General features: G+C 69.6%; 51 protein-coding genes. 21 read left to right on the top strand and 30 right to left on the bottom strand.

Annotated elements, in window-relative coordinates; translation table 11 throughout:
• Window positions 1–25: 25 nt before the first annotated feature.
• From GT755_RS29820 to GT755_RS29805, 4 genes are all read right to left on the bottom strand, one after another.
• A complete protein-coding gene (locus GT755_RS29820) occupies window positions 26–379 on the bottom strand; it encodes a LacI family DNA-binding transcriptional regulator (protein WP_328794535.1) in 354 nt (117 codons plus the stop codon).
• 360 nt (window positions 380–739) lie between these two features.
• A complete protein-coding gene (locus GT755_RS29815) occupies window positions 740–1996 on the bottom strand; it encodes a hypothetical protein (RefSeq protein WP_161482906.1) in 1257 nt (418 codons plus the stop codon).
• Window positions 1990–3579, bottom strand: coding sequence for a hypothetical protein (locus GT755_RS29810; protein WP_161482905.1), 1590 nt, complete (start codon window positions 3577–3579; stop codon window positions 1990–1992). The genes GT755_RS29815 and GT755_RS29810 overlap by 7 nt, the downstream gene beginning before the upstream one ends.
• 74 nt (window positions 3580–3653) lie before the next feature.
• A complete protein-coding gene (locus GT755_RS29805; protein ID WP_161482904.1) occupies window positions 3654–4022 on the bottom strand; it encodes a nuclear transport factor 2 family protein in 369 nt (122 codons plus the stop codon).
• A gap of 455 nt (window positions 4023–4477) precedes the next feature.
• On the opposite strand from GT755_RS29805, the gene GT755_RS29800 reads away from it, so the two are divergent.
• The gene (locus tag GT755_RS29800; protein ID WP_161482903.1) at window positions 4478–6163 is read left to right on the top strand and encodes a lamin tail domain-containing protein; all 1686 of its coding nucleotides are present in this window, start codon (window positions 4478–4480) and stop codon (window positions 6161–6163) included.
• A 157-nt stretch (window positions 6164–6320) separates the two neighbouring features.
• Here the strand turns inward: GT755_RS29800 and GT755_RS29795 are convergent, their stop codons facing one another.
• The 5 genes from GT755_RS29795 to GT755_RS29775 form a co-directional block, all read right to left on the bottom strand.
• Entirely contained in the window at window positions 6321–7112 is a 792-nt protein-coding gene (locus tag GT755_RS29795) for an SAM-dependent methyltransferase (RefSeq protein WP_161482902.1), read from the bottom strand.
• Between the two features lie 301 nt (window positions 7113–7413).
• The gene (locus GT755_RS29790; RefSeq protein ID WP_161482901.1) at window positions 7414–8661 is read right to left on the bottom strand and encodes an RNA polymerase sigma factor; all 1248 of its coding nucleotides are present in this window, start codon (window positions 8659–8661) and stop codon (window positions 7414–7416) included.
• Entirely contained in the window at window positions 8658–8981 is a 324-nt protein-coding gene (locus GT755_RS29785) for a YciI family protein (RefSeq protein WP_161482900.1), read from the bottom strand. Before GT755_RS29785 ends, GT755_RS29790 begins: the two co-directional genes overlap by 4 nt.
• 17 nt (window positions 8982–8998) lie before the next feature.
• On the bottom strand, window positions 8999–9589 hold the full coding sequence (locus tag GT755_RS29780) for a dihydrofolate reductase family protein (RefSeq protein WP_161482899.1): 591 nt from the start codon (window positions 9587–9589) through the stop codon (window positions 8999–9001).
• A 144-nt stretch (window positions 9590–9733) separates the two neighbouring features.
• Complete coding sequence (locus GT755_RS29775) at window positions 9734–10726, bottom strand: glycoside hydrolase family protein (RefSeq protein WP_161482898.1); 993 nt, start codon at window positions 10724–10726, stop codon at window positions 9734–9736.
• Between the two features lie 220 nt (window positions 10727–10946).
• Here GT755_RS29775 and GT755_RS29770 point away from each other — a divergent pair, with 220 nt between their 5' ends.
• From GT755_RS29770 to GT755_RS29745, 6 genes are read left to right on the top strand one after another with little or no spacing between them, the layout of a single operon-like run.
• Complete coding sequence (locus GT755_RS29770; RefSeq protein WP_202610669.1) at window positions 10947–11966, top strand: LacI family DNA-binding transcriptional regulator; 1020 nt, start codon at window positions 10947–10949, stop codon at window positions 11964–11966.
• A 31-nt stretch (window positions 11967–11997) separates the two neighbouring features.
• Window positions 11998–13602, top strand: coding sequence for an FAD-dependent oxidoreductase (locus GT755_RS29765; RefSeq protein WP_328794534.1), 1605 nt, complete (start codon window positions 11998–12000; stop codon window positions 13600–13602).
• 49 nt (window positions 13603–13651) lie between these two features.
• Window positions 13652–14935, top strand: coding sequence for an ABC transporter substrate-binding protein (locus GT755_RS29760; RefSeq protein ID WP_202610668.1), 1284 nt, complete (start codon window positions 13652–13654; stop codon window positions 14933–14935).
• A 1-nt stretch (window position 14936) separates the two neighbouring features.
• Window positions 14937–15890 carry a carbohydrate ABC transporter permease gene (locus GT755_RS41375; RefSeq protein ID WP_202610667.1) on the top strand — a complete coding sequence of 318 codons (954 nt, stop codon included), beginning with the start codon at window positions 14937–14939 and terminating at the stop codon, window positions 15888–15890.
• Complete coding sequence (locus GT755_RS29750; protein WP_161482897.1) at window positions 15880–16722, top strand: carbohydrate ABC transporter permease; 843 nt, start codon at window positions 15880–15882, stop codon at window positions 16720–16722. The genes GT755_RS41375 and GT755_RS29750 overlap by 11 nt, the downstream gene beginning before the upstream one ends.
• Window positions 16723–16751: 29 nt before the next feature.
• The gene (locus GT755_RS29745; protein ID WP_235967610.1) at window positions 16752–17111 is read left to right on the top strand and encodes a DUF4345 family protein; all 360 of its coding nucleotides are present in this window, start codon (window positions 16752–16754) and stop codon (window positions 17109–17111) included.
• A gap of 41 nt (window positions 17112–17152) precedes the next feature.
• Here the strand turns inward: GT755_RS29745 and GT755_RS29740 are convergent, their stop codons facing one another.
• Together GT755_RS29740 and GT755_RS29735 are read right to left on the bottom strand one after the other, a co-directional pair.
• Window positions 17153–18484, bottom strand: a complete 1332-nt coding sequence (locus GT755_RS29740) for a sensor histidine kinase (RefSeq protein ID WP_161482896.1) — start codon at window positions 18482–18484, stop codon at window positions 17153–17155.
• Between the two features lie 318 nt (window positions 18485–18802).
• Complete coding sequence (locus GT755_RS29735; protein ID WP_161482895.1) at window positions 18803–19108, bottom strand: STAS domain-containing protein; 306 nt, start codon at window positions 19106–19108, stop codon at window positions 18803–18805.
• A 702-nt stretch (window positions 19109–19810) separates the two neighbouring features.
• On the opposite strand from GT755_RS29735, the gene GT755_RS29730 reads away from it, so the two are divergent.
• Entirely contained in the window at window positions 19811–20440 is a 630-nt protein-coding gene (locus tag GT755_RS29730) for an RICIN domain-containing protein (RefSeq protein WP_161482894.1), read from the top strand.
• A gap of 126 nt (window positions 20441–20566) precedes the next feature.
• On the opposite strand, the gene GT755_RS29725 is transcribed toward GT755_RS29730, so the two are convergent.
• Window positions 20567–21526, bottom strand: coding sequence for an alpha/beta fold hydrolase (locus GT755_RS29725; protein ID WP_161482893.1), 960 nt, complete (start codon window positions 21524–21526; stop codon window positions 20567–20569).
• Window positions 21527–21685: 159 nt separating this feature from the next.
• On the opposite strand from GT755_RS29725, the gene GT755_RS29720 reads away from it, so the two are divergent.
• Complete coding sequence (locus tag GT755_RS29720) at window positions 21686–22645, top strand: helix-turn-helix transcriptional regulator (protein WP_161482892.1); 960 nt, start codon at window positions 21686–21688, stop codon at window positions 22643–22645.
• Window positions 22646–22668: 23 nt separating this feature from the next.
• Here GT755_RS29720 and GT755_RS29715 read toward each other — a convergent pair whose 3' ends face one another.
• The 5 genes from GT755_RS29715 to GT755_RS29695 form a co-directional block, all read right to left on the bottom strand.
• The gene (locus tag GT755_RS29715; RefSeq protein WP_161482891.1) at window positions 22669–22836 is read right to left on the bottom strand and encodes a hypothetical protein; all 168 of its coding nucleotides are present in this window, start codon (window positions 22834–22836) and stop codon (window positions 22669–22671) included.
• Window positions 22837–22955: 119 nt separating this feature from the next.
• Window positions 22956–23792 (bottom strand): GAF domain-containing protein, encoded by an 837-nt coding sequence (locus tag GT755_RS29710; RefSeq protein WP_161482890.1) that lies wholly within the window; start codon window positions 23790–23792, stop codon window positions 22956–22958.
• Window positions 23793–24008: 216 nt separating this feature from the next.
• Entirely contained in the window at window positions 24009–24314 is a 306-nt protein-coding gene (locus GT755_RS29705) for an STAS domain-containing protein (RefSeq protein ID WP_161482889.1), read from the bottom strand.
• A 271-nt stretch (window positions 24315–24585) separates the two neighbouring features.
• Window positions 24586–24741, bottom strand: coding sequence for a hypothetical protein (locus GT755_RS29700; protein ID WP_161482888.1), 156 nt, complete (start codon window positions 24739–24741; stop codon window positions 24586–24588).
• 465 nt (window positions 24742–25206) lie between these two features.
• Window positions 25207–25629 carry a DUF6069 family protein gene (locus tag GT755_RS29695; protein WP_161482887.1) on the bottom strand — a complete coding sequence of 141 codons (423 nt, stop codon included), beginning with the start codon at window positions 25627–25629 and terminating at the stop codon, window positions 25207–25209.
• A 72-nt stretch (window positions 25630–25701) separates the two neighbouring features.
• Here GT755_RS29695 and GT755_RS29690 point away from each other — a divergent pair, with 72 nt between their 5' ends.
• On the top strand, window positions 25702–25956 hold the full coding sequence (locus GT755_RS29690; RefSeq protein WP_161483047.1) for an AbiJ-related protein: 255 nt from the start codon (window positions 25702–25704) through the stop codon (window positions 25954–25956).
• 31 nt (window positions 25957–25987) lie between these two features.
• On the opposite strand, the gene GT755_RS29685 is transcribed toward GT755_RS29690, so the two are convergent.
• The 6 genes from GT755_RS29685 to GT755_RS29660 form a co-directional block, all read right to left on the bottom strand.
• Entirely contained in the window at window positions 25988–26938 is a 951-nt protein-coding gene (locus tag GT755_RS29685) for a ferritin-like domain-containing protein (protein ID WP_161482886.1), read from the bottom strand.
• A 690-nt stretch (window positions 26939–27628) separates the two neighbouring features.
• Complete coding sequence (locus GT755_RS29680) at window positions 27629–28264, bottom strand: M15 family metallopeptidase (protein ID WP_161482885.1); 636 nt, start codon at window positions 28262–28264, stop codon at window positions 27629–27631.
• Between the two features lie 75 nt (window positions 28265–28339).
• Entirely contained in the window at window positions 28340–30109 is a 1770-nt protein-coding gene (locus GT755_RS29675) for a GH25 family lysozyme (RefSeq protein ID WP_161482884.1), read from the bottom strand.
• A gap of 52 nt (window positions 30110–30161) precedes the next feature.
• Window positions 30162–31778 (bottom strand): FG-GAP repeat domain-containing protein, encoded by a 1617-nt coding sequence (locus GT755_RS29670; RefSeq protein ID WP_161482883.1) that lies wholly within the window; start codon window positions 31776–31778, stop codon window positions 30162–30164.
• A gap of 102 nt (window positions 31779–31880) precedes the next feature.
• Window positions 31881–34850 carry an AfsR/SARP family transcriptional regulator gene (locus GT755_RS29665; protein ID WP_161482882.1) on the bottom strand — a complete coding sequence of 990 codons (2970 nt, stop codon included), beginning with the start codon at window positions 34848–34850 and terminating at the stop codon, window positions 31881–31883.
• A gap of 156 nt (window positions 34851–35006) precedes the next feature.
• Window positions 35007–35486: a MarR family winged helix-turn-helix transcriptional regulator gene (locus tag GT755_RS29660; protein ID WP_202610666.1), complete on the bottom strand. Its 480-nt coding sequence runs from the start codon at window positions 35484–35486 to the stop codon at window positions 35007–35009.
• A gap of 334 nt (window positions 35487–35820) precedes the next feature.
• Between GT755_RS29660 and GT755_RS29655 the strand changes: the two genes are divergently transcribed.
• The 4 genes from GT755_RS29655 (at window position 35821) to GT755_RS29640 (ending at window position 40196) form a co-directional block, all read left to right on the top strand.
• Entirely contained in the window at window positions 35821–36945 is a 1125-nt protein-coding gene (locus GT755_RS29655) for an NAD(P)-dependent alcohol dehydrogenase (RefSeq protein WP_161482880.1), read from the top strand.
• Window positions 36946–36950: 5 nt separating this feature from the next.
• On the top strand, window positions 36951–38012 hold the full coding sequence (locus GT755_RS29650) for an MBL fold metallo-hydrolase (RefSeq protein WP_202610665.1): 1062 nt from the start codon (window positions 36951–36953) through the stop codon (window positions 38010–38012).
• A 100-nt stretch (window positions 38013–38112) separates the two neighbouring features.
• The gene (locus tag GT755_RS29645; protein ID WP_161482879.1) at window positions 38113–39528 is read left to right on the top strand and encodes an aldehyde dehydrogenase family protein; all 1416 of its coding nucleotides are present in this window, start codon (window positions 38113–38115) and stop codon (window positions 39526–39528) included.
• A gap of 104 nt (window positions 39529–39632) precedes the next feature.
• Window positions 39633–40196 carry a dihydrofolate reductase family protein gene (locus GT755_RS29640; RefSeq protein ID WP_161482878.1) on the top strand — a complete coding sequence of 188 codons (564 nt, stop codon included), beginning with the start codon at window positions 39633–39635 and terminating at the stop codon, window positions 40194–40196.
• 88 nt (window positions 40197–40284) lie between these two features.
• Here GT755_RS29640 and GT755_RS29635 read toward each other — a convergent pair whose 3' ends face one another.
• Window positions 40285–41292 (bottom strand): RNA polymerase subunit sigma-70, encoded by a 1008-nt coding sequence (locus GT755_RS29635; protein WP_161482877.1) that lies wholly within the window; start codon window positions 41290–41292, stop codon window positions 40285–40287.
• Window positions 41293–41369: 77 nt separating this feature from the next.
• The gene (locus tag GT755_RS29630) at window positions 41370–41963 is read right to left on the bottom strand and encodes a TetR/AcrR family transcriptional regulator (RefSeq protein ID WP_161482876.1); all 594 of its coding nucleotides are present in this window, start codon (window positions 41961–41963) and stop codon (window positions 41370–41372) included.
• 91 nt (window positions 41964–42054) lie between these two features.
• Here GT755_RS29630 and GT755_RS29625 point away from each other — a divergent pair, with 91 nt between their 5' ends.
• On the top strand, window positions 42055–43230 hold the full coding sequence (locus GT755_RS29625) for a cytochrome P450 (RefSeq protein WP_161482875.1): 1176 nt from the start codon (window positions 42055–42057) through the stop codon (window positions 43228–43230).
• Between the two features lie 315 nt (window positions 43231–43545).
• On the opposite strand, the gene GT755_RS29620 is transcribed toward GT755_RS29625, so the two are convergent.
• Window positions 43546–44532: an NAD-dependent epimerase/dehydratase family protein gene (locus GT755_RS29620; RefSeq protein ID WP_161482874.1), complete on the bottom strand. Its 987-nt coding sequence runs from the start codon at window positions 44530–44532 to the stop codon at window positions 43546–43548.
• A gap of 142 nt (window positions 44533–44674) precedes the next feature.
• On the opposite strand from GT755_RS29620, the gene GT755_RS29615 reads away from it, so the two are divergent.
• Window positions 44675–45127, top strand: a complete 453-nt coding sequence (locus GT755_RS29615) for a MarR family winged helix-turn-helix transcriptional regulator (RefSeq protein WP_161482873.1) — start codon at window positions 44675–44677, stop codon at window positions 45125–45127.
• A 233-nt stretch (window positions 45128–45360) separates the two neighbouring features.
• On the opposite strand, the gene GT755_RS29610 is transcribed toward GT755_RS29615, so the two are convergent.
• Together GT755_RS29610 and GT755_RS29605 are read right to left on the bottom strand one after the other, a co-directional pair.
• A complete protein-coding gene (locus GT755_RS29610; protein WP_161482872.1) occupies window positions 45361–45627 on the bottom strand; it encodes a hypothetical protein in 267 nt (88 codons plus the stop codon).
• 856 nt (window positions 45628–46483) lie between these two features.
• Window positions 46484–47323 (bottom strand): helix-turn-helix transcriptional regulator, encoded by an 840-nt coding sequence (locus GT755_RS29605; RefSeq protein ID WP_161482871.1) that lies wholly within the window; start codon window positions 47321–47323, stop codon window positions 46484–46486.
• A gap of 324 nt (window positions 47324–47647) precedes the next feature.
• Between GT755_RS29605 and GT755_RS29600 the strand changes: the two genes are divergently transcribed.
• Complete coding sequence (locus GT755_RS29600) at window positions 47648–48592, top strand: SDR family oxidoreductase (RefSeq protein ID WP_161482870.1); 945 nt, start codon at window positions 47648–47650, stop codon at window positions 48590–48592.
• Between the two features lie 374 nt (window positions 48593–48966).
• Here the strand turns inward: GT755_RS29600 and GT755_RS29595 are convergent, their stop codons facing one another.
• Window positions 48967–49278: a hypothetical protein gene (locus GT755_RS29595; protein ID WP_161482869.1), complete on the bottom strand. Its 312-nt coding sequence runs from the start codon at window positions 49276–49278 to the stop codon at window positions 48967–48969.
• 173 nt (window positions 49279–49451) lie between these two features.
• On the opposite strand from GT755_RS29595, the gene GT755_RS29590 reads away from it, so the two are divergent.
• Window positions 49452–49889 (top strand): hypothetical protein, encoded by a 438-nt coding sequence (locus tag GT755_RS29590; protein WP_161482868.1) that lies wholly within the window; start codon window positions 49452–49454, stop codon window positions 49887–49889.
• Window positions 49890–49984: 95 nt separating this feature from the next.
• On the opposite strand, the gene GT755_RS38780 is transcribed toward GT755_RS29590, so the two are convergent.
• The gene (locus GT755_RS38780) at window positions 49985–50413 is read right to left on the bottom strand and encodes a hypothetical protein (RefSeq protein WP_202610663.1); all 429 of its coding nucleotides are present in this window, start codon (window positions 50411–50413) and stop codon (window positions 49985–49987) included.
• Window positions 50414–50935: 522 nt separating this feature from the next.
• On the opposite strand from GT755_RS38780, the gene GT755_RS29585 reads away from it, so the two are divergent.
• The 3 genes from GT755_RS29585 (at window position 50936) to GT755_RS29575 (ending at window position 56629) form a co-directional block, all read left to right on the top strand.
• Complete coding sequence (locus GT755_RS29585) at window positions 50936–51073, top strand: hypothetical protein (protein WP_161482867.1); 138 nt, start codon at window positions 50936–50938, stop codon at window positions 51071–51073.
• A gap of 354 nt (window positions 51074–51427) precedes the next feature.
• The gene (locus GT755_RS41370) at window positions 51428–55657 is read left to right on the top strand and encodes a cation-translocating P-type ATPase (RefSeq protein WP_161482866.1); all 4230 of its coding nucleotides are present in this window, start codon (window positions 51428–51430) and stop codon (window positions 55655–55657) included.
• 267 nt (window positions 55658–55924) lie between these two features.
• Window positions 55925–56629: a DUF6348 family protein gene (locus GT755_RS29575; RefSeq protein WP_161482865.1), complete on the top strand. Its 705-nt coding sequence runs from the start codon at window positions 55925–55927 to the stop codon at window positions 56627–56629.
• Window positions 56630–56856: the final 227 nt, after the last annotated feature.

Here is a 56856-nt window from a genome sequence, read left to right as displayed (position 1 = left end):
CGGTAGCCGGAGCCGGGAGCGGGCCTCATCCTGGTGCGACGGCTCCGGAGTCCCGGCTCGGCGGTGCGGTGCTGGCGCGGACCGTCAACGTGGTGGCGAGTTCGATGCCGACCCGGGCGGGCGCCTCGCCCCGGCCCAGGGCGAGTGCCAGTTCGGTGGCCGCGACGGCCATCTCGGCGAGCGGCTGGTGGACCGTCGTCAGAGGGGGATCCACTAGGGCGGCGACGGGTAGATCGTCGAACCCGACCACGCTCAGGTCCTGCGGGATGCGCGCTCCCACCTCGCGTGCGGCCTGGTAGACGCCAAGTGCCTGCAGGTCGTTGCACGCGAAGATCGACGTCGGGGGGTTCTCCCCCGTCAGCAAGGTGAGGGCCGCCACCGGCCTGGAGCGCGACCCGGGGCTGTGGCCTCGCCTACCGCGCCCCGGCAACCGGCATCACCGTCCACCTGGCCTTGTCGACGCCCGCGACCCCGACATGTTCACGGTCCTGCTCCGCACTCCGGCGCCCGAACCCGGGTCAACGCGGCACGAGCATGAGGAGCAGGACCATGGTGATGCCGACCTGCCGATCGAGTTCGGCCCGCCGCCGCATGTCCGTGGACGGGTGGGAGCCACTGGTAAAGCATCGTGAGGAAGTCGGTCGTGCCCGCCGCCTCGTCCGGCGGGATCTCGTCTGGAGAGTCGGAATGGGTGAACGGGATCCGTCACCGTTGGAGAGAGCCAGGGTGAACGGCGGTCTCAATGCCGGACCTCGACGTGGTCGCATCCGTGGAAGGTGAGCCCGGCGGCCCGGCCGACCACGCACGCCGTCGTGTCGTCGACCGACAGCACGTCGTAGCGGTAGTGGGTGACGGCGTCCCGGTCGGCGTCCACGGTGCGTTCGTCGGGTTCGACCGACTTCTCGACGTGGATCCTGCCGTGCGCCTCCGGCGCCCCGGCGGCGGCCAGGAGGGTGGCGGGCGGGCCGAAACGCAGGGTGGCCGCCTCGATGCGGGTGGCGTCGAAGGCGACCGGGTTGCCGTACTCGCCGGCCAGGGTCGTCAGGACGGCGACCGGCACGACCCCGTTGCCGTTCAGGTTGACCTTGTTGTCGGCGCTGCCGGGCTTGATGTTGATCGTCACCGGGATCGCGCAGTCGACGGTCAGCCGCGTGGTCCTGGTGTCGGCGCTCGGGTCGCGGTCGACGACGGTCGCGCGCTTGGGCGTGATCGACGTGGTGAAGTCGATCGTCTTGGCGCCCCCCTGGTCGCAGGTGACGGTGTAGTCACGGATCAGGGTCCGGGTGGCTCCGGCCGCGAGATCGGTCTCGACAGTGGCCCCGCCGGTGGCGGTGAGGCCCGCGCCGACGGCCAGGTCCTGCCGGACCACGGCGGTGACCGGCCCGTCCGGGCCCGCATTGGCGACCACGGAGGCGACCGTCACCGTCACCGGCTTGCCCAGGACGGCGAACAGCGGCGCGGCCGGGGTCACCGCGGTGACCGACAGGTCGGCCTCCAGGCAGTCGGGGTCATCGGGGGTGGCCAGGCAGAACTCCCTGAGCGGCGGCTTGAGGTCGACCGTCAGGACGTCACGGCCGAGCGCGACGTCGGTGACGGTCATGGTCGAGAGGGCCGGAGAGAACGGCACGATGAAGCTGCCCGAGCCGCTCGGCCGCAGGCCGACGTGGTCGCCGCCCTCCTGGTAGGTCCACAGCGGGCTCCAGGTGTTGATCCGGTCGACGACCTGGCCGTCGACGTCGGTCAGGCCGAGCCTGAGTATGGGCGGGTCGCCGATGTGGGTGTGCGCCCGTGACTTCGACACCTTGACCCGCTCCAGGGTCGCGGCGGTCCGGGAGGTGAACTTCACCCGGGCGACCACGGACTTGGCGGGGTCGCCGAAGTCGAGTTGCGGGATCGGGATCGTCGACGGGTCGTTCGGCTCGCCCTGCGCACGCAGCGGGACCAGGATGATCAACGCGGCCGCGGCGGCGATGACCCAGTGGGCTCGTTTCAGCATTTCGCGGCCTCGCAACCTTCGAAGACGTACTTGAAGCGGCGGATGTCGGCCTCGCGGGCCCGGCCGTTGTCGAACATCAGGTCATCGGGCATGGGTTCGGACGTCCACCAGTCCTGGTCGCCGTACCAGTGCTCCTTCTCCCAGCTGCGGCAGGCGGCGGCGGTGCGCTGGAGCAGCGGGGCGTCGTCCTCGCACGCTTCGTAGTCCTCGTAGACGTTGGGGTAGACGTCCTGCGGGAAGGCCCCGCCCTCGGGGTACTCGTCGGACAGGCCGAAGGGCTGGTGGGCCGTCTCGTGGGCGGCGATCCGCGGCTTACTCGGGTCGACGAGCACGGAGAAGATCCGGTCGGACCGCTGCGCGCAGTCCTGCTGAGGGGCTCGACGGTGCAGGATCGCGGCCGCCTCGGCCCAGCCGAAGGCGTCGTCCCACAGGACCGGCAGCCCGTGGTCGCAGTCCTTGTCGCCGGTGGCGTCGCTGGCGTAGCCGGTGTTGTCGGGCAGCAGCCAGAAGTTGAACATGTCCTGCCGGGTCAGGTACTCCTTCAGTCCCCAGTACGACCGCTCGATCGTGGCCGCCACGTCGGCGACGAACCGGGGGTCGGAGGGGCCGGTGTACTCGTCTCTGTCGGCCACGAAGACGATGTCGATGCGGCTGGACCGGGGGCCGGTGTAGCTGATCGGCACGGCGGGCTTGGGGAAGCTGAAGTTCGGGAACGGGTCGCCGACGGCCACCGTGTGCCACGACGAGAAGAGCCTCACCCCGTTCTCGGCCAGGCGGCAGCCGTAGGCGAAGGGGGCCATCTCGGCTCTGGGCGTGAAGGTCTCGGTGAGCGTGCCGACCCCGTGTCTCGACTGGAGCGGCTCTCCGGCGAGGCTCGCGGCGTTCGCCTGGAGGTTGACCCAGATCTCCAGCTCGTCGGCGACGATCGTCGGCTGGAGTTCGCCGTCGAGGGCGGTGGCGACGATCGTGACGGGCTCGCCCGGCTTCGGCCAGACGGGGGTGTGGGTGCAGCGGATGTTCAGGCCGGGCGCGCTCGCCGGTTCTCTGGCGTCCAGTTCGAAGGTCAGCCTGACCCGCTCGTCGGCGGTGCCCGCCTGGACGATCGGGGTGCGGCAGTCCCCGAGATAGGGCTGGCCGGTCTGCCGGGGGTCGTGCACGGAACACCCGGCGAGGTCGATGTAGCCGTCGAAGAAGCGGTCGGCGGTGGGAGAGGAGTCATAGTGCTCACCGCCGAAGCAGAGGCCGCCGTCCTCGTCGTGCACCTCGATCTTGATCGGGATCCGGCCGGGGGTGGCGAGCGTCGCCACGTCGACGGGCTTGGAGAACTCCCAGTCCGGGGCGATGTCGGGGTTGCCCTCAAGCTCGTCCTGGGAATCGCTGTCCTCGTTGTCGTGGTAGACGCCGTTGATCCAGACGCGGTTGTAGAAGTCGGGATCGCCGCAGTCGCCGCCCGCCAGGAGAGTGATGCGTTTGATCGTGACGGTCACGGTCACGATCGGGTCGGCCGCGGCGGGCGACTGGAGCAGCGTGAGCAGCCCCGCCCCGAACACCGCGACCAGGAACACTCGTAAAAGGGTGCGCATGTGGCGAAAGGTAGGCATGCCCGCACGGCCCGCGCATGAGCATCCCCCTGCTCAAATCGCTCAGGTTCCTCGCGCTACGCGTACTGGAGGTCGGCCTTCAGGATGCGGTCGTCGCCGACGGTGAAGTCGTAGTGCGCCCGCCAGCCGTCCGAATCCGCCGGGGCCCAATGGACCAGCAGTTTCTGCCCGTCCGGCCGGTTCTCGACGATCGACACGACCCTTAGGGTCCCGCCGATCACCTCGGCGTCGGCCCATGCGCGGATGGCGTCGTGGCCGCGGATGCTCCGGGAGACGTCCACGATCTCGGCCTCAGGGGCGAAAGAGGTGACGAGCGCGTCGAGGTCGCCGGCGTTGACGGCGTCCACGTAGGCCTGGGCCGGCTTCACCACGCTCGCGGAAGCGGCGGCGGGCGGCTTCTCGACCGGGCCTGCGGAGGGCGGCACAGGGGCAGAGCAGGCGCTCAACAGGAGGACGAATGACGCCACTGACATGCGCGGATACATGGACCAATCGTGTCGGGCCACCGGAGGGGGCGTCCAAGACCTGCTGCCATAACCAATGGTTGTCGGAGCCGTTACAGTACCGCCGCGCCCTTTCCGGGCCCGTCACCCGGGCTGGTCGAGCCGGCCGCCGTCGCCACTGCGGTGACGGTCCGCCATGCCGACCCGACGACGTCCGGATTCGGGTGAGATCCGGCGTGCGAGTGACAAGATTTCAGCGGTCGAATTGTCATTGATTCGGCGTTCCACACGTCGATCGAGTCGGCTGTCGAATGTTCACCATCACGAGGCTGCATGTTTGCCGCAAGCGCGGTGTGGGCCTGATGACACTTCCGTGAGCCCGCCGTCAGCATGGTCGCGGGCCCGTCCCGCACCTCGACCCGGAAGGTCTCTCGCCGATGACACTCAGGTTCCGCGCGCTCACGGCGGGCCTGGCCGCCGCCATGGCGCTGGCCACGCTCACCCCCACCCCCGCGGCGAACGCCGCCGCGGTTCCGTCGCAGGGTTCGGCGACGCAACTCGACGTCGGCAACTGGAACATCGAATGGTTCGGTGCGACCGGCAACGGCCCGACGAACGAGGCGCTTCAGCAGCAGAACGTCCGTGACGTCATGGCGGGCGCCGGCATGGACGTGTGGGGTCTGTCCGAGATCGTCAGCACCTCGGCGTTCAACACACTCGTGGCCGGCCTGCCCGGGTACACCGGGGTCGTCGCCAACGACCCGATCGTGACGAACGGCGCGCAGTACTACTCGGACTTCAGCAACGCCGAGCAGAAGGTCGCCCTCGTCTGGCGCTCCAGCATGGCCACGCTGGTGAGTGCGAAGGTCATCCTGACCGGCCAGAACAGCAACTTCGCCGGCCGCCCGCCGGTGGAGTTCACGTTGCGCGGCACGTTCGACGGTGTCACCCGTGACCTCGTCTTCATCGTCGTGCACGCCAAGGCCGGGTCTGACCAGGCCGCGTGGAACCTGCGCAACCCGGCGTCGCAGGCGCTCAAGTCGTACCTCGACTCGACCTACCCCACCCAGAACGTCTTCGTCATCGGCGACTGGAACGACGACGTCGACACCTCCATCACATCCGGGAAGGCCTCGCCCTACGCCAACTTCGTGAACGACGCGGCGCGCTACACGTTCCCGACGCGGGCCCTGTCGCTGGCGGGAGTGTCGTCGACGGCGGGCTACCCCGACTTCATCGACCACCAGCTCACCACCAACGAGGTGCAGGCGAAGTACGTCGCCGGCTCGGCGAAGGCCTTCCAGCCCCAGGCCTACATCCCGAACTACGCGTCCACGACCAGCGACCACTACCCGGTGTTCTCCCGCTACGACTTCGTCATCGGCGGTGGCGGCGGGAACCAGCCGCCCACGGCGTCGTTCACGCACTCGTGCACCGCTCTCAGCTGCGCGTTCACCGACGGCAGCACCGACTCCGACGGCACCGTCGTGAGCCGCGGCTGGAACTTCGGCAACGGCCAGACCTCGACAGCGACCAACCCGGCCGTGACCTACGCATCGGCCGGAACCTACGCGGTATCGCTGACCGTGACGGACAACGGCGGCGCCACGAACACCACGACCAAGAACGTCACCGTCACCACCGGTGGCGGCGGACCCGCCAACGTCATCATCAACGAGGTGCTGGCCAACGAACCGGGCAGCAACACCGCCGGCGAGGCCGTCGAGATCGTGAACACCGGAGGCACGGCGATCAGCATCGCCGGCTGGACCGTCCGCGACGGGTCGGCGGTGCGGCACACGTTCGCGGCCGGTACGTCGCTGCAGCCCGGCAAGGCGATCACCGTGTTCGGCTCGGGCTCCGCGATCCCCGGCGGCATCGTGGCGGTGGCCGCCGGCACCGGTGACCTCAACCTGTCCAACAGCGGCGACCAGGTGATCCTGCGGGATTCGGCGGGGGCGACGGTCCAGTCGGTGACCTACTCCTCGAGCCAGGCGAACTCCGACGGGGTGTCGGTCAACCGGAGCCGTGACGGGTCGGCGACCGGCGGCTGGGTCAAGCACGACACCATCAGCTCGTTGTCCAGCTCGCCCGGCCGGCGCGCCAGCGGGACGGCGTACTGACCGGCTTGCCTTCGACGTGATCGGCCGGCCGGGGCCGGCGGGTCCCTGTCGGCTCTGTGAAACTCGACCAGACCCGCCGACCTGTCATGACGCCCCTTCAAGCCGCAGTCCTGATCCCGGTCCGCAGGCCGCGACGAGTCCGGCCCTCTCACCGTGTTCAGGGTTTGCGGCCCACGCCTCCGTACTGACAGACCTCCCGGCCGATGTAGTCGGTCGCCGCGTCGGGACGCCACTCCGGCAGCGTCACCACGCCGGGATCGAGTAGTTCCAGTCCCTGGAAGAAGCGGGCCAGCCGCTCCGGAGAACGCAGCACGATCGGCGCCCCGCCGCCCGCGTGCCAGACGTCGGCCGCCTTGTCCATCGCCTCGCTCGGCGTGCTGCTCGCGATCGCCAGGTAGCTGCCCGGCGCGAGACCGGCGACCAGGGCGTTCACCGCGTCGATGGCGAGGGTGTCGTCGACGACGAAATCGAGCACCCCGATCAGCATTAACCCGATCGGCCGGGCGAAGTCGAGCGTGTCGGAGGCGGCCTGGAGGATCGGGTCGGGGTTGCGGAGGTCGGCGTCGATGTAGTCGGTGGCGCCCTGGGGTGTGCTGTCGAGCAGGGCACGGGCGTGCACCAGCACGAGGGGGTCGTTGTCGACGTACACGACCCTGGCGGCCGGATTGACCTTCTGGGCCACCAGATGGGTGTTGCCTTCGGTGGGAATGCCGGTGCCGATGTCGAGGAACTGGTCGACGCCGAGTTCGCCGGCCAGGAGGGTGACCGTGCGGCCGATGAACTGGCGCTCGGCGCGGGCGATGATCGGCAGCTCGGGGCAGACGGCGGTGATCTGGTCGCCGACCTCGCGGTCGGGGGCGAAGTTCTCGGTGCCGCCGAGCCAGTAGTCCCAGACCCTGGCGGGGTGGGGCACGGAGGTGTCGAGGCGCTGCCGCGGTGTGTGGGCCATGTCTCTCCTTCGTCCGAACATCCGGTGAGGCCCAACGTAACCTCGGCGTCCTTCGGGAATGGCGAAGCGGAGCCTGGTTTTGTCAGTGAGATCTGGAGCCATCTCGGCCGGCGCCTGTCCCGGGCGCTGGAAGCACGGGACCCCAAATGATTCGATCGTCTCGCGCACCGGCAGTTCGAGCGTTTCACCGATTCAGACGGTTTCCTCATCCCCGCCCGTCTTCGGCAACGGTGACGCCTAGGCTTCAGGAAGCCGCTTACCGGAACCGCGTCGAGAGGCACGTCCAGGCGCAGCTGTAGTACTAGCCCAGTTGGTCGCGGCGGCGGGTCAGGGAGGCGGACTCGGCGGTGTTGCCGGCCAGCTCGATGGCTCTGTCGTAGGCCGCGCGCGACTCTTCCGCGCGCCCCAGTCGGCGCAGCAGGTCGGCGCGGGCCGCGTGGTAGGCGTGATAGCCGGTCAGATCGTCCTCAAGGTGTTCGATGTCGGCCAGTGCCGCTTGCGGGCCGTCGAGCTCGGCCACGGCGACGGCCCGGTTGAGGGCGATGACCGGCGAGGGGTCGACGGCGACGAGCTGGTCGTAGAGGGCGCGGACCTGGGACCAGTCGGTGTCGCGGATGTCGCGGGCGGAGGTGTGCACCGCGTTGATGGCGGCGAGGATCTGGTAGCGGCCCGGAGCCGCTCCGGCAGCGGCGGCGGCCAGGCGTTCGCGGACCAGCCGGTGGCCCTCGGCGATCAGCTCCGGGTCCCAGACCGCGCGGTCCTGCTCGTCGAGGGAGACCAATTCGCCGTCGGCCGAGACCCGGGCGGGGCGGCGGGCCTCGATGAGCAGCATCAAAGCCAGCAGGCCGGCCACCTCTCCGTCGTGCGGCAGCAGCGCGCGGATCAGGCGGGTGAGCCGGATCGCCTCGGTGGTCAGGTCGTGGCGTAGGGGGTCGGCGTCGGGACTGCCGGCCAGGTAGCCCTCGTTGAAGACGAGGAACAGCACGGCCAGAACGCCGGAGACACGCGCCGGCAGGTCGTCGGCGGACGGCACTCGATAGGGGATGCGGGCCGCCTTGATCTTGGCCTTCGCGCGGGTGATGCGGCGCTCCATGGTGGTCGCCTGCACCAGGAAGGCGCGGGCGATCTCGGGCACGGTCAGACCGCCGACCATGCGCAGCGTCAACGCCACGCGCGCGTCCATCGCCAGCGCCGGGTGACAACAGATGAAGACCAGCCTGAGCCGCTCGTCCTCGATGGCGCCCAGCGGCTCGGGCGGGCCGTCGTCGTACCCCATCTGAGCCTGCTTCTGCTTGTCGTCGCGTTTGTTCTCGCGCCGGATCCGGTCGATGGCCTTGCGGTTGGCGGTGATGGTCAGCCACGCGCCCGGGTTGGGGGGCGGGCCGTCGGCCGGCCATCGCTCCACGGCGGCCGCGAACGCCTCGGCCACCGCCTCCTCGGCGATGTCGAGGTCGCCGAACCGCCGGGTCAGCGCTGCGACCAACCGGGCCCATTCCTCATGGTGGGCCCGGATGATCGCGGCCCGGACGTCGACCGCGGGGTCTCTCACAGGAACGGCCGCACCTCGATCTTGCGGTTACAGGCCTTCGACCCCTCGGCGGCGAGCGTGAGCGCCACGTCCAGGTCGGGCGCCTCGATGATCCAGAAGCCGGCGAGATACTCCTTGGTCTCCACGAAGGGCCCGTCGGTGACGATCGCCTCCCCGCCCCTGTTGTCGATGACGGTGGCCGCATCGGGTGAGCCCAGGCCACCGGCGAACACCCAATGGCCCTCGGCCTGGAGCCGGTCGTTGAACACGTTGATCGAAGCGTCCTCCTCGGGAGTGGCCAGGTTCCCCGTGTCGTCGATCACGCTCATGAGGTACTGCATCCGGCGATCATCTCCTTTCAGCGGCGCTTCGGCCCGACGCCTTCGAGGATCTCACCGTGAAGGTGCGGGATGTACACGAGCTTCTGCGTCCGGCCGTCGAGCACGGTCGACTCGACGAGCTCCAGGTCGAGTTCCACGCCGTCGTGGAGGAGCGCCGAGCCGCCGGCGCGGCCGGAGACGACCGGGAAGATGATGACCTCGAGCCGGTCGACGAGACCGGCGGCGAGCAGGGCGCGGTTCAGCGAGATGCTGCCGTGCGAGCGCATCGGGACGTCCGTGGTGCGCTTCAGGCGTTCGATCGCGGTCACCGCGTCCTCGTCGAGCACCGTCGAGTTCCGCCACCCGAGGGGTTCCTTGAGCGTGCTGGAGAACACGATCTTCGGCAGCTCGTTGAGGCTGTCGTAGTAGGGCTCGTCGTACTCCGTCACGAACTGCCGGAACTCCCGGAACGTCGTCGCGCCGAAGACCAGCACCTGGTCCTGCGCGAAGGTGTTCACCCGGTCGGCGCGGAGCTCGGGGCCTTCCTTGCCCCAGTAACCGGGCCAGCCTCTGGCCATGCCGTAGCCGTCGAGGCTGCAGAAGAAGTCGACGGTGAAGGTGGCGCTCATGGAGCCACTCCCTTTCTCGCGCCACCCCCGGTGGGCGGCTTCACCTCTTCTACGAAGACGACCGACCCGATCCGACACCGCCTGCGAAGAAATCGGCGACGGTTCCGGTCTGGCCGACGGACCTTGTGGTCGACGCCCCAGGCATCAGACGGCGCGGGCGACGGCGATCGTCGCGCCGGTGCGCGAGCCGGCCTCGTAGAACATGTACTGCACGCCGCCGTCGGTGCCGAAGGAAGGCGCGGCGCTGCGGCCGTTGTCGGGGGCGCCGGTCAGTGGCCGGTGGAAGACGCCCAGGTGGATCTCGCGATCGAAGGCGTTGCCCACCTCGGTGAGGAACATGTTCCCGCTGTTGCCGTGGTAGGCGACGTACACGGTGCCGTTGCGCTTGAGCACGGAGGGTCCGGAGATGTCGCGCTGGCCGTCCGGGCCCGGCGTCACCAGCGGGGTCGGGTCGAACTGCCAGGCCTTGCCGTCGGACGACCAGCCCCAGAAGATCTTGCGGGTGCCGTTGGTGACGCCCATGAAGACCATGACGTACTTGTTGCCGAGCCCGGTGACGGTGTGCTCGAAGACCCGGGCGTAGGAGGTTTCCGTCGAGCCGGGGATGAGCCCGGTGTGCAGCACCGTGCCGTGGTAGGTGAAGTGCACGCCGTCGGTCGACCAGGCCATTCTGGTGGTGTTGTTCTCGCCGTGGAAGTACAGGTAGAACTGCCGGTTGGCGGCGTTCCAGATGATGTGCGGGGACGACACGTGGCTGACCGAATAGTGCGGTGACCAGGTGTTGGCGATGATCGGGTTGTTCGGGTGTTCGGTGAACCGGCCGCCGAGGGAGTTGCCGTAGGCCAGGCAGATGCCGCCGGGCGAGTCGTGTGGGGCGTAGTAGAGGTAGTAACGTCCGAGCGGGCTCGCGATCTTGTCGTACATGCCCCGGATGCAGGGGAAGATCAGCTCGTTGGTGGGGTTGTAGCGCAGGTTCGCCTTGTCGAACGGCGTTCCGATGTACTGGTAGGCGGGGAAGCCGGCCGGTCCGAGAGCGGCGAGCGCCGTCCCGGGGAGGGCGAGCCCGAGGCCGCCGGCCACGCCGGCGCCGACCGCCGCCCGCAGGAGTCCGCGGCGGTCCAGGAGGGGTTCAGACATCGGCTGTCCCTTCGCGACAACTTTCACCGTGAGTGATGGTGAGGGAATCTCCCTGATCGCTGAGGTTCGGCCAGGCGGACGCGTCCGTCAAGGTGCTAATACGAATTATCACCGCCGTGATTCTTGTTCGGACCCCCTTGACAGGATCCCGGGGCTGATCGCAGGATGACGTCCCAGCCCGCGCTAATGCGCATTATCACCCGATTGGACGCTACGGATCGTGACCTCCCCCGGCCGCCGGCTCACCCAGCAGGACATCGCCCGCCTCGCGGGGGTGAGCCAGACGACGGTGTCGCTCGTCCTCAACAACCGCACCGACCCCGAGGTGCGCATCGCCCCGGAAACCCGCGAACGAGTGCTGAGGGTGATCCGGGAGACGGGGTACGTCGCCGATCCGGTCGCCCGGCGGCTCGCCGAACGGCGCAACCGGATCCTGGGCGTCTTCACCTACGAGGCGGTCTTCCCGACCGCCAGCGCCGATTTCTACCATCCCTTCCTGCTCGGCATCGAGGAGTGCGCCGAGGAGATGGGCTGCGATCTGCTGCTGTTCACCAGCGCCGGGGCCGCGGGCGAGCGCCGCCGGATCTTCAACGAGGACAGCCGGGTGCGGCTGGCCGACGCCTGCGTGCTCCTCGGGCGCACCGTCGACCGCGACGACCTGGCCCGGCTGCTCGCCGAGCGCATCCCCTTCGTCTCCATCGGCCGTCGTGACGACGCGGGTGCGCCGGTGCCGTACGTGGGCGCCGACTACCCGCCCGCGGTGCGCGCCCTGGTCGACCGGGCAGCGGGGCTGGGCCACCGGAGGCTGGCCTACGTCGGCGCCGGGGCGGGCGCCGAGTCGCCGGCCGACCGCATGCGTGGCTTCCGCGAGGCGGTCGTCGCGGTGGGGGCCGAGGGGTCGCATGTGCCGGTGACCGGCCGCTCCCCCGAAGACGTGCTCGCCGAGCTGTCGGCGGCGCGGGTGACGGCGGCCTTCGTCGAGGAGCCCGCCGACGCCGTGGGGATCATGCACGCGGCGGCCGGGCGGGGTGTCTCGATCCCCGGTGACCTGTCGATCCTCGCGCTGGGCGCGCCGACCAGGCCCGTCCAGGTCGACGTGGACCTCACCGGGTTCCGCATCCCCCGCCGGGAGATGGGCCGCCGGGCCGTCGAGCTGCTGGTGGGCGGAGAGGGAACCCCGCAGGAACTGCTGCCCTGCGAGCTGGTCGAGGGATCCACGCTCGCACCGGCCCGGAACTGACCGCCCGAACTGATCGAAGGAGAGTCCCGACGTGGTGGAGATTTCGGCGGACGCGGTGGTCGTCGGCGGAGGGCTGGGCGGGGTGGCTGCCGCCCTGGCGCTGTTGCGGGCCGGCCGCACCGTGATCCTGACCGAGGAGTATGACTGGCTCGGCGGGCAGCTGACCAGCCAGGCCGTGCCGCCGGACGAGCACTCCTGGGTGGAGCGGTTCGGCGTCACGGCCTCCTACCGGGCGCTGCGCGAGGGCATCCGCGACTACTACCGCGAGCACTACCCGCTGACCGCGCGGTCGCGGGCCTGGCGGGAGCTCAATCCGGGCGCGGGGCACGTGAGCCGCCTCTGTCACGAGCCGCGCGTCGCGGTCGCCGTGATCGAGGCCATGCTCGCCCCCTACCGGGGTTCGGGGCGACTGCGCGTGCTACAGCCCTACCGGCCGGTCGGCGCGGAGGTCGACGGTGACCGGGTGCGGGCCGTGCGCCTGGAGCACCGCAGCGGCGGAGGGGAGGTCACGGCCCTCGCGCCGTACGTGCTGGACGCCACCGAGACCGGCGACCTGCTGCCGCTGACCGGCACCGAGTACGTGACGGGATTCGAGTCGCAGGGCGACACCGGCGAGCCGAGCGCGCCCGCCGAGGCCCAGCCGATGAACATGCAGGCCGTCTCGGTGTGCTTCGCGATCGACCACGTCGACGGCGACCACACCATCGACCGGCCCGCCTCCTACGAGTTCTGGCGGAGCTACCAGCCCGACTTCTGGGGCGACCGGCTGCTGTCGTGGCGCTGCCCCCACCCCCGGACCCTGGAGATCGTCGAGCGCTCCTTCACCCCCAACCCCGACGACGACCCGCTGCTGGTGGAGGCCGACCAGCGGCTCAACCCCGGCGACGCGAACCTGTGGACCTTCCGCCGGATCGCCGCCCGGCGCAACTTCGCCGACGGCGCCTACGCCAGCGACATCACCCTGGTCAACTGGCCGATGATCGACTACCTGGAGGGGCCGGTCATCGACGTACCCGACGCCGCCGCCCACGTGGCCGCCGCCCGGGAGCTGTCGCGGTCGGTGCTGTACTGGATGCAGACCGAGGGGCCGCGCGCCGACGGCGGAACCGGCTTCCCCGGCCTGCGCCTGCGCGGCGACGTCACCGGCGGCGGCGACGGGCTGGCCCAGGCCCCCTACATCCGCGAGTCACGCCGGATCCGCGCCCTCTACACCGTGGCCGAGCAGGACCTGTCGCTCGCGGTGCGCGGCGAGAAGGGCGCGGTGAGCTACGCCGACTCCGTCGGGGTCGGCATGTACCGCATCGACCTGCACCCCTCCACCGGGGGGGACAACTACATCGACGTGGCGAGTTCGCCGTTCGAGATCCCCCTCGGCGCGCTCGTGCCGCAGCGGATGACCAACCTGCTGCCCGCCTCCAAGAACATCGGCACCACCCACATCACCAACGGCGCCTACCGGCTGCATCCGGTGGAGTGGAACGTCGGCGAGGCCGCGGGCGCCCTTGCGGCCTTCTGCCTCGACAACGCCACCACCCCGCACGCCGTACGCGAGACCGAGGTCCTGCTCACCGAGTTCCAGCGGCGGCTCACCCGCCAGGGCGTCGAACTGCGCTGGCCGCAGGTGACCGGCTACTGACCGGACGCCCACCACGACCGTCGGGGGATTCCCAGCAAGGAGATCGACCGTGAAACCATTCGCAAAGCCCGCGGCCGCCGCGCTGGCGGCGCTGCTCACCTTGACGGCATGCGGCGCGGGAGGCGAGACCGCTCCGGCCGCGCAGGGTCCGCAGCCGCTGCGCATGACGATCTGGACCTCCAACGAGGCCCACCTCAAGCTGTTCGACGAGATCGCCGCCGAATACCGCAAGACCCATCCCGACGTCGGCGAGATCACCTTCGACCCACTGCCGTTCGAGAGCTACACCACCACCCTGACCACCCAGATCGCCGGCGGCAACGCCCCCGACCTGGCCTGGATCCTGGAGAGCTCGGCGCCCGACTTCGTCTCCTCCGGCGCCCTCGCGCCGCTCGACGACACGCTGCGCAAGGCCCCAGGGTATGAGTTCGACGACCTCACCCCCTCAGCCGTCAAACTCTGGCAGGCCGAGGGCAAGCTGTACGCCTACCCCTTCTCCACCTCGCCGTTCGGGGTGTTCGTCAACACCGACCTGCTCAAGGAGGCCGGCCGGAAGACCCCCGCCGAGATGATCGACGAGGGCGCCTGGACCTGGGAGAACGCCGCCGCCGAGAACGCCGCGGTGGTGGCCGGGACCGGCAAGGCCGGCATGGTCGTGCGCGACTTCGACTACAAGGGCTGGGACAACCTCGCCACCGTCTGGGGCGGCTGGGGCGCTCAGCCCTGGAGCGAAGACGGCAGGACCTGCGGGTTCGACAGCCCCGAAATGGTCGAGGCCATGACGTTCCTGCACAAGTCGATCTTCACCGACAAGGCCTTCCCCGGCCCCGGCACCACGGCCGACTTCTTCGCGGGCGACGCCGCGATGACCATCACCCAGATCTCCCGCGCCTCGCTGCTCCAGGACGCGACGTTCGGCTGGGACCTCGTCCCGCTACCCGCCGGACCCAAGGGCGAGTATTCGGTGATCGGCCAGGCAGGCCTGGGCGTCTTCAAGAACTCCCCCAACGCGGCGGCGGCCGCCGATTTCCTCGCCTTCTTCACCAACCCGGCCAACTCGGCCAAGCTCGCCGCCTACTTCCCACCGCCCCGCGCCTCTCAGCTCACCGCCGAGACCCTGGCCAAGAGCAACCCGCTGCTCAAGCCCGGCCAACTGCAGAAGGTCGTCATCAGCGGCATCGAGAAGGGCGTCGTCAAGCCCAACCACACCGGCCAGGCGGAGCTGTCGCAGACCGTGCGGGCCGCCCTCGACCCGCTCTGGCAGCCCGGCGCCGACGTCAAGGCCGTGCTGGGCGGCGTGTGCGCCAAGATCGCGCCGATGCTGGGCACGTGACGTGACCACGACCCACCCGAAACTCCAGGTGCCCGACCGGGCGGGCGCCCGGCCGGGCACCGGCACGCCTCCCTTCTGGACGGTACGCCGCCGCGACAACCTGGTCGGATACCTGCTCATCACCCCGCAACTCGTCGGCAGCGTGCTGTTCGTGCTGCTGCCGCTCGGGCTCGTCGTCTGGTACAGCCTCCATGAGTGGAACGTGCTGGCCGGGACCTTCGAGTTCGTCGGCGGGGAGAACTACGACCGCCTGGTCACCGACGCCAACCTGCGTGAGGTGCTGGGAGCGACCGCCCTGTTCTCGGTGGGGCTGGTCGTGCTCAACCTCGCCCTGGCGCTGTTCCTGGCGATCCTGCTCAACCAGCGGCTGCGCGGAACCGCCTTCTTCCGTACGGTGTTCTTCTCCCCCGTGGTGGTCTCGCTGGTCGCCTGGACGATCGTGTGGCAGTTCCTCCTTCAGGACGACGGCGGCCTCAACGGCCTGCTCGCCGCCGCCGGGGTCGAGGGCCCCAACTGGCTGCGCGGCGAGGGCACCGCGATGCTCTCGGTGGTCGTCGTCCAGGTCCTCAAGAACGTCGGCCTCAACATGGTGCTGTTCCTGGCCGCCCTCCAGGGGGTGCCGGCCCAGCTGTACGAGGCCGCCGAACTGGACGGCGCCGGGGTCCGCACCCGCTTCCTGCGGATCACCGTCCCGCTGATCAGCCCGACCATCCTGCTCACCTCGATCATCACCGTGGTGGGGTCGCTCCAGGTGTTCGCGCAGATCGCGGTGCTCACCCAGGGCGGCCCGGGCGTGTCGACGACCGTCCTCGTCTACTACCTCTACCAGCAGGCCTTCCAGTTCCACCACTTCGGATACGGCGCGACCCTGTCGGTCCTGCTGTTCGCGATAGTGGCCCTGCTCACCCTCGTCCAGTGGCGGATGCGCAGAAGATGGGTCTTCAATGAAACGTGAGATACCACTGCGGCTGAAGACGCTCCTGTACGGGCTGCTGTGCGTCATGTGCGTGCCGTTCGTCTTCCCGACCTGGTGGATGGTCACCTCATCCCTCAAGCCGATCGGTGAGATCTTCGCGTTCCCGCCGAAACTCCTGCCCGCCGACTGGGACTTCTCGGCCTACGCGCAGGTCTTCCAGCTCCAGCCCTTCGCGAGCCAGTACGTCAACAGCCTCTACATCGCCCTGATCGTCACCACCGGCACGATGGCCGTGGCCGCCATGGCGGGATACGCCTTCGCGCGCATCCGCTTCCCCGGCCAGAACGTCCTGTTCGTCGTCGTGCTGCTCGGGCTGCTCATCCCGAGCGAGGTCACGATCGTCCCGCTGTTCCAGATGTTCCACGGGCTCGGGCTGACCGACACCCACTGGCCGCTGATCCTGGTGCCGATCCTCGGCGCGCCCAGCGTGCTGGCCACCTTCATCATGCGGCAGTTCTTCATCAGCCTGCCCGGCGAACTGGAGGAGGCCGCCCGGATGGACGGGCTCGGCCGGTTCGGCACCTTCTACCGCATCGCGCTCCCCCTGGCCCGCCCCGCGCTCGGCGCCGTGGCGATCTTCACGTTCCTGCACAGCTGGAACCTCTACCTCGAACCCATCGTGTACCTCTCCTCGCCGGAGAAGTTCACCCTCCCCCAGGCGCTGACCCAGTTCGTCGACGCCTACGGCGGCCCGATGTGGAACGTCCAGCTCGCCGCCGCCTCGATGACCGCCCTCCCGGTGCTGGTCGTGTTCGTGCTCGCACAACGGCAGTTCATCGAGGGCCTGGCCCACACCGGCGTGAAGGGCTGACCGGCCCCTACGGCACTACTCGTCAGGTAATGGCCGGCGTGGAAATCGGATGGCAGGCTGCGGGCATGTCGGGTGTGATCATCGCTGTCGTCGCGATCTTCTTCGCGGGGATGGGCGTGTACGGCCTGGTCGCGCCGGAGAAGCTGGTGGCGCCGTTCGGTATGCGGGTGACCTCGGCGGACGGCCGCAGTGAGGTACGGGCGGTGTACGGGGGGTTCGGCCTGGCAACGGCGGCGGCACTCATACTGGCCGCCCTCGATGCGAGCACGTTGCGCGACGGCGTGCTGGTGGCGGTGGCCCTGGCTCTGGGCGGCATGGCCGTGGGCCGGGCAGGGTTCTACCTGGTGGTCGAGACAGGCCTGATGACGGCGCTGCTGGTTGCCCGTTGATACCGGCGCACCGATCGCCCCGGCGGCCTCCCTGTGGTGAGCTAGTCCGCGCGCGGGAGTCGCAGGATGAACGTGATCCCCGTGGGAGAGCACGTGGTCACGAGCGTTCCGGCGTGTGCTTCGGCGACTTCGCGGGCGATGACGAGGCCGAAGCCGGCGCTCCGCTGCTCGCGGCCGGGCGTGGTGTCCAGGCGGGTGATGGGTGTGACGACGTGTTCCTCGTCGCCGTCGCTGGTGACGACGAGCACAGCGTGGCCGTTGTCACGGGTCAGGTCGACGACGACTTCCCTGGCGGCGTAACGGCCGACGTTGTCGATGAGAACGGTGATCGCCTGGGTGAGCTGGTCTTCCGCACCTCTGACGAGGACGCCGGCCGCCAGGTGGACTCGGCGGGGCGCACGTTCGGGACATAGGGCGAGGCATCGGCGCACCACCGCTGCCACATCCAGTCGTTCACAGGCGTGGATGTCGAGGGATTCGATGCCGGCGAGGAACATCAGGTCTGTGAGGATCGCTTCCAGGCGGTCGGTGTCGCGCAGGGCGGAGTCGATCGCCTCGGGCATGTCTTCGGCGTAGAGCCTGCCGCTTTCAAGCTGAGCGCGGATTCCGGCGATCGGGGTACGCAGTTCGTGGGCGGCATCGGCGGCGAACGCGCGCTGCCGCCGAATAGCCCGTTCCATCCGGTCGAGCGTGTGGTTGGCGGTTTCGGCGAGACGGGCGATTTCATCGCTGCCGCAAGGCCGAGAGACGCGCCGGGACAGGTCCTTGACGGTGATCGCGGCCAATTCGGCCTGGATGGCTTCAACCGGGCGGAGTGTCTGCGCGACGATCCGCCAGGAGATCCAGCCGATCAGTACGGTGAGGAGACTCACCTGGGCTACGACGGCGAGAATCAGGCCACTGCCGGTCAGATAGCCGGGGATTTCACCGGCCGCGTAGACGATCTCGGTGTTGGCTTGAGGGGTGACGCGGACGGCCACCCCTTGCATGCACTTCCAGCCTTGAGGCAGGCAGAAGGAGAAGGAAACGACCGGATGCCGCGGGTCGGGCTCGGGCGAGGTGAGCGCCGGAAGGTCCCGGGCGTGGTTGCTGGAGGCGATCACCCTGCCTCCGGGTGCCACGATCTGAATGAAATCCACGTGGGCGTCTTCGGAGACCAGGACGGGTTTCTGCGGTATGCCGGCCCGGATGTCCGACGTGATTCGAGAAGCGATCTGCCGGCTGGCGGTGAGAAGATCGTCGGTGATGAGCCGATGGATCATATAGATCTCGCCGATGCTTACCAGAGTGAGGATGAGCAGGGCGAGGCCCACCGCGACGAGTGCGAGGCGGGCATGAATGCTGCGGGCCCATTGCCAGGAGAAAGATTTCATGTCTGGCTACCACATGGTGCTCGACCCTCCACGCGCGTCAGTGGGCGCTCCTTGAATGGAGGGCAGATCTGTATCTGCCGAGCCCCTCGTTGGTGAACGGATTCCTGAGTTCCGGGCATCTGTTCCGAATTTTGCCGATGGACAACGCGGCTACTTTCATTTGAGCTCGGAGTCCGGCAATCAATGTGACGCTCCCGCCGGTGTGCTGCTGACTGCGCTGTTTTGCCGTGCAGGTCAGCACGGCTTGCCATTAGTCAGTAGTTGCCGTCTGACTCCGGTGGCTTCCCCGTCTAGGAGTGCTCAGCAGCGGGATGCAGATCAGCTGTCGGTCAGGATGGGGAAGCGGTCGCCGAGCTCGGTGATGTCGAGCAGCCTGGTCATCTGCGGGGTGAGGCGGGTCAGTGCCAGGGTCATCCCCCGGGCCTCGGCCTGGCGTTGGGTGTGGAGCAGCATGCCGAGCCCTGCGGCATCGCAGAAGGTCACGGCGCCCATGTCCACGACCAGCACCTCGACGCTCTCGTCGAGGGCGGCGAGAATCCGGCGGCGCAGGCCGGCGGTGGTGGAGATGTCGATGTCTCCGGACAGGTGCAAGACGGTCGGCGTCATGGTTGCGAGCACGGTCATGGCGGAACTTCCTCCGAGTCGGGCCGGCAGGCCGCACACTGTCGCGGCGGTATGCGCCCGTATACGACGGTTATTCACCGTATCCGGGGATGTCCCAACCACGGGGATTCGAGAGGTAGAGCTCGGGGCCGACGATCGTTAAGACCTGGTCGATCCACAGGCGTCCCGCTTTGACTTCTGCCGTATGCCCGCGGGTGAGAGGCACTGGTTCATACGAGATCACCGCGCCGGCACGGGTCGAGGAGGATGACCGCAGGAACGGCGGTGGCCTCGCGACCGGGCCTCGAGCACACGGCGCGGTTCATCGAGCCGGATGGCAACGCGCGGACCCATCGGGACTTTGACCTGTGACAAGAGCCCTACTGACAGGCCAACCAGGGTGGTGCACCTTCCGGAGATCTGGCGACAAGAAACCGGGCTTCCTCTCGGTCTCTGGTTCAGGCCGCGGGCTCCTGCGGGTTCGAACTTTCACGGCTGTACGGCAAGGAAGTGGAAAACAGTGCAGGTGGCATAACTCTGTGCGGTCATTCAACTACTTAGAGTTACATACATGGGATGCGCGGAAGACACACCCCCATGCGGGCCGTGCCTGCCGAGCCGCATTCCCATGACCGCCGGGACTGGCGGGCCATCGACGACCACGACCTGCGATGTCCCGCACTTCGGACAAATGTCCCGCCCTTCCGAGAAAAGGAATCACCCGTGAAATCACTGCGCATCAGGACCGCGCTGCCCGCCACGCTGACGACGTTCCTGCTCGCCGGCTCCGCCCTGCTCGTCTCCGCGCCGGCCGATGCCGCCCCCGGCCAGGCGGCACGGCTCGCTCAGGCCCTCGCGCTCACACCCGTCACCCAGCCCGGCGCCTATCCGCCGTTCGTGGACGGCCGCCAACACGTGGTCGAGAACGTCAACACCCGCGGCTACCTCATCCACGAGTACTGGTCGGCTCCGGGGTGCACGGACGCCATCCCCTGCCGCCTCCAGGCATGGACCGGCGGCGTGACCCCGCCGGCCAACGAGTGGTACTTCGAGGACGCTCAGGCGCGGAACGGCTACATCTGGTTCCGCATGCGCAACGCCAAGTCCAACAAGTGCGCCGTGCCCGGAGGCGTCGCCTGGGCACTGCCCACCGCCGTCGTCAAGACCTGCAGCAACGGCGATGAGTTCCTGTGGCGGGCCGAACCCGAGCGCATCGGCGACTGGCGTACCGCCAAGTTCGTCTCCTACACCACCCGGCGCGCCCTCAAGCCGTTCGGCACCACGCGGAACGAGTTCCTCGTCCTGAACGACGACGGCAACACCTCCAACTACTACTGGACGATCTCCCAGTAACGGGAGTCACGCCGGGTTGTGGCAGCCCGCCAGCACAACCGCCACGGGGGCCGGTCCACCTGCCCCTGGGCGGGCCCCCAAGTGGGAGGCTGGCGGGCGGCCTACCGGCGCGGGGACCGCGTCAGGTCATCCCTGGGACGAGCCGGTGACATCCTGCTGTTCCAGCCACTTCACCATCGCCTGGTTCGTTTCCTCGGGCTTCTCCTGCTGGATCCAGTGACCGCAGTCAAGGCTGATCACCTCCACGTTGGGGACGAACTCCGCCAGGTTCGCACCCCGTGCGATCACGTCCCTGTCGCCATAGATCATGAGTGCGGGCTGCCGGATGATCGGGTCCACGTCGGCCAGCAGGTGCCAGTTGCGGTCGAGGTTCCGGTACCAGTTGATGCTGCCCGTGAATCCCGATGATTCGAAGGCGGAGACCAGGACGGCCAGTTCGTCGTCGCTCATGATGGGCTCACCGAGTGGTGTTTCCGCTCTGGCGAGGTTGATCAGCGCCATGCCTGGCTGCGGCTCTGCGGGGGGCTCGTTCTTCCGGTACAGGTTGCGGAGGAACTGGAAGGTGTGGTCTTCGAAGACGGCGTCCGCGACGCCGGGTTGTCGGTTGAAGTGGACGAAGTAGAAGTCGCCGCCGAGCACGTCTTCCATGAACTCGATCCAGGGCTTCTCTCCACGCTCCTGGTAGGGCAGGCTCAGGTTGATCACCTTGTTCACACGGTTGGGGTGCAACAGGGTGAGTCCCCAGACGACGAACGCACCCCAGTCATGGCCGACGAAGGTGGCGTCTTCGTATCCATAGTGGTCGAGGAGCGCTACGAGGTCACCGGAAAGGTGTTCGATGTCGTAGTCCGTCACTTCGGTCGGGCGGGACGAGTTGCCGTAACCCCGCTGGTTCGGTGCGATGACGTGGTAGCCGGCCGCGGCGAGGGCGGGCATCTGGTGGCGCCAGGTGAAGGCGTGCTCCGGCCAGCCGTGGCAGAGCACGATGGGTTCTCCCGCGTTCTCTCGGCCCGCTTCGAAGACTTCGAGTTCCACACCGTTGACCGGAACAAGGGTGGGCTTGGGAAATTCGGCTGGATTGTGCATTGCGTTCTCTCTCTGTCTTTTCTGGGTGACCGGGCGACGAGGGTTTTCGAAGACGACGTCGGCGCGCCCCTGGTCGACCTCTTCGGTGAGGTCAGGTCGCCATCCTGGCCACCGAAACCGGTCACCTCATGACCGGTTTCATGTGGAAGTGTTGTCGGCGTGCGAACCGATCGGCTGGTGGCCGTCCTCCTCCTGCTGCAACGGCGTGAGCAGGTGACGGCCGCGGAGGTCGCCCGGGAGCTGGAGGTCTCCGAGCGCACCGCCCGCCGCGACCTCGACGCCCTGGCCATGGCCGGGGTGCCCGTGTACTCCATGCCCGGCCGGGGCGGCGGCTGGCGCCTCGTGGGCGGCGCCCGTACCGACCTGTCCGGGTTGACCGCGAGTGAGGCCCGCGCCCTGTTCCTGGTCGCCGGCCAGGCCTCGGCCGCGACGCCGGCCGTGAAAGCGGCTCTGCGCAAGCTCGTCCAGGCCCTGCCGGCGCCCTTCCGAGGGCAGGCCGAGGCGGCGGCGTCGTCGCTGGTCATGGACCCGCAACGATGGGGGTCGAGCCGGATCGAGCACCGGCCGCCTCCCCTCCTCGACGAACTCCAGGACGCGGTGATCCGCGGCGTCCAGGTGCGGCTCGGCTACGTCGACCGCGAAGGCACCGAAACCGAGAGGACCGTCCACCCGCTGGGCATCGTCGCCAAAGGACCGACGTGGTACCTCGTCACCAACACCGACGCCGGTCGGCGGACGTTCCGGATCGACCGCGTGTCATTCGTCGAGCCGACCGACGATCCCGTGCACCGACCCGAGGGGTTCGACCTTGCCGAGAGCTGGAGGGAGATCGCCGACGAAGTCGAGCGCAGGCGGACACCCCTCGAAGTGCAGGCCGTGTGCACTCCCGAGGGGATCGGCAAGCTCCGGATGACGCTCAGGGACCGGCTTGAAATCGGAGGTTCCACGACCGACGGCCGCATCGAGGTCGTGATCCGCGGCTACAACGAGTACGCGCTCGCGGGCGAGCTCGCCGGACTGGTCGAATGGCTCGAAGTGACCGGCCCACCTGGTGTGCGGGACCACCTCATCTTGATCGCCGACGCGCTCATCGAGCGATACGGCGGAGACAGCCCATAAAGACTGGCCGACGCCGCCCTGGACTACCGCCCGGCGGTCTGATCCGGACCCGGGGTCACCCCTCGTGATGAGCCGGTGAGGAGGGCGGCGCGGGGACGGGCGTATTCGGCGACCGTCATGGGGCGTTTGCCCGTCAGCCGTTCGATGTTGTCGTCGGCGCCGGACATCGCGCCGTTCCGGTAGTCGTGCATGGCGCCGCCTGGCCGGACAAGATGAACGGGCGGAGCCACTTCGGCTCCTGCGCGAGTCGGCAAAGCGCGCAGATCTTACTGCGGCAGTACGAAACCTACCGGCGTCCCAGAAGGCCGCGCTAACCGCCGGTGAACCAGACTTCCACCGCGATGCCGGTGGAACCGCTCATCGGCTGGGCCAGGAGCGTGGCGATGCGGCCCTCGGAGAGGGTGACCTCCACCACCGCTCCCCGGCCTTGCGTGACCAGCCGCACGGCGGCGTCCTCCAGGGCGAGCCGATCGCGGCGGCACAGGGCCAGGGGCGCGGAACTCGCTATGGCGATTCCGGTTCCGAAACTCTTCGCTCGGAGGAATTCCTCCATCAGGGCACGCTCGTGTTCGCTGCTCAGTTCGAGCAGCCGCTGCTCGACGCCGGTGGCCGACTGGTGGGCCAGGACGGCCATCTCCTCGCTCGCCCTGTCGTTCGGGCAGGTGATGCTGATGACGCCGGCCACGCGCCCGCTGAGCGGATTGCGGATCGGTGTGGCCACTGCGGTGAGTCCGTGGAGGTTCGCCGAGAAGTGCTCGTTGCCCGCGACCCGGCAGGTTCGCCGTTCCACCAGCGCCGAGCCCAAGGCGGTGGTGCCGATGTCCGGCTCGGCGTAGCTGAAGCCGGGGGCGGCGCCGACCGCGTCCAAGACCCTGCTCTGGGCTTTGTCACCCACGTTGCGCAGGAACATCACGCCCGTCTCATCGCCGAGGAACATGCCCGCCGGGGTGTCCGCCACTGCGGTCCGCAGCCGCTCGAACACGGGCCGGGCGGCGCGTACCAGCTCGCAGTCGAAATCCAGGTCGTTGGACAGGCGCGGGCGGGCGGTGTCGGGAGTGAGTCCCGCCGCCTGGCACCGCTGCCACGAATTCAAGATCGGAGCGCGCACTTCGTCCCCTGCGAGTTCTCCGTCCAGGAACCGCTCCAAGTCCAAGACATCTGCCATTCGACTCGCTCCCAAAGCTCCCTCCGACTAAGCGCATATCTCAACAATATAGACAAATGACATCATTATTTTCATTATCGAGCAAAAGAATGATCGATTTACGTTTCAACGGCGGGCCTTGCGTGACGGCCGTTTAATGGATCGGCGAGTGGGAGGCGACGGCCGTTTCGTCCAAGACCCCAACGGCGGGATGCCAGATCAGCTGCCGGCCAGAATGGGGAAGCGGTCGCCGAACTTGGCGATGTCGAGCAATCTGATCATCCGCGGGGTGAGGCGGGTCAGTGCCAGGGTCACTCCGCGGGCCTGGGCCTGGCGCTCGGTGTAGATCAGCACGCCGAGCCCTGCGGCATCGCAGAAGGTCACGGCGGCCATGTCCAATATCAGCACCTCGGCGCTTTCGTCGAGAGCGGCGAGAATCCGGCGGCGCAGGTCGGCGGTGGTGGAGATGTCGATGTCTCCGGACAGGTGCAGGACGGTCGGCGCCGTGTTCGCGAGCACGGTCATGGCGAACTTCCTCTGGGTTCGGGCCGGCAGGCACACGCTGTGGCGGCGGTATGTGTCCGCAAGGGCCGGAGGTTTCACCGTATCCAGGCACGTTCCAATTGGGGGGATTCGAGAGGTAGAGCTCGGGGCCGACGATCGTTAAGACCTGGTCGATCCACAGGCGCCCTGCTGTGACTTCTGCCGTATGTCTGTGCGAGGCACTGGTTAATCCGGGATCACCGCACCGGGGTGGCCGCAGGAACGGCAGTGGTCTCGCGACCGGACCCGGCCCTTACGCACCGAGCACACCGGCGCGGTTTATCGAGCCGGATGGCAACGCGCGAAAGGCCGAGCAGACGTCGGCGTCATTAAGCCGCGCGTATTCCTTGTTCCAGGCCGCACTGCTGCCGTATGGGGCGCTTATGTCCAGGGTGTTGTTCACGTCCACTTTTACAGTGTCGGGTCGTGCCGCTCCCGGCCATCGGCCCCCATCGTGCGCCGGCGGGCACCCCGGCCGCGGCCCAGCCAAGGCCGCAGCGGCTGGAAGACCACTCTCGGCCCAGCGCCGGGCGAGGCAACACGGATTGCGGCGGCTGGGAACGGCAGTCAAGTCGCCCGTTTCTTCCGGGCGCCGGCGATCCGGCCGAGGCCCCTGCCGCCGACATTCCGGATGCCCGGGAGAGTCCGGCCCTTCAAGAAGCCGGCACGGGAACCGGGCGCTCGCCTGCTGAACGCGACGGCCCCGGGCCCGTCCTTCCGCATTGAGGACGGTGAACCCGGCGCGGTCCTCGCCGAAGGCCGCGGATGCCCCTCGGCGTCGCCCTGGAGCAAGGACGTGGGCCGGCTCGAAGCTGCGGATGCCCTCAGCCGGCACGGTCAGGAACGTATGCAGAGCGCGGACCCCTCGACGGGATCAGGCGGACAGGCGGCGGGCGACGGCCGGGATCACGATCGCGGCGGCGACCACATGCGTCAGCATCAGCAGCAGCTGCGTGGCCGTGGACGCCTCCACGAGCACATCGGGCACCAGCGACACCGCGGTGAGCACGATGGTGGTGCGGACGAACGCCACACGCGGACGGCGCGCCCAGCGGGCCAGCACCAGGGCCAACGCCAGGCCCATGACGGAGAAGACGACGGTCAGCACGGCGAATCCGGGCACCGGGATCGGCGCGCCGCCGATGGCGAGGCTGATTCCGACGGCCTCCCCCGCCACGGCGACGGCCACGGTCGCCACGGCGGCGGCGGCCGTGGCGGCCAGGCCACCGGTGATCAGCGGCCTGGCGGGAACGACGACGGGGGCGGCGGGAGCGGCGGCGGTGGTCGTGACGGACATCGTGAGCCTCCGGTGAGCGGTGACCGGCCCGTTGCCGGCCTCTCACCATGACGACGAACGCACCCGGCGCCAATCGACACATCGGGAAAAGAAAATTCGGAAGAAGACCAGAGGGCGCGTCTCTCCGAACGGCTCGATGCCTTCCAAGCGGGTGACACGCGGTTCGGCCTGTTCCTAGAAGGAATGGCCAGCCCACACACCCTTGCAGCCGAGCCGAGGCAACGTCGCGTGGTCGCTTTCATCAACGCACAGCTGGACACCATCGGGGTCGAGCTACGCGACGTGGGCTACCCGGTGTTCGGCAGCTTCCAGCTCCCGATGCCCTGAAGACACCCCGGACCAGGGGCGATGGTCGGGTTCACTCCCCCTCCACGTACGCGAAGGCAGGCAAGGCACCCTTGGCGACCAGGGCCATGGCCTGTGCTTTGACGCCGAACATGGCGGCCACGGCCGAGGCCATCTGCTGTGGGCTGCCGTCGAAAGCCTCCTCCAGCGCCCGCAGCAGCCCGCGGTAGGCCCGGTTGAACTCCTCCGACGAGGCGGTCGTGGTGATCGGGTAGACGCCCGCCGGGTCGACCGTGATCGGGTCGCCCGTCGGGCCGGAGTTCGGCGTGTCGCCCCGCTGGTAGCGGCGGCCCGCCTTGAGCTCCAGGAAGCGGTAGTAATGGGCGACCTCGTCCCGTTCGGGGTGGAAGACGTCCTTGTCGCCGTCCCAGACCTCGTCGCGGGCCATGCCCTCGCCCTGTTCCACGATCTCGTCCAGCGCCGCCAGCCCCGACGCCAGGTCGGTGACCGCGATCAGACGCCCGGCCGTGTGGCGGAAGTGGCTCGCGCCGATCTGGCGAGAGGGATCGCCGGTGAAGACGGCCTCCTCGCCCAGCCGGGCGCACAACGCGCGCAGGCCGTTCTCGATCGCGGCGTAGAACTGGCCGATCGTCTCGTAGCCCTCGGTCTGCGCCGGAGTGCCGTCAGGTGTGGGCGCTTCGAGACGCAGGAAGTTCTCCAGCGCCTCCGGGCCGAACGGCTCCAGCGACAACTTCAGGTTGCCGTGGGGCAGCGTCCGGGGGAACGGCTTCATGTTCTCGGGCGTGTCGAGCCGGGGCCGGCCGCCCACCGCGTTCAGCAGGTTGGCGGCCAGTGTCAGGTGCAGCATCTCCTCCGCGAACACGCTCCCGACCACTTCGACCGCCTCGGGGTTGCGCTCCGGGTCGAGCGTGTAGAGCGCGCACAGGTAGGGCGGGAGGGTGGCGTGTTCCAGCTCGACCGCCCACTGCAGGTGTTCTCGCAGGTCATCGAGTGTCTCAGGCATCTTCTCCGAACACCTTCCCCTCCTGGAGCGCCGTCAGTGCGGTCTTCCGCGCTTCGGACATGTGATCACTTCCCCTGGTTTGTGCTTAGCCAGCCGATCCGGCCGAGGGTCGCGCCGTCTCCGGGCAGCTGCGAGCGCTGCTCAGCTCACTGCCGAAGTAAGGGGCGTGGACCCTTTTCTCGTTGCCAGACGTCAGTTAGGACAGGGAAGAAGCAGGAGTTGTGACAAAACCGCGAAATTCTTTTCAGGCATCGTCAGACCGTGCAGGAGCTGGATGGTCTTCGACCGTGAGCGAGTCGTCCGTCACCGTTACGGTCACCGAGCCGGAAACACCGGGTTCGATGTCGCGCGCCATCACGCAGATACGGCTGCCCGCGCGCCGGGACCACCGTGTCGAACCGCTGCGACTGGATCCGGTCACGCTGCCGGTCGTGACGCCGTCGACCGTGGTCAGTGTGCTCTCGGGGGTCGTACGAGCCCGGCGTGGATCGTTCTCGTGGCGGGCGTGCCGCCGGTCACCGTCGGGAGCGCGAGCAGCAGGGCGCGGGGTTGGACTCTCCTCGTTGATCGGCGCGCGGAATGGGCGATCTTCCAGGGCGGAGCGGGGCTCCGCTCGTACCTCGCCTGGTTCGACTCACTGCGGACCCGTGTGTCACCGGGGTGCGGTGGGCACACCCCGGTGACCTGTTCTCAGGGCAGTTCTGCGGGGCCGTAGCGGGCGGCCTCCGCGTCGGTGACACGGGCCCAGTAGCGGTCGCCGTGGGACCAGTGCCACCACTCCGTCGGGTAGTTGACGAAACCGGCGGAGGTGAGCGCGTCGGAGAGCATCCGGCGGCGGTCGGCCGCCTCGCCGGTCACCGAGGGTGAGGCCGTGTGGCAGTGCTCGGTGTCGGTGTCGTTGACCTCGGTGCCGAGCCAGAGTTCGGCGCCGTCCACATCGCACAGCGTGAGGTCGACCGCCGCCCCGGCGACGTGGGGGGCGACGTCCGGCGGGGAGATGTAGCGGCTGGCCCTGACGTGGTACCAGTCCTCGTCGTGGCCCGGTTCGGCGGCGCGGAGCCGGTCCTTGTGGGCGTCGAAGTACTCCTTCTGGAGGGCGACCGGGCGGAAGCCCTCGATCACGAGGAAGTAGAGGCCGGGCGGGAGGTAGGTCTGCGCAGTGACCAGCCGGTCGACCACGCCCAGCCGCAAGTGGGCGTGGCCGGGGCCGGTCGGGGCCATGCGGGGGTCGACCCGCAGGGCCGGGACGGCCCGCAGGTCGACGAGCGGTTCGCCGCACTCCCTGATCGGCGTCCGGCCGACGGATGGATCGGACAGCAGCAACATCGTGGTTCCTTTCCGGGAAACGCCCGCGGGGCCGTCCGGGGAGAACCCCGGACGGCCCGAGCGGAGGGTGGTGGGTCACTGTGCGGTGGGTATGTGGCCGACCGTGTTCCAGCCCGTACCCAGGCTGGTCAGGGCGGTGAAGCCGGGAGTGCCGCCGGAGTGGGTGCCGCGCCAGATGAGCATCTGGTCTGTGCCCTGGACGCCCAGCAGGTCGGTCTTGCCGTCGCCGTCGTAGTCGGCGACCAGGTAGCTGGTGATCGACGACCAGCCGGTGGACATGGGGACGCTCTGGCCGCGCGACAGGGTCGTGCCGGACGAGGTGTTGGGCACGACGTAGAGCTGGTCGGCGTTCCATGCCGTCCAGCCGGCGATGTCGACCTTGCCGTCACCGGTGAAGTCGCCCAGCACGAGCTTGGTCAGCGTGCTCCAGCCGGTGCCCAGGTTCGCGAGCGGGGCGAACGACGGCACGCCGCCGGAGGCGGTGTTGCGCCAGGCGAACAGCTGGTCGTTACCCTGCAATCCCAAGAGGTCGGTCTTGCCGTCGCGGTCCCAGTCGGCCGGCCAGAACCGGGTGACGGTGGACCATCCGGTCGTCATCGGGATGCTCTGACCGCGTGACGGGTTGCCGGGGGTGCTGGTGTTGGGCACGACCCAGAACTGGTCGCCGGTGCTCGCGTTGACGCCGCCGATGTCGACCTTCCCGTCGCCGGTGAAGTCGCCGATCACGAGCTTGGCCAGGGTGTTCCACGCGGTGCCGAGGCCGACCAGGGGCGCGACCGAGGGGTTCCCGGGAGTGCTGGTGTTACGCCAGACGAACAGCTTGTCGGGGTCCTGGGTGCCGAGGATGTCGGTTTTGCCGTCGCCGTCGTAGTCGGCCAGCCAGTACTTCGTGATCGTGCGCCAGCCGGTCGAGACGAGCTTGCTCTGTCCGCGTGACGGGCTGCCCGAGGAGCTGGTGTTCGGGATGAACCACAGGTCGTCGCCGGTCTGGCCGAGACCCAGGATGTCGGGTCTGCCGTCGCCGTCGAAGTCGGTCACCCGGCCGCCCTGCGGGTCGACCAGCGGACGCGGCGGATCGCGCCGGACCAGCGCGTCGAGGTCGGCCTGACTGCCGTTGAAGACGTTCAGCGTGACGTTCGTGGTCGGCACCCCGGGAACGCTGCCGACGTCGGCGTACTGCCACATGAGCCAGGTCGGCCACCCCGAGGGCACCGACGGGAGGGTACGGCCGGAGGTGTAGTCGGCGACCTGGAGGCCGTAGGAGCCGAAGGCCGTGGTGTTGCCCATGCAGCTCGACATGAACCCGCGCGAGGTGTAGATCCACGGCTTCACCCCGAACGCCGACTGCACCCGGTCGAGGAACTCCTGCACGAACGGGACGGTCGTGTACGGCGGGCACGAGCTGGTGCCGTCGTCGGTCCACTCCAGGTCGAGGATCGGCGGCAGCTCGTTCGCCCGGTTCCCCGTGTACCCGGCGTTCCGCAGGGCGCCGATGAAGAAGTCGGCCTGCGCGGCCACGTTCGAGCTGGTCCCGGTCAGGTAGTGGTACGGCGCGGTCGGGATGCCCTGGCCGAGCGCCCCGGCCAGGTCGGAGGCGAAGTAGGAGTTGGTCTTGTTGGTGCCCCGGGTGGCCTTGAGGGTGGCGAAGGCGATGCCCGACTGGCGGATCTGCGCCCAGTTCACCGCCGCCCCGTTGGGGTGCTGGTATTCGGTGACGTCGACGCCCCGTACGGGGAACCGGCTCGGGTCGGGGTTGGCGGAGGCTGCGGCGGCGGGCTGGGCGAGAGCGGTGGCGAGGCCGGCGGCGGCCAGGGCGAGCGCGACGAGGCGGCGGAGAGAGGACACGGTGACTCCAAGCGAAGGGGGCCGCCCCGCGAGGGGGCGGCCCGGGGAGGGGTTACTGGGCGGTGGGGATGTGGCTGATCGTGCTCCAGGCGGTGCCGAGGCTGGTCAGCGCCGTGAAGCCGGGGGTGCCGCCGGAGTGGGTGCCGCGCCAGGTGAGCATCTGGTCGTCGCCCTGGACGCCCAGGAGGTCGGTCTTGCCGTCGCCGTCGTAGTCGGTGACCAGGTAGCTGGTGATGGAGGCCCAGCCGGTGGACATCGGGATGCTCTGGCCGCGGGACAGGGTGGTGCCGCTGGTGGTGTTCGGCACGACGTAGAGCTGGTCGGCGTTCCACGCGGTCCAGCCGGCGATGTCGACCTTGCCGTCACCGGTGAAGTCGCCCAGCACGAGCTTGGTCAGGGAGCTCCAGCCGGTGCCCAGGTTGGCCAGTGGCGCGAAGGAGGGGGTGCCGCCCGTGGCGGTGTTGCGCCAGGCGAACATCTGGTCGGTGCCCTGGAGGCCGATGAGGTCGGTCTTGCCGTCGCGGTCGTAGTCGGCGGCCCAGAAGCGGGTGATGGTGGACCAGCCGGTGGTCATCGGGATGCTCTGGCCGCGCGAGGGGTTGCCGGGGGTGCTGGTGTTCGGCACGACCCAGAATTGGTCGCCGGTGCTCGCGTTGACGCCGCCGATGTCGACCTTCCCGTCACCGGTGAAGTCACCGATCACCAGCTTGGCCAGCGTGTTCCACGCGGTCCCGAGGCTGACCAGGGGCGCGACCGACGGGTTGCCGGGCGTGCTGATGTTACGCCAGACGAACAGCTTGTCGGGGTCCTGCGTGCCGAGGATGTCGGTCCTGCCGTCGCCGTCGTAGTCGGCCAGCCAGTACTTCGTGATCGTGCGCCAGCCGGAGGAGATCTGGATGCTCTGGCCGCGTGACGGGCTGCCCGAGGAACTGGTGTTCGGGATCAGCCACAGGTCGTCGCCGCTCGCGCCCAGCCCGAGGATGTCGGGTCTCCCGTCTCCATCGAAGTCGGTGAGCCGGGTGCCCTGCGAGTCGACCAGCGGGCGGGGGGCCTCGGCCGGGTCGTCGACGATCTTCTTGTACCTGATGGGCCGGTAGTTCTGCATGCTCGACCAGCTCTCGTCGCCCACCTGGCCGCGCCAGTTGGCGATGGGGCCCTTGGCCCAGTCCTCCTGCCAGCCGTTGCCGTCGGGGTTGCCGGTGCCGTTGAGCGAGTAGGTCCAGGCGCCCTGCGTGTGGTTGGCGGGGTTCTTCCAGCGGGCGAACAGCTCGATGTGGCCGTTCTTGAGGATGGCGTCGCCGGGCTTGAGGTCGTGCAGGCTCGGCAGGAACTCGGTCTGGCTCCAGACCTCGAAGTCGTCGGTGCTGTTGCCGCCCTTGCCGGAGTTGGCGGTGATGTGCCAGGCCATGGAGACCAGGCCGGAGCAGTCGGGGCCGTATCGGTTGTCGCCCTCGACGTCGGTGTAGAGGGTGCCGGAGGCCCGGGTCAGGTTGTACTTGACCTGGCGGGTGACCCAGTTCTGGGCCCGGGAGAGCACCTCCGAGCGGGTGATCTCGCCGCCGGGTGCGGAGTCGGCCGAGGCGGGCGTGGCCACGGTCGTCAGGCCGGCGACGCCGACCGTGGTCGCGAAGAGGACGCCGAGGGAACCGGAGATAAGGCGAGAGAGCATTTCTGCTGTCCTTCCAGGTGTTTTCTGCTGACACCCGAAAGGTTCCGTGGACGCTCTGAAAGATCGGTGAAACTCCGCGGAGGGCCGGTTTCAGCGCTTCTTTCAGCGCCTCTTCAGTTCGCCGTACTCGCGGGCTCCCTGGTCGCGGAAGATCTTCAGCGCCCGGTCGAGGGCGAGTTCGGCGGCCTCGTGGTCGCCCCTGGCCTCGTGGAGCCGGGCGAGGTCGCGTTCGGTGCGGGCCCGCCACAGCAGCACGTCGAGCTCGTCCCAGAGCTGGAGCGAGGCGGTCAGGCACGCGTCGGCGTCGTCGAGCTGGCCGCTCGCGAGGTGCAGTTCGCCGAGGGTGCGCAGGGTGACGCCGAGCCCCCACCGGTCGCCCATGGCCTGGCAGAGCGACAGCCCCTGCTCCAGTGCGGGCAGCGCGACGTCGATCCGGCCGAGCCGGATCTCGGCCTTGGCACGGGCCCGGATCGAGTACGCCTCCATGAGCGGGTCGCCGAGCCGCGTGAAGATGCCGCGCGCGGCCTCGGCCGCCTCGATGGCCTGGTCGTAGGCTCCCGTGGCGCGGTGGTGGAGGCTCATCGTGCGTAAGGTCAGGCCCTCGCCGCGGCGGCTGCCGGCGGCACGGTAGCCGCGCAGGCAGTTCTCCAGCCCGGCCCACGCCTCGGGGAAGTCGCCGCGCTCCAGCCGGACCGAGGCGGCCACCCGCTGCGGATAGTGGACGGCGGGATCGTCGCCCAGCAGGGCGGTCGCGCCGTCGAGGAAGTGCAGCGCCTCGGCGAGGCGGCCGGTTTCGCGGCAGATCACGCCGAGCGCGGCCAGCGCGACCGCCTGCCCGCGGGTGTCGCCGAGATCGCGGAAGGCGCTGAGCGCCTCGTCGAGCACCTGCCGGCCCTCGGCGAAGCGGTCCTGGTCATACCGGAGGCGGCCGAGTTCGGCCAGCATCGTCGCCACGCCGTGGGGGTCGCCGGCGCGCCGGGCGGCGGCCAGGGCGGCCTGGGTGATGCGCTCGCGGGAGGCGAAGCGGTTGACGCCCAGGAACGACGGGCCCAGGCGCGCGGAGGCGAACCGGCAGACGAGTTCGTGCAGGCCGAGCGCCGCCGCGCGTTCGAGGCCGACGACGAGGGCGGGCTGTTCGAAGTCGAACCAGTCGTGGGGTGCGGCGAGCACCTGCGCGGCCAGGTCGGGCGAGACCTCCGCGCCCGTGATGACGGGAGCCGGGCGGCCGATCTCGTCGGACGGGGCGTCGGCGCTCACCTGGTCGGCGAGTGTCAGCCAGCCGCCGAGCACCCGGCCGACGGCCGCCGCGAGGTCCTCCGCGGGCTCCTCGGCCTCGGCGCGTTCGCGGCCGTAGATGCGGACCAGGTCGTGCACGCGGTAGCGCGGGGTGCCGAGGTCGTCGACCCGGGCGAAGTCGACGAGCTGGGCGTCGACGAGCCGTTCGACGGTGTCCTCGGCCTCGGCGGCGGGCTCACCGGTCAGCCAGGCGACGATCCAGGCCGCGAACTCGGTCGCGCCCAGGTGGCCGAGGCGGCGCAGGGCGCGCCGCGCGCCCGGGTCCAGGGCGCGGTAGCTCAGCTCGAACCCGGCGCGGACCTCCAGGTCGGCGATGGCCAGCTCGTCGAGGCGGCGGCGTTCGTCGGCGAGGCGGCCGGCGAGCAGCCGCAGCGGCCAGCGTTGCCGGGTGGCCAGCCGGGCCCCGGCGATGCGCAGCGCCAGCGGGAGCCGTCCGCACAGTTCGGCGATCTCGCGGGCCACCGGCTCCTCGGCCGCGACGCGCTCGGCGCCGACGATGCGTTCGAGCAGCTCCAGCGCCTCGTCGGCGTCCAAGACGTCCAGGTCGGTACGGCTCACGCCGCTGAGCCCGCCGAGCCGGTTCCGCGAGGTGATCAGCACTCCACAGCCGCCGCCCGGCAGCAGCGGCCGGACCTGCCGTTCGTCGGCGGCGTCGTCGAGCAGCACCAGCACCCGCCGCCCGGTGAGCAGCCGCCGGTAGAGTTCGGCCCGCTCGGTCGGGTCAGCGGGGACCGGGTCGGCGCCCAGCGCCTTGAGGAACAACCCGAGCACCTCGCCGGGGTCGGCGGGCGCCTCGCTCATCCCGCGCAGTTCGGCGTGGAGCTGGCCGTCGGGGAACGCGGCCGCGATCCGATGGGCGACGTGGGCGGCCAGCGCCGACTTGCCGCTGCCGCCGCGCCCGGCGACCACCTGCACGGTGCCGGTCACCAGCGCCCCGGTGAGCGCGGTGGTCTCGGCGAGCCGTCCGGTGAAGTCGGCGGGCGGCGGCGGGAGCTGCGCGGGCGCGGCCACCCTCGGGCCGTGGCCGGACGGCGGCCCCTGGAGCATGGGGTCGCCGCGCAGGATCGCGTGGTAGAGCGCGGCGAGCTCGGGGCCGGGGTCGATGCCGAGTTCGTCCACGAGCACCTGGCGGCCCTCACGGAAGGTGGCCAGGGCGTCCGACTGGCGGCCGAGGCGGTAGAGGGCGGTCATGTACTGGCCGCGCAGGCGTTCGTTGGCGGGGTGGCGCCCGACGAGGGCGGCCAGCTCGGAGGCCAGGCGGCCGTGGTGGCCGAGGGCGAGCCCGGCGGCCATCCGCTCCTCGGTGGCGGTCAGCCGCAGCTCCTCCAGGCGGACGGCCTCCCCCGCGAGCCGGGTGGCCTCCAGTCCCGCCAGGGCCGGCCCCCGCCACAACGCGAGGGCGGCGTCGAGCAGGTCGGCGGCCTCCTGCGGGCTGGCCGCCGCGCGGGCGCGGGTGACCAGGTCGTGGCAGCGGGCCGCGTCGAGGGCGTCCTCCGGGACCTGGGCCAGGTAGCCAGGGGCGCGGGTGAGGATGACGTCGGCGGCGCCGTGCCGGGCGAGGGCCTGTCTCAGGGTTTTGACGTAGGTCTGGATGGCCGCCTTGGCGGTGTCGGGCGGGTCGTCGGGCCAGATCACGTCGATGAGCCGGGCGGTCGGCACGACGTGGCCGTTCTCCAGCAGCAGCGCCGCGAGCAACGTCCGGGGTTTGGTCCCGCCCAGCGGGACGGGCCCGCTTCCGGCGATCACTTCGATGGGTCCGAGCAGCCGAAACTCCACGCCGCCGATTATCGGCCATTCGGTATAGATGTTGTATACGCCCAGCTCCCCTGCCGATACCGGCGGCGAGGGGGCGTAGCCGCATGAGCCCACACCCGTGAGGTCGTCGCTCGCCGACGCGGCTGCCGCACATCCTGCGGCGATCGTAGAAGTGCCTCAGGTGGTGGGGCTGCTGACGTGGTGGGCGAGGGTGCACAACAAGGTACGGAAAGTGGCGCGCGCTTCGTCCGGGAGGTTTTCCAGGAGCTGCTGTTCTGCCTGACCCACCGGTCCGCTGAGCTCCTGCCAGCGGCGTGTTCCGTGCTCGGTGGGGAGGATGTGCCGGTTCCTGCGGTCGGAAGGGTCGGGTCTGCGTTCTACCAGCCCGGCCTTCTCCAGGTCGTCGAGCAGGTAGGTCATGATCGTGCGGTCGATGCCCAGGCGGTTGGCCAGGGATCGCTGGCTGTTGGCGTGGCCCTGCACGGCGGCCATGAGCACGAAGTAGCCGCGGGGTCCGCCGGGAATGTCGGCCACCGCGGCCTCGACCGCCTTGGCGTAGGCGCGGAAGACCACACCGATGGCGAAACCGAAGTCGTCCTCCAGCCGGGGAGGCTCGGCTGCCGGGTCCGTCGCACCCTTGCCACGCTGCGAATTCACAAGAAGCACCTTAGTGTAGACATACCGTCTGTTCGGCAGACGATAGATGTTACATACCATCCTCGGAGCTGTCGGGGAGGGTCGGCCTTCAGGTGATGGAGTCATCAGCGCAGCGTGGACCATCGGCGGCCATGCCGGGAACCGCGCCCTCGCCGCCGTCGGAGCGGTCACCGCCGCCTCCCTCATCTCCGATCAAGGCAGGGCCTCAGGCCGGGTGTTTGCACCAAAACGGACAAATAGGCTATGTTCAAGACGATTCGTCGAGCAGACGATCTATATCACAGCAGATTTGCCGATCCGGGTCTGCCGTCCTGAAGATCTGGAGGGACTTGTCATGCGTGTTCGGGCCGCGGTCGCCGAAGAACCGGCGAAACCATTGGTGCTGAAGGAGCTCAGGCTCGATGAGCCTCGGGATGACGAGGTCCTGGTCAAGCTGGTGGCCGCGGGGATCTGCCAGACCGACGCTCATGTGTGGCATCAGCGGATTCCCGCCCCGCTCCCTCTCGTGCTCGGACATGAGGGGGCCGGCGTCGTCCAGCGGGTCGGCGCCGGTGTCACCAATGTGGTGCCGGGCGACCATGTCATCCTGTCGTTCCAGGCGTGCGGGCAGTGCCCGCAGTGCCTGAGCGGACGGCCGGCCTACTGCGACAGCGCGTTCACGGCGAACTTCTCCGGTGCCCGGCTCGACGGCACCCGCGGCATCCATCCGGCCGACGACGGGGACGGCGCCGTCCACGGGCACTTCTTCGGGCAGTCCTCGTTCGCCACCCATGCCCTGGCCACGCAGCGCAACACGGTGAAGGTGAGCCGGGACGTGCCGCTGGAGGTGCTCGCGCCGCTGGGATGCGGCCTGCAGACCGGTGCCGGAGCGGTGCTGAACACGTTCGCCGCCCAGGCGGGTTCGGCGGTGGCCGTGTTCGGGGTCGGCGCCGTCGGCTGCGGCGCGGTGATGGCCGCCCGGGTGGCGGGCGCCTCGACGATCATCGCGGTCGACGTCAACGACCGGCGCCTGGACCTGGCGGCGGAACTGGGCGCCACCCACACGCTCAACGCCGCCCATGTGGACGTGACCGAGGAGATCAGGGCCATCACCGGCAGGGGTGTCGCACACCTGCTGGACACCACCGGCCATGCCGACATGCTCCGGCACGCCGTGGACGCCCTCGCGCCGCTGGGTCAGCTCGGCACGGTCGCAGGGGGCGGTCCCGACGCCTCCCTCCATCCCGCCAGACTCGCGCTCGGGAAGTCGGTGCGCGGCATCGTCCAGGGCGACGCCGTACCGCAGTTGTTCATCCCCAAGCTCGTGGAGCTGTACCGGTCGGGCCGGTTCCCGATCGACCGGCTGGTGCGGTTCTACGCATTCGACGACATCAACACCGCCTTCGCCGACGCGGCACACGGCGATGTCGTCAAACCGGTCCTGCGCATCGCGGACACCGGTGTCACCGAAGAGGAGTAAGACACATGGCAGGAAAATACGGCGACTTCTACGCCGCCCAGAAGTGGGGCTTCCCCAAGGCCGTCGCCGCCGAGCACGCGCCGTCCCCGCGGCAGTTCATGCCCGACCACATCCACGACCCCTCCTTCTACGAGAGGAACTGGCACAAGGAGGAGATCGGGGACGGGTTCTACTGGGTCACCACCCCGTCCGGCTACGAGGCGGCCTTCATGCCGACAGGCAGCGGCGTCGTCGTGATCGACGCCCCGCCGCCGCTCGGCGAGAACCTCTTCGCGGCGATCGAGTCGGTCACCGACGAACCCGTCACACATGTCATCTACAGCCACTGGCACTCCGACCACATCGGAGCGGCCTCGATGTTCGGGCCCAAGGTGAAGATCATCGCGCATGACGTCACCCGCGAACTGCTGGCCCGCTTCCCCGACCCGTACCGTCCGCTGCCCACGGACACGTTCACCACCGACGAGACGCTCGAGGTGGGCGGCCGCCGCCTCGAACTGTCCTACAAGGGCGCCGACCACTGCCCGGGCAACATTTACATCTACGCGCCGGAGGAGAAGGTCCTCACCAAGATCGACATCGTGAGTCCCGGCTCGGTGACGTTCATGCACTGTGACGCCTCGGAGAACATCAGCGGGTTCTACCAGGCCCACGACGACATCCTGTCCTACGACTTCAAGGCGCTCGTCGGCGGTCACATCACCCGGTGGGGCACCCGCGAGGACGTGGAGACGGCCCGTGAGTACTGGCACGACATGCTGGCCGCCTCCGACGAGGCGCTGAAGGAGATGAGCACACGGGACGTGCTGGAAGGCTTCCACCAGGGCACCGGCCGGGAGCACCGGCTGGTGGGCGCGGAGAACTTCATCAACTCGATGGTGAACTACATCACCGACAAGGTGCTCTCCAAGACCACGTCCAACGGACAGGCCTGGCCCGAGCGCCTGGCCGGTGCCACCACCTTCACCAAATACCACGCCTTCACGGTCATGGAGTCATCGCGCCTCGAGCGGACCCACCACGGCTACCAGCGCCGCGGCACCGGCGGCGCCTGGTACGTCGTCTGACCCGTCCGCATTCCAGTGGGGCGGCGCGGGCCACGGCCATCGGCCCGCGCCGCCCGCCAACCCACCGGCGGCCCCGGCCGCAGTGACACAGAGGCACGACATGCTGAAGATTCACCACGTGTACGTCGACGGGAAGTTCCGCACCCCGCACGGCACCGAACTGTCCCCCCTGTACAACCCGGCGACCGAGGAGGTCATCGGTGAGGTCCGGCTCGCCGACGAGACCGACGCGCTCGCCGCCATCGCCGCGGCCAAGCGCGCCTTCCCGAGCTTCTCGCGGACCGGAAAGCAGGAGCGCATCGCCATCCTCAACCGGCTGAGCGCCGCGTTCACCGATCGCCTGGACGACCTCAAGGAGGCCATGGCCGAGGAGTACGGCGCCGTGCGCGGCGTCCTCGACGCCCTCGTCCCCAGGGCGTCAGGGATGTTCGACGAGGCCGCAAGGCTCCTTGGGACGTACGAGTTCACCAGGACCAGCGGACCGAACACCATCGTCATGGCACCACTCGGCGTCGCCGCGCTGATCACGCCGTGGAACCTCAACATCGTCTTCCTGGCGCAGAAGATGGCGGCCGCCATCGCCGCCGGCGCCACCGTCGTCGTCAAGCCGAGCGAACTCAGCGCGACGCAGACCCAGGTCGTGACGGAGGCCGTCGACGCGGCGGACGTCCCGCCCGGCGTGATCAACATCGTGACCGGCCGGGGCGAGATCGTCGGTGATGTCCTGACATCACACCCCGACATCGTCAAGGTGGGCTTCACCGGATCGACGGCGGTCGGGCAGCGGATCATGCGCAACGCCGCCGCCACCTTCAAGCGCCTCACCCTCGAACTCGGCGGCAAGAGCCCCAGCATCCTGCTCGACGACGCCGATCTGACGACGGCCGTCCCCGCGGCGCTCGCCTCCGGCTTCCTCAACAACGGACAGACCTGCTTCGCCGGCACGCGGATCCTCGCGCCGCGCAGCAGGCTCGACGACGTGCTCGAAGCCGTCAAGGCCGCCATGCCCGCGTTCAGGGTGGGCGACCCGCGTGACCCCGGCACCGGCGTCGGGCCCGTCGTCTCCCGGCAGCAGTTCGACCGTGTCCACAGCTACATCCGGCTCGGCCTGGAGGAGGGCGCGCGGGTGCTCGTCGGCGGTGCGGGCCGTCCGGAGGGCCTGGAGAGGGGCTGGTTCGTCAAGCCCACCGTCTTCACCGGGGTCACCAACCAGATGCGCATCGCCCGTGAGGAGATCTTCGGCCCCGTGCTCGTCGTCATCCCGTTCGAGGACGACGACGACGCGGTGACCATCGCCAACGACACCCCCTACGGGTTGCAGGCCCATGTCTTCACCCCCGACGTCGAGCGAGCCCACCGCGTCGCCCGGCGGATCGAGGCGGGCACGGTGCTGATCAACCGAATCTTCGCCGACCACGAAGCGCCGTTCGGCGGGATCAAGCAGTCCGGCATCGGCCGCGAGCACCACACCTACGGCCTGGAGGCCTATCTCGAACCCCGCGCGATCACCGCATGACCACAGACGCCACCGGTCGGCACCGGGCAAGGCTGCGCGCCGATTAGGTTTTCCCGCTGTGCCCGTCTGTACGTGTGAGATCGACTCAAGAGAGGGCTGGCACGATGCGGAAACTGATCTTCGCCATGAACCTGAGCCTGGACGGCTACATCGCCGCGCCCGGCGACGACCTCGGCTGGAGCGTACCGAGCGACGAGCTGTTCCAGTGGTGGTCCGACCGGGTGGGCGCGACCGACCTGGCGCTGTACGGGCGGAAGCTGTGGGAGACGATGAGCTCCCACTGGCCGACCGCCGACCAGCGGCCCGGCGCCACACCGGCGGAGGTCGAGTATGCCCGCCGCTGGCGGGACATGCCGAAGGTGGTGTTCTCCTCCACGATCGGCACGGTCGACTGGAACACCCGCCTGGTCACCGGCGACGCGGTCGCCGAGATCGCCCGGCTCAAGGCCGAAGACGGCGGCCCCATGGACATCATCGGCGCCACACTTGCCGCAGCGGCCATGCGGGCCGGGCTGATCGACGAGTACGTGCTGGTCACCGCACCGGTCTTGCTGGGCGGCGGCACGCCGTTCTTCACGGCCCTGGACACGTGGGTGAACCTGAACCTGGTGGAGACGCGGACGTTTCCCGGCGGCGTGATGCTGACCCGATACGAGACGAGACGATGAGCCGTACCTCCTCAGAGTGAAGGACGCCCCGGCGGCAACCCGGCGAGGCGGTGGTGTTCAGCAGGTATGGGTGCTCGGACGTGCCTGGTCACAGCGTCGCGGGCAGGCCCAGCCATGGTTTGTCGCGGGCGTCGAATCCCGTCAGCTCGGTGATCTTCCCGTCCACGATGCGCAGGACCGCGATGGTGTACAGACGGTGTTCCGGGTCGTCGGGGGTGCGGAGGTACAGCGCGGCGGCAGGCATGCGGTTGACCGTCGTGGCGACGCAGCGCCAGTCGTCGTGGCCGCGCTGGAAGAGCCCGCCGGAGACCCAGCCGTCCACCGCGTCCTTGGCCGTGACGATCAGGGTGCTCGGCTCGGCCAGCATCGCGAAGCGCAGGTCATGGCGCAACAGGGCAGCCAGCCCGGTGAGGTCGTTGCGCTCATGGGCGTCCATGTACGCCTTCACCACGCCGCGCTCCTCATCCGACAGCTCGTCCGGGGCGGGGCTCCGCCAGTCGAGGCGGCGGCCCGGCAGTTGCCCGCGCATCGTCACGCGTGCCCGCTGCAGTGCGCTGGTCACCGATGCGACGGTCAGCTCCAGGGCGTCGGCGGCCTTCGACGCCGGCCAGCCCAGGACGTCGCGCACGATGAACACTGCCCGCTGCCGCGGCGGCAGGTGCTGGACGGCGACGATGAAGGCCAGCTCGATCGTCTCCCGCGCCACCACCGATTCCTGCGGGTCCTCCGGGAGCATCCGGTCGGGGTAGGGCTGCAGGTAGCGCACTTCCGAGCCCGCGCCCGGCAGGTCCGCGGGCACGGGTGTGCGGTCGTCGCGCTTGTCCAGGAAGTCGAGGCAGGCGTTGGTCGCGATCCGGTACAACCAGGTCCGCAGCGCCGCGTGGCCCCTGAAGGACGCCCGCTTGTGCCACGCCCGCAGGAACGTCTCCTGCGTCATGTCCTGGGCGTCTTCGTAGTTGGCGAGCATCCGGTAGCAGTGCACCTGCAGCTCACGCCGGTAGCGCTCCGTGAGAAGCACGAACGGTGCCGCGTCGGTCGAGCGGGCCGCCGCGATGAACGCGGCCTCGTCGTCGCCGGGCACTCTGGCGTCGGTCATGGTCGTCAATCCTTCCGCAGGTGGCGAGGGGCCACCAGAACCGACGACGGGGCGGAGCATTCCTGATCGACGACGGATCAATTCGCGGTCGGCCGCGAGGCCGCCCCGGCCGCGGTGATGACACCGTGCACCACCCCGGCGATGCGGTCGGCCACCTGGTCGGGATCGGGTCGTCCGGCGTCCAGCCAGGCGATGACCGCCTCGACGGTGAGCGCCGGAATCAGGTCGGCGGCCCACTCCAGCCACGGGCCCGCGGGGATGACGCGGGCCAGGTTGCGATGGGCGAGCTCGCGGGAGGCGACTGCCATGAAGTTCGTCAGGTCGCGGAACTCGCGCTCGCGCGCGGCGTGGCGAAACAACAAGCGGAACCCGTCAGGATCGGCGCTCGCCGCCTCGACCAGGGCGGGAATCGCGCGGTCGTCGTAGTTGCCGGAGCCGGTGGCCTCGATCAGGCGGGCACAAGACCGGTCGAGCACGGCCCGGTAGAGGTCGGCCTTCGATTCGAAGTGCCGGTAGAGCATGGCCCGGGTCAGTTCCGCCTCGGCGGCGATGTCGTCCAGGCCGGTGTCGGCGAACCCGTTGCGGGCGAACGCGCGGGTGGCCGCGTCGAGGATCTGTTCGCGCCGCTCGGCGCGCCGCAACCGCCGGACCGGGGCCACCTGGTCGACCATTCGGACTCTCCTCTTGTATCCCCCAAAGTGTACAAGTTAGATTCTTATACGACGGAGTATACAAAGGGATGTCTACTTATCGGGAGGTCCCATGTCCACGCTTCCGTTCGAACGGTCAGAAGGCCCGCTGCGCCGCCCTCCTGAGCTGAGCGAACTCCAGAAACAGGGCCCGGTGCACGCGGTGACCACGGCGGTCGGCGACCCCGCCTGGCTCGTCACCGGATACGAGGAAGTCCGCCGCCTACTCGCCGACGATCGGTTCGGCCGGGCCCATCCCGAGCCGGAACGCGCCTCCCGCAGCGGAGAGTCGGCCCTCTTCGGCGGCCCGCTCGGCGACTTCGACACCGAGCAGAGCGACCATCGCCGCATGCGCGCCCTGCTCCAGCCCCACTTCTCCCCCAAGCGCATGCGCGCCCTGCGCCCCCGGATCGAGGAACTCACCACCTCGCTGCTCGACGAGATGGAGGCCGCCGGCTCCCCCGCCGACCTGCACAGCGCGCTGGCCCTGCCGCTGCCGATCGCCGTCATCTGCGAACTTCTCGGCGTGCCCTACGACGACCGCGACCGGTTCCGCGCCTGGAGCCAGGCCGCCGCGGACGTCACCGACCGCACCCGATCCGAACAGGGCCTGGCCGACCTGTTCATGTACGGCCGTGACCTGGTCGCCCGCAAACGCGCCGAAGGCGACCCGGACGCCGACGTGATCTCCTGCCTGGCCGCGACCGAGGGCGTCAGCGACGACGAGGCCGCCATGCTCGGCATGTCATTGTTGTTCGCCGGTCACGAGACCACGGTCACCGCGATCGGCATGGGCACCCTGTGGATGATGTCCACCCCGGGCCAGTGGCAGGCCCTGGCCGCCGACCCCGCGCGCATCGACGCCACGGTGGAGGAGATCCTGCGCGGCTTCGGCCTGGGCGGCGGCGGCCTCGTGCGTTATGCCCGCACCGACCTCGACATGGAAGGCGTCCCGGTACGCGCCGGTGACCTGGTCCTGCTGGACACGGGCGCGGCCAACCACGACCCGGCCGCCTACCCCGAACCGGAGCGCTTCGACCCCGGCAGCGCCGTGGCGCCCCACCTGAGCTTCGGCCACGGCCCGCGCTACTGCATGGGCGCGCCCCTGGCCCGCATCGAGCTGAGCGTGGTCTTCACCCAGCTCGTCACCCGCTTCCCGACCATGCGGCTGGGACGGCCACTGGAAGAGATGACCTTCGACCCGAAGACTCTGACCGGCGGGCTGACCGCCCTGCCGGTCACCTGGTGACCTGACGTTCAGCAGCAGTCGGCGTGCTCTTACTCGAAGGCCGGCACAGAGATGCTGCACCGTCGTTGGAGCGGCCCGCCGAGGTTGCCCGCGTCGGCCTCGACCACGTACACCTCCCAGGATTCGGGCGTAGCAGCAGGAGGTGTCGTTCTCGCGAGGCCGGCCTCGGCGAGTCGCCGGTGGTCAGCGTTGTCCTGGTGGTCCCGACGTTGCGGTGCCGTTATGGCTGTGGTGGCGACGCCCAGGTGAGTCGCGCCAGAGACGTGCTGGCCGGCATGGTGGGGCGGTGAGACCGTGGCGTGCGAGGTCGTCACCTCACGAGAAGCTCATCTCCGCCAGGCCCTTCTCCACCGTCATGTCAGGCGAGTAGCCCAGTTCCCTCCGCGCGGCGGTGATGTCGTAGGAACGGTCGCGGCCGGTGAAGCTCACCAGCCAGTTCGTCAGCGGGGGCGCCGTCTTGCGGCGGAGCAGGCGGGCCGTGCGGTCCATCATCGCGGCCATGGGCGCCGCCATCGCCAGAGGGACGCTGCGGCTCTCGGACAGATCCACGCCGCGGGTCGCCAGCAAGGGGGTGAGGAAGTCCCGGATGGGCATCGGCGTGCCGTCCGTCACGTAGTACACCCCGCGGTGGCGGCCCCGTGTGAGCGCGAGCATCGCGGCGCCCGTCAGGTTTTCGACGTGCACGAAGTCGACGATGTGCTTGCCGTGATCGATCCAGGCGAACCGTCCCGCGTCGGCGACCTTGACCATCTCGTTGATCGTCGTCATTCCGCGACCCCAGATGAACGGCGGGCGGAGCACGACCAGCTCGGTGTTCTCGCTGTGGGCCTTCACCAGTGCACGTTCGGTGGCCAGCTTGACCCGGCTGTAGGCGATGTTCGGCCGGCCTTCCGGCGTCGACTCGTCGACGACGGGACGACGTTGACTGCCCGTGGAGACGGACGCGGCGCTGACGAGCACGAAGCGCCGCACCCCGGCCGCGACGCTCGCGGCGTGCAGGGCGAGGGTCGGCACGTGATTGGCCTGTTCGAAGAGCGAGTCGGGCCCCCAGAACTCCATGTGAGCCGCGACGTGTACGACCGCGTCGGCCTCGCGCAGCGTGTCGAGCCAGACCGGCACCGGGGAACCGGACCGGCCGAGCTCGGCGAGATCGCCGGGAACGGCTTCGGCTCCGGCCGCACGTACCCGCTGAATGCTCGAGCCCGATCTGGCCAGCGCCATGACCTCATGTCCTTCGGCGACGAGCCGATGGACGAGAACGCCGCCGACGAAACCGCTGCCGCCCGTGACGAAGACCTTCATGCTTGCACTCCTCGTGATTGAGGACGCACTTCTTGTGCGCGCTCGATGCCCTGCCGGATGCATAGGCATCAAATAGTTTGATATCGATGCATCGACGTCTATGTAACCTCCCGTACGATGGGGCGTCAAGGGGAGGTGGGCGATGCCGCACGAGAAGAAGAGCGTGACCGCAGCACAGGTCGCCGACGAGTTCAGCCGTACGGCGAAGGTGCTCGTACGACACTTCAACGAGCGTCTGGGCGAGCACGGGGTGTCGACGCCGAGGTCGCGCCTGGTGGTGGAGGTGGCACGTTCACAGCCGGTTCGGCTGACCGAGCTCGCTCTCGCGGTCGGTATCGCCCAGGGGACCGCCTCCACCCTGGTCGACGCGCTCGTCCGTGACGGACTGCTCGAACGCCAGACCAGCGCGGGCGACCGCCGGTCCGTACTCCTACGAGTGACGGCGCAGGGGGCCGCACTGGCCCAGGACTGGACGGCCGGCTATGAACTGGCGGCCGAAGAGTTGTTCAGGCCGCTCACCTCGGAGCAGATGTCGACGCTGGTCGACATATTGCGCACCCTCAGCGCCGACGAGGCGTCGCCTGCCGGCGACTGAAGAAGACATCGAGAGATGGTGCGATCTGCACGGCAGTCTTGGCTGCCGGCCTGATCACCACAAGGGCCGTCTCTGTGGCTACGGGCAGCCGGCACGCACCGTTGTCGCGGACGAGGTCAGGCCGCTGATGTCATCCGGGCCGTGACATTGGCACGGAGATCCGGAACGACGCTTTCGATCGCCACGAGGTGACTGCCGCGGTGAGACCGGGAGCCGCGCCCGGTCTCGTCCCCCTAGATCACGACGACCAGGAACGCCGTCATGCCCAGTGCCGCCGCCACGAAGCCCAACGTGCGCCGGTTGACTCTAGCCTCCTGCCAGGAGCAGCGGACCAGGATGACCGCGATGACCAGCGCGGCGACCAGGTGTGCCCACGAGTTGCCGACGAAGGTCATCAGCAGGCCGAGCGCGAACACGACGGGGCCCTCACGGTAGCGGCCGAGCAGCGCCCAGACGACCGCGACGGCCAGGAGCATCGTGGAGACATTCCCGTGAAGCACTCGTGAGAATAGACCGTCTCTACCGTTGTAATAACTCACCATCGAATATATGGAGTTCAGAGAGCTGTCATAGGCCAAGATCGGTGCGGGCTGCGTCAACGAGTAGATCCCGGTGCCCATGAGAACCAGGAAGAGACACAGGAGCACCTCGCCGGTCAGTTGCCGCGCGCGGTCCACGGTGGCCTACCTCGTGCTCAGTAATCGAATGATCATGCAGCGAATGATTTCATGCGAAGTGCAGGTGTCAGAACGCGTCCACGCGTTGCTTGGGCGCGGAACCACGAAACGGCCTGATGCGCCCATGTGCGGGAGATCCGTCGCGACCGGGCGCTGCTGGTCGGGCGTGCCCACTGCTCGAACTGATCTGGGTCGAGGTCGCTGGGCTCCCCCGCGCCGCAGCCGTGCTGCGAGGAGGCTCCGACCTCGCGACGGAGGCTTGGCGTGCCGGGGGTCAGGTCTGCGCGGACACCTGGATCTGCTCCTGTAGGCGCTACGAGCCAAGGTGCACCGCAGCTTCTCCCGGAGCGTCTGGAATACCCCGCGCTCATAGACGCCGCGCGGATTCGCTGCCGCCTATTGCTGTCGGCCCGGAACGTCAAGCTCCATCAAGACGATCCCCTGCACGGGCGCAATTCTCTCCAGGGGCCTGGCGCTGTTTACCGCTGGTGTTCAAAAGTCGGAGTGGACAATGAACCTCTAGGCGGGAAGGATCCAGCTCCTTACGGAATTCGTGGATGACCTCGCCGTTTGGCCAGCCGCTAGCCGGTCTGGCCCTACGCGGACCGCGATCGACTCATCGTGCAGCACCGACTACGTCACAGGCGGCCGTACTGTGCCGTGTGCGGGTACCAGGGTCTCAGCGGAGCGTCTGTGCTCCGATGACGGACAGCACCTGGAGCTTCTCGTAGCTCTCGCTCCCGGGTGTGGCGGTGTAGACGAGCAGCGAGTGGGCCTGGCCGGGGTCGACCAGTCGCTGGCAGGTCAGCTCCAGGGCGCCGACCTCGGGGTGGTTGAAGTGCTTGACGTCGTGGGGGCGGATCCCGATCTCGTGGTCGTTCCACACGCGCCGGAACTCCTCACTGCAGTCCAGGAGCAGGTCGGCCAGGTCTGCGGCCCGGGAGCCGGGACCGCGGAGGGTGACGAGCTCGCGCAGTCCCGAGGCGTACATCCGGGTGAGGAAAGGATGTTCTTCCGGCGCGTAGATCTGCCGGGCGGCGGGGTCGGTGAACCACCGGTATCCCATGCTGCGGGCGGGCCCGGTGTACTTGGTCGTGTCGCCGGTGAGGGCGACGCCCATCGGGCTCTGCCGCAGGGTCTCGCCGAGTTCGGTGACGATCTCGGCGGGTGTGTCGTTCAGGCGGTCGAGCACCCGCAGGAGGCCGGGGCTGATGTGCTCGGTGGACGCGCCCCTGGCCGGTGGGTTGTGCCCGGCGAGGCGGAACAGGTGGTCGCGTTCGTCGAGCGACATGTGCAGCCCCTGGGCGATCGAGGCGAGCATCATCTGCGACGGCTGAGGGCCGCGTTCCCGCTCCAGGCGGGAGTAGTAGTCGGCCGACATGTGGCACAACAACGCGACCTCCTCGCGCCGGAGCCCGTTGGTCCTGCGCCGGGGGCCGCGCGGCAGGCCGACGTCCTCGGGTTGCAGTGCCTCGCGGCGGTTGCGGAGGAACTCCGCCAGCCCGGTGCGATCGATCACGACGATCCTCCTTCTCGAGTGCTGCCTCGTTTCTAGTGCCTGCGGGCGGAGGTAGCCACGGCCCGCCGATCCCCCCATCTGGAGCGGTGACCTGGCGAGCCTGTGATCGGGAGGTCCTGGATACGCCCGGGCGGTCCCCCGAGGATCGATGCCATGGCCCGAGCCGCGGGATCGGAAAGGCGATCGCGCTGCGGTACGCCTGGTTCGACGCGAGCGTGGTGATCGACTATTCCGCCGACGAGGACAACACGCGGCGCTTTCGAACACCCTTCTCGGGCCACGTCCACGGGGGCGTCTGGGCCACAACATGAAGGAGTAGAGGCGATGCCACGCAAACGAATCGACATCACCATCCCCACCCTGTCCGGAAAGCGCGCCGTCATCACCGGCGCGAGCGACGGAATGGGCCTGAGGATGGCCACGAGCCTGGCGGCGGCCGGTGCGGAGGTGATCATGCCGGTCCGCAACCCGCGTAAGGGCGAGGCCGCGATCGCCGCGATCAGGAGGGCCGTCACGGGCGCGAAGGTCTCGCTGCGCACCCTCGACCTGTCTTCGCTGGAAACGGTCGTGGCCCTGGGCGAGGCTCTGCGCGAGGAGGGCCGTCCGATCCATCTCCTGATCAACAACGCCGGCGTGATGAGCCCGCCGAGCCGGCAGACCACGGCCGACGGGTTCGAGCTGCAGTTCGGCTCCAACCACCTGGGCCACTTCGCTCTGGTCGGCCAGATCCTGCCGCTGCTGCGCGACGGCCACGCCCGCGTGACCTCGCAGATCAGCATCGCCGCCCGTCGCGGCACCATCAACTGGGACGATCTGAACTGGGAACGGGGCTACCACGGGATGCGTGCGTACAGCCAGTCGAAGATCGCGTTCGGGCTGTTCGGCCTGGAACTGGACCGGCGCAGCAAAGCTCACGGATGGGGCATTACCAGCAACCTCTCCCACCCCGGGGTCGCCCCCACCAGCCTCCTGGCCGCCCGCCCCGAGATCGGCCGCGGCCAGGACACGCCCCAGGTCCGCCTGATCCGGACACTCTCGGCCCGCGGCATCCTGCTGGGCACCGTCGAGACGGCCAAACTGCCCGCCCTCTTGGCGGCGACCGGCCCCAGCGCCAAGCCCGGCGCCCTTTACGGCCCCAGCGGGCTCGGCAACCTCGGCGGCCCGCCTGCCGAGCAGCGGCTCTACCCACCGCTGCGCAGTAGCGAGGACGCCGCACGCATCTGGCAGGTCTCTGAGGAGCTGACGAAGACCTCCTTTCCGACCGCCTGACATCCCGCCCCGAGAACCGCGAGCCACAGGAGCATGTTCGAGTCCCCGGCCCATCGCAGCTCCGGCGGCGATGACCTCGTCATTACCGGGGCCAGCCTTGCGACGATCTCCACGCCCGGCTGTTCGTCTGGACGACTTGAGTGTGCCCCCAGGGCATGGTGTTCGCTCTTGAGCGCTGCGACCAGTTCAAGACCGAGAGGACCCCCCATGGACGCACCGGGCTCCGCCGATCCCAGTCCCTTGACGCGAGAACGTTTCCGGCCGGCGGTCGACGACTCCCGGCCGTTCGGCGCGCACCTGCGCATGACGCGGTGGCAGGCGCTCGTGGTCATCGTCGTGCCGTCGCTGGTGATGGTGGTCCTGCAGGTCGTGCTCTACCAGTTCGTCGGCGTCATCGAGGGCAGTGACGATCCGCTGGCGGCCACCTTCACCCCGTTGAAGTTCCTGGCCGTCAACCTGAGCGTGGGCGCGGCGGGCGCGCTGGCGATCGGGCTCCTGGTGTGGCCGGCCAAGGTGCCGTGGCGCAGTCTGATCAGCGCGCCGCGAGCGTTCGACCCCCGCCGCCTGACGGAGTACCTCCTCGGCGCGGCGCTGCTGGTGAGCGCCGGGATCGGGGTCGTGGCTCTGGTCGCCCCCGACGCTCCGGGCTGGACGGCCTTCGGCGTGAGCGCCACGACGATCGTCATGCTGATTCTCATCCTGCTGACCACTCCCCTGCAGGCGGCCGGGGAGGAGTTGATGTTCCGCAGCGCCGTGCTGCCCGCCGCCGCCTCGTGGGTGCGCGCGGTCCGCCCGGCTCTGGTCGTCGGGCTCGTGGTCGCCAGCCTGGCCTTCGCCGTGGCTCCAGAACATCCGGCGGGTGCTGGCCACGCTGTCCGAGCCGGGCGCGGCAGCGGACGTGCCGACCGGGTTCAGCGCAGTCGCGGAGGACCTGCGCGGCAACGACCGCGCACTTCTCATGATCTACGCCCAACTGTTCTCGGACGAGTCGATGGACGCCGTACGGCGGACCCTCGAGGCACGCCCCAACGTCGCACTCGACGAGGAGTTCCGCGACCTCCCCGAAGACGCCGACGACACCACGCGGCAGGCCCTCGCCGAGCAGCTCGCACCGTTCATGGACGACGCGCGCGCCGATCATCCGGTCACGTTGGAACTCAAGGCCTCCGCGCCGCGGCAGGTCCGAGCGGCCAAGGCCGCCGTGGGCCATGCTCTCGAAGCCCTCTACAACCGCGCTCAGATCGATGTGCTGCGCCGGGCACAGATGATCATCGCGGCCGGCCGCGACCCACGCTAGGACGTGTCCTTGTAGATGCGTGGCGTTGGGGCCGGCGCCATGAACAGCGCGATCAGGCCGCGCGGAGGCGGCCTGATCGTTTCGCCGGCCTCTCGTCAGGCCTGTCTGCGGGTGCGCCTCGGGGCTTCCTTCGGCTCGGCGGCCTGCGGTGTCCGCGCCCTTGCCGGCGGTGCCTGCTTCGCGGCCGACCTGTCCGGCTTGGCGGCGCCCTTGGCCCGTGCCGCGATCAGCGTGCCAACCCCGATCGCGGCCGCGATCGGCCATTCGATGACACCGACGGCGGCGAGCGCGCCCAGGCCGCCGTAGTAGACGACCTGCTGCGCCGACGTCGACTTCGCGGCCCGCCGCATGGCGTGGCCTGCCTGCCCCTTGTCCATGTGCGGAAGATGCATGTGCGGCTGGTGCACCTGAAGGCTGACCATCGGCAGGTTGAGCGTGAGCATGTCGTCGTGCTCCTCCTCTGCCACCGAGGTCTTCTCGGCAGTGCCCTTCATGGGCCGGTTCTTGGTTTCGGTGACAGTCATAGCCCCCTCTTTCCCCCTCGATTCACCGTCGCCTCACGACTAACCGCTGCGAGGATCGCCACGTGACCCCGCCTACGGCGTCCCGGCATGTGGCGTTCGGAAACCTCAACTCCGCGTCGTTCCCGCCTGGGCCGGAGGGAAGCATGCGACGTTGACTCTTGAGGTCGTATATGCCGAAATGTCGGGTTCCGATGACCTGGACCGCCCGGCAGGCCTCGAACCGTCGAGCAAGGTGGGAGGCGATGCGCCGGGCCCCCTGTTCGGCGGCGACATCGGGGAGATCGTCCGCACGTCGGGCTCCAGGAGGCCTGGTCAACCCGGTCGCCGACAGTGGCGTCTCGGGCCGCCAAGCGGATTGGGCACTCGCCTGGGACGCCTAAACTCCAGGCCGTCAGGCGACCCTTCTGCTCGAGAGCCAGCCAGCTGACCAAGAGGTCACCGGAAGTTCATCGAACGGACAGAAGCGTGATGCCTATGTCCTTAAAGGTGGACTGTAGTAAGTTTTGCCCCTGGAGGTATCTAATGTCCGGTTTCTTTGGTTCGTTGCTCGCCAAGGCGGCGGTTATCGCGCTCGAGGCGCTCGTCGCCCACCTGGTCCAGGTTGTGATCCAGTCCGTCGCACGGCGGTTCGCCACGCAGCGCGGATTCGCGACCGCCTGAGGCCGCCCCGCCCGCCGTCGGCCGACTCCCGGCAACTCCGACCGTTCGACCGGCTGACCGGCCGCAGACGGGCGGGCCGGAAGTATCCCCGCACGATTCCTGCCGGTCCTCGCCCGGACATGATGTCCACTTCAAGGGCATGGTCATGATTGTGCTAACTGCGGATGATTCGCCGGGTAGAGCGCCTCGTATGCCCTAGCATCAGAGCCTGAATTCTCCCCCCGTACGAAGGTACTGGCGCCTTGGGGGGATCGCAGCATGTACGGGCGGATGCTGGCTTTTGCCACCGGAATGCTGAGCTGCTTGCCGGTTCCCGAACTGGTCCGGGACGAAGCGAAGAAGGCTGAGGCGAGGGTGGAATCCCGGCTCGCCCGCACTTGGCTGCGCAGACGGCGCAGCTGGCAGGCCGGAGCGAACGGCCTGTGCGTCGAAGTACGGGGACTGCACCTGTCCGGCATGGATGCCGCGGCCGAGGCCCTCGAACACGACCTCATGGCCACCGACGGGGTGACGCGGACCGAGGTCAACCGGGCTCTGGGCTACGTGTTCATCGCGGGTGAGGCACTCGACGAAGACACCCTGGTCGAGCTGATCGAGGCGGTGGAGCGCAAGCACGGTCTGGACGGCGCGCCGTACGCCAGCGCGGTGACGCTGCCGGACGTTCCGGCGGTGCTGCTCGGATTCGGGGTACGGCTGGCCGGGCTGGGGGTGTCGGCGGCCGGCCGGCTGGCGGGAGCACGCGGGCTGCCCCCGGCCGTACCGATGCTGGTCACCCTGGCCGATTCCTACCCGTGGCTGCGGAGCGTGGTGGAGCATCGGCTCGGGCAGCCCGCCACCGACGCCCTCTTCGGGATTTCGAGCACGATCGCCAACGCGCTGTCGTTCCGCCCGCTGGGTCAGCTCATCGACACCGTCTACGCCGGTTTGCTGCTGGCCGAGTCCCGTGCCCACAACCACGCCTGGGCCAGGGCTGCCGCCGGCACGTCCACGCACCGGTCCGCGCCGTTCGAGCGGCTCAGCCGGCCGGCGCAGCTTCCGCGGGGGCCGATCGAGCACTACTGCGACCTTGCCATTCCGGGCGCGGTGGGGGCGTACGGGCTGACCGCAATCCTGGCCCGCACTCCGGAGCGTGATCAGGCCTTCCTGGCGGCGGCCGCGCCGAAGGCCGCGCGGCTGGGCCGGGAGGCCTTCGGCGCCGAACTCGGACGGGGCCTGGCCGCCTCGGACGTGCTGGTGTTCGACCCGCGGGCGCTGCGCCGCATGGACCGGATCGACACCGTGGTCATCGACGCCGACGCGCTGCTGACCGGGCGCTGGACGATCCACCACGTCGACGTGACCGGCGAGGCCGGCTCGAACGAGGATCCCGCGGAGGCGCACGCGATCGTCCACGAACTGGTCGATCCGGCCGATCCATGGCGACGGCGCGAGCAGGCGGCCTGGGCCGTCGAGCCGAGCCGCACCGGCGACGGTCCGCTCACGGTCACCCGGGACGGGCGCGCCGTCGCCCAGGTGACCATGATCGCCGAGCTGCATCCCCTGGCCAGGCCGCTGATCGAGGCGGCCGAATCGGCGGGGACCGTCCTGCTGGCCGGCGGGCCCCCGGACGTGAGGGATCGCCTCGGCGTGACCGGCACCGTCGCCGGCGGCAGGCGGCTCGCCGCGGAGGTGCGCGCGCTACAGGCCCAGGGGCATGGCGTGGCGGTCGCGTCCGCCTCCGGCAGAGCGGCGCTGGCCGCCGCGGATCTCGGCGTCGGCATCGGCTCAGCGGAGCGCAAGCGGTGGACCGCCGACGTGAGCTGCGACCTGTCCAGGGCGGTGCTGCTGCTCGGCGCGATCGGCGCGGCACGGCGGAACAGCAGGCGCAGTGCGCAGCTCGCGTTCGCCGGTTCGTCGTGCGCGGCGGTGCTGGCCGTGGCGGCGCCCCGCGGTGTGCGCACCGCCTTCGTGGCGGTCAACCTGGCGGCGGCGATCGCCGCCGGGGCGGGCGTCTGGACGGCCCGGTCGGTGCTCCGCCGTCCCGCGCCGATCCCGCATGACACCACCGCCTGGCACGCCATGCCCGTACGGGCCGTGCTCAACCGGTTGACCACGACCCCCGCCGGGCTGTCCGACGGCGAGGCCGAACGCCGGCGAGTCGTCGCCCCATCCGCCGACGGTCCGCCACGGCTGTTGAGGATGTTCGTCGAGGAACTGGCCAATCCGCTCACTCCGATCCTGGCCGCCGGGGCGGCCGTCTCGGCCCTGGTGGGCTCGGTGGCCGACGCCGGGCTCATCGGCGGCGTGCTCGGGATGAACGCGCTGATCGGCGGTGTGCAGCGGCAGGGCGCCGACCGCGCGCTACACGATCTGCTGACCACCACCGCCATACAGGCACGGCTACGCCGCGCGGGCCACGTACAGGAGACGGCCGCGGACCAGCTGGTCCCCGGCGATGTGATCGAGCTGGCGTCGGGCGACGCCGTGCCGGCCGACTGCCGGCTGATCGAGGCCGACAACCTGGAGGTCGACGAGTCCTCCCTCACCGGCGAGTCGCTGCCGGTGCCCAAGACCGCCCAGCCGGTGGCCGCCGAAGCCGTGGCCGACCGCCATTCCATGGTCTATCAGGGGACGGTCGTCGCGGCCGGATCCGGGGCCGGCGTGGTCGTGGCCACCGGGGCGGCGACCGAGGCCGGACGCAGCGCCCGGACGGCCGCGGACGGCCCGCCGGCCGGGGGCGTGGAAGCCCGGCTGCGCGAGCTCACCCGCGTCATCCTGCCGTTGTCGGTCGGCGCCGGAGGCCTGCTGATCCTGCTGGACCTGCTGCGTGGTCGTCCGGTCGGGGCGTCGCTGGGGAAGGCGGTGAGCCTGGCGGTGGCCGCCGTACCCGAAGGGCTGCCGTTCGTCGCCACGGCGGCCGAGCTGGCGTCCGCGAAACGCCTGTCCACACGCGGGGTGCTCGTGCGCAACCCCGGCACGATCGAGACGCTGGGCCGGGTGGACGTCTTGTGCTTCGACAAGACCGGCACCCTCACCGAGGGACGCATCCGGCTGCGCCGGGTCAGCGACGGGCGGGCCGACGCGTCGATCACCCGGCTCACCCCGGAGCTGCGCCGCGTGCTGGTCACCGCCGTCCGCGCCTGCCCGACGGCCGGTGACGTGCTGCCGCACCCGACCGACCGGGCGGTGGTGGACGGCGCGGCGCGCGCGGGCGTCGGCACCGCCGCCGGCAACGGCGCCTGGCAGCTGGTCGACGAGATGCCGTTCGAGCCCGGACGCGGCTACCACGCCGCCCTCGGCCGGGTGCCCGACGGGCAGCTGCTGAGTGTGAAGGGCGCACCGGAGATCGTGCTGGAGCGGTGTGCACGCCGGCTGATCGACGGCACCGAGATGCCGCTCGACGACAAGACGCGTGCGGAGGTCTACCAGAAGGTGGACCGGCTGGCACGCAAGGGCTACCGGGTGCTCGCGGTCGCCGAGCGGCCCGCCTCCGACCGCCGCGACCTGGACGAGTCGCGCATCGACGGGCTGACCCTGCTCGGAGTGCTCGCCCTGGCCGATCCGGTCCGGGCGACCGCCGCCCTGGGGGTGACCCGCCTGCAGCAGGCCGGGGTCCGGCCCGTCATCATCACCGGCGACCATCCCACCACCGCCGAGGCGATCGCGGCCGAACTCGACATCCTCAACTCCGGGCAGATCGTCACCGGCGCCGAACTCGACGCCATGGACGACCAGGCACTGGCGGAGGCGCTGCCGAAGGTCGCGGTGTTCGCCCGGGTCACCCCCGCCCACAAGGTGCGCATCGTCAAGGCGTTCCGCGACAGCGGCCGGGTGGTGGCGGTCACCGGCGACGGCGCCAACGACGCCCCGGCAATCCGCCTCGCCGACGTGGGCATCGCACTCGGCGCCGAGGCGACCCCGGCCGCCCGCGGCGCGGCCGACGTGGTGGTCACCGACGACCGGATCGAGACCATCACCGACGCGATCGCCGAAGGCCGCGCCATGTGGACCTCGGTACGCGACGCCCTGGCCATCCTGCTCGGCGGGAACCTCGGCGAGGTCGCCTACACCGTCGGCGCCGCCGGCACCCTGGGCGGCGCGGCCGCCCTCAACGCCCGCCAGTTGCTGCTGGTCAACCTGCTCACCGACATGTTGCCCGCGATGGCGGTGGCGGTCCGGCCCCCGGCCGGAACCACGCCCGAGCAGCTGCTCGCCGAGGGTCCCGAGGCGTCCCTGGGCAAGCTGCTGGGCCGCGACATCATGCTCCGCGCGGGCGTCACCGCCGCGGCCGCCACCGCCGCCGCGCTGATCGACGGCATGACCGGCCCACGGTGGAACATCAGCACCGTCGCCCTCGTGGCGCTGGTGTCGGCCCAGCTGATGCAGACGATGGCGGTCAGCCGCGGCGACCGCACCGTCCTGGCGGCGGCCGCCGTCTCGCTGGCCGCCCTCGGGCTGATCGTCTCCATCCCGGGCGTGAGCAACCTGTTCGGCTGCCGCCCGCTCGGCCCCAAGGGATGGACGATCGCCATCGGCTGCGCCGCGGCCGCCACCGCCGTCGGCCTGCTGCTGACGCGCACCGGGCAGAGCGACGCCCCCGGCTGACGATCAGACCCCGGGCCAGGCCGAAGTCTTCGGTGTGGCCCGGGTCATCCACCATGTCGGAGTATGCGGACATCACCTCGGGGGCGAGATCGCGGTTCTGGGGCATCCCGTCTCCTTCGTGCGGCTCGGCCTCACGCTGACGGCGCCCCACGGCCTTGGAAGATCACCAGAGTTGTGACCGTTCGCGACATCGCCAACCGAATTCTGGGGTTCTGTTCCGCTACTGTCTGCTCGAATGATCATGGCGAGATGTGAGCGGAGAGCCCGATGGACGGTGCGCGCCTGCCCGATGATGTCGTGCTGGACATGGTGGTCCGCCACCTGTCAGACGTCACGGGAGACCCCTGGCAGGTCCAGGGGAGGATGGCCAAAGGCCCTGGCACCATTGGCGTCGTGCTCCAGGTGGGGCACACGGATCATCCGGGGCACCTCGACCTCGACTTCGTGCTCAACGTCGACCGGCCGGAGAGCACCACGGTCGCCGACTGCGTCGCGGGGTACGGGGCCACCGCGGAGGAGGCCGTGAACCGCGCCATCCGAATGTGGCTCGACACCACTGGCAGCGCCGTGCTCGAACTGCTCAGGCAGAACGGCACCCTCGCCGCCCACTTTCCCCCCGACGATCCCGAGGGGTTTCCGGGATGGCACACCATCCACGGCGGCATCGTCGGCTGGGGCTCCGGGGCGGATCACATGGCCGGGCAGACCTGGGCCGCGGACAACGTGCTCCTGCCCAGGCTGGCGCCCGTACTGAACGACGGGTTCGAACGCGACCACCTGATCGGCATCAAGGCGATCTTCGGAGGTGGCCACGACGCCGACGGTCTTTTCGAGACCGCCGAGGTCCGCGTCGACGGCGTCCGCCACGAGGCGGCCTCGCGGGTGCTGGCCGGTCTCGGCTGGCCCCGGCCGGCCGACGGGATGTCCTTCGCCCGTACGTTCATGCTGCTCGTGCACCGCGCCGACGCGTGAATCGCGGGAGAGGCCGATGAACGACGTACAGGCCCTCTACCAGCGGCAACTGATCAGCCTCACCTGGTGCCGGGGTCAGACAGCCGACGGGCGTCACCGCGATCATCGGCGCTGTGGACGACCGTGTGGTGATGCTGGACGGGAATGCCGCTGCCGAGACCGCATACGAAGCCGCGAGGACCAGGGCATCCCCTGCGGTGATCATTTTCTATCCCCACAGGTGCCCG

This window comes from Herbidospora solisilvae, assembly GCF_009901565.1.
Taxonomy (GTDB): Bacteria; Actinomycetota; Actinomycetes; order Streptosporangiales; family Streptosporangiaceae; genus Herbidospora; species Herbidospora solisilvae.
Note: the sequence above shows the minus strand (reverse complement) of the source record. Positions and strands in the feature narration are given on the sequence as shown.

Excerpts from the sequence above, each read along its gene's own strand:
- GT755_RS29815 (WP_161482906.1), bottom strand. The coding sequence starts at position 1,996 with ATGCTGAAACGAGCCCACTGGGTCATCGCCGCCGCGGCCGCGTTGATC.
- GT755_RS29810 (WP_161482905.1), bottom strand. The coding sequence starts at position 3,579 with ATGCGCACCCTTTTACGAGTGTTCCTGGTCGCGGTGTTCGGGGCGGGG.
- GT755_RS29800 (WP_161482903.1), top strand. The coding sequence starts at position 4,478 with ATGACACTCAGGTTCCGCGCGCTCACGGCGGGCCTGGCCGCCGCCATG.
- GT755_RS29795 (WP_161482902.1), bottom strand. The coding sequence starts at position 7,112 with ATGGCCCACACACCGCGGCAGCGCCTCGACACCTCCGTGCCCCACCCC.
- GT755_RS29785 (WP_161482900.1), bottom strand. The coding sequence starts at position 8,981 with ATGCAGTACCTCATGAGCGTGATCGACGACACGGGGAACCTGGCCACT.
- GT755_RS29780 (WP_161482899.1), bottom strand. The coding sequence starts at position 9,589 with ATGAGCGCCACCTTCACCGTCGACTTCTTCTGCAGCCTCGACGGCTAC.
- GT755_RS29775 (WP_161482898.1), bottom strand. The coding sequence starts at position 10,726 with ATGTCTGAACCCCTCCTGGACCGCCGCGGACTCCTGCGGGCGGCGGTC.
- GT755_RS29750 (WP_161482897.1), top strand. The coding sequence starts at position 15,880 with ATGAAACGTGAGATACCACTGCGGCTGAAGACGCTCCTGTACGGGCTG.
- GT755_RS29745 (WP_235967610.1), top strand. The coding sequence starts at position 16,752 with ATGGCCGGCGTGGAAATCGGATGGCAGGCTGCGGGCATGTCGGGTGTG.
- GT755_RS29740 (WP_161482896.1), bottom strand. The coding sequence starts at position 18,484 with ATGAAATCTTTCTCCTGGCAATGGGCCCGCAGCATTCATGCCCGCCTC.
- GT755_RS29735 (WP_161482895.1), bottom strand. The coding sequence starts at position 19,108 with ATGACCGTGCTCGCAACCATGACGCCGACCGTCTTGCACCTGTCCGGA.
- GT755_RS29725 (WP_161482893.1), bottom strand. The coding sequence starts at position 21,526 with ATGCACAATCCAGCCGAATTTCCCAAGCCCACCCTTGTTCCGGTCAAC.
- GT755_RS29715 (WP_161482891.1), bottom strand. The coding sequence starts at position 22,836 with ATGCACGACTACCGGAACGGCGCGATGTCCGGCGCCGACGACAACATC.
- GT755_RS29705 (WP_161482889.1), bottom strand. The coding sequence starts at position 24,314 with ATGACCGTGCTCGCGAACACGGCGCCGACCGTCCTGCACCTGTCCGGA.
- GT755_RS29695 (WP_161482887.1), bottom strand. The coding sequence starts at position 25,629 with ATGTCCGTCACGACCACCGCCGCCGCTCCCGCCGCCCCCGTCGTCGTT.
- GT755_RS29685 (WP_161482886.1), bottom strand. The coding sequence starts at position 26,938 with ATGCCTGAGACACTCGATGACCTGCGAGAACACCTGCAGTGGGCGGTC.
- GT755_RS29680 (WP_161482885.1), bottom strand. The coding sequence starts at position 28,264 with ATGTTGCTGCTGTCCGATCCATCCGTCGGCCGGACGCCGATCAGGGAG.
- GT755_RS29670 (WP_161482883.1), bottom strand. The coding sequence starts at position 31,778 with ATGCTCTCTCGCCTTATCTCCGGTTCCCTCGGCGTCCTCTTCGCGACC.
- GT755_RS29655 (WP_161482880.1), top strand. The coding sequence starts at position 35,821 with ATGCGTGTTCGGGCCGCGGTCGCCGAAGAACCGGCGAAACCATTGGTG.
- GT755_RS29650 (WP_202610665.1), top strand. The coding sequence starts at position 36,951 with ATGGCAGGAAAATACGGCGACTTCTACGCCGCCCAGAAGTGGGGCTTC.
- GT755_RS29645 (WP_161482879.1), top strand. The coding sequence starts at position 38,113 with ATGCTGAAGATTCACCACGTGTACGTCGACGGGAAGTTCCGCACCCCG.
- GT755_RS29640 (WP_161482878.1), top strand. The coding sequence starts at position 39,633 with ATGCGGAAACTGATCTTCGCCATGAACCTGAGCCTGGACGGCTACATC.
- GT755_RS29635 (WP_161482877.1), bottom strand. The coding sequence starts at position 41,292 with ATGACCGACGCCAGAGTGCCCGGCGACGACGAGGCCGCGTTCATCGCG.
- GT755_RS29630 (WP_161482876.1), bottom strand. The coding sequence starts at position 41,963 with ATGGTCGACCAGGTGGCCCCGGTCCGGCGGTTGCGGCGCGCCGAGCGG.
- GT755_RS29625 (WP_161482875.1), top strand. The coding sequence starts at position 42,055 with ATGTCCACGCTTCCGTTCGAACGGTCAGAAGGCCCGCTGCGCCGCCCT.
- GT755_RS29620 (WP_161482874.1), bottom strand. The coding sequence starts at position 44,532 with ATGAAGGTCTTCGTCACGGGCGGCAGCGGTTTCGTCGGCGGCGTTCTC.
- GT755_RS29615 (WP_161482873.1), top strand. The coding sequence starts at position 44,675 with ATGCCGCACGAGAAGAAGAGCGTGACCGCAGCACAGGTCGCCGACGAG.
- GT755_RS29600 (WP_161482870.1), top strand. The coding sequence starts at position 47,648 with ATGCCACGCAAACGAATCGACATCACCATCCCCACCCTGTCCGGAAAG.
- GT755_RS29595 (WP_161482869.1), bottom strand. The coding sequence starts at position 49,278 with ATGACGATCGTCGTGGCGCTCACGCCGAAGGCCGTCCAGCCCGGAGCG.
- GT755_RS38780 (WP_202610663.1), bottom strand. The coding sequence starts at position 50,413 with ATGACTGTCACCGAAACCAAGAACCGGCCCATGAAGGGCACTGCCGAG.
- GT755_RS29585 (WP_161482867.1), top strand. The coding sequence starts at position 50,936 with ATGTCCGGTTTCTTTGGTTCGTTGCTCGCCAAGGCGGCGGTTATCGCG.
- GT755_RS29575 (WP_161482865.1), top strand. The coding sequence starts at position 55,925 with ATGGACGGTGCGCGCCTGCCCGATGATGTCGTGCTGGACATGGTGGTC.